This window comes from Bacteroides sp. AF25-5LB, from assembly GCF_003602965.1.
In the GTDB taxonomy this organism is placed as follows: Bacteria; Bacteroidota; Bacteroidia; order Bacteroidales; family Bacteroidaceae; genus Bacteroides; species Bacteroides uniformis.
In genome coordinates, this window is record NZ_QTMC01000017.1 from 57,672 (window position 1) to 101,159 (window position 43,488).

The 43,488-nt window shown below is 47.3% G+C and carries 33 protein-coding genes and 1 tRNA gene (1 of these 34 cut by a window edge); 4 read left to right on the forward strand and 30 right to left on the reverse strand.

Annotation, left to right across the window (positions count from 1 at the left end; genetic code table 11):
• From DWY57_RS16690 to DWY57_RS16710, 5 genes are all read right to left on the reverse strand, one after another.
• Positions 1-862: the 5' portion of a rod shape-determining protein gene (locus DWY57_RS16690; protein ID WP_005828544.1), read on the reverse strand. Its footprint begins 161 nt before the window's first position; 862 of the gene's 1,023 nt are visible here — the first part of the coding sequence; the start codon lies at positions 860-862; the stop codon falls past the left edge of the window.
• Positions 863-984: 122 nt separating this feature from the next.
• Positions 985-2,508 carry a bifunctional phosphoribosylaminoimidazolecarboxamide formyltransferase/IMP cyclohydrolase gene (purH, locus tag DWY57_RS16695; protein ID WP_016274217.1) on the reverse strand — a complete coding sequence of 508 codons (1,524 nt, stop codon included), beginning with the start codon at positions 2,506-2,508 and terminating at the stop codon, positions 985-987.
• A 160-nt stretch (positions 2,509-2,668) separates the two neighbouring features.
• Entirely contained in the window at positions 2,669-4,705 is a 2,037-nt protein-coding gene (locus DWY57_RS16700; protein WP_117966316.1) for a M13 family metallopeptidase, read from the reverse strand.
• Positions 4,706-4,725: 20 nt separating this feature from the next.
• A complete protein-coding gene (locus tag DWY57_RS16705) occupies positions 4,726-6,687 on the reverse strand; it encodes an ABC-F family ATP-binding cassette domain-containing protein (protein ID WP_119962124.1) in 1,962 nt (653 codons plus the stop codon).
• Positions 6,688-6,791: 104 nt separating this feature from the next.
• Positions 6,792-8,285 (reverse strand): ATP-binding protein, encoded by a 1,494-nt coding sequence (locus tag DWY57_RS16710; RefSeq protein ID WP_117966313.1) that lies wholly within the window; start codon positions 8,283-8,285, stop codon positions 6,792-6,794.
• A gap of 220 nt (positions 8,286-8,505) precedes the next feature.
• Between DWY57_RS16710 and DWY57_RS16715 the strand changes: the two genes are divergently transcribed.
• Positions 8,506-9,354, forward strand: coding sequence for a helix-turn-helix domain-containing protein (locus DWY57_RS16715; protein WP_117966310.1), 849 nt, complete (start codon positions 8,506-8,508; stop codon positions 9,352-9,354).
• A gap of 74 nt (positions 9,355-9,428) precedes the next feature.
• Here the strand turns inward: DWY57_RS16715 and DWY57_RS16720 are convergent, their stop codons facing one another.
• From DWY57_RS16720 to DWY57_RS16765, 9 genes are all read right to left on the reverse strand, one after another.
• Entirely contained in the window at positions 9,429-10,205 is a 777-nt protein-coding gene (locus tag DWY57_RS16720; protein ID WP_165853618.1) for a class I SAM-dependent methyltransferase, read from the reverse strand.
• A gap of 235 nt (positions 10,206-10,440) precedes the next feature.
• The gene (locus DWY57_RS16725; protein ID WP_034528899.1) at positions 10,441-10,773 is read right to left on the reverse strand and encodes a DUF3795 domain-containing protein; all 333 of its coding nucleotides are present in this window, start codon (positions 10,771-10,773) and stop codon (positions 10,441-10,443) included.
• 452 nt (positions 10,774-11,225) lie between these two features.
• Positions 11,226-12,137, reverse strand: coding sequence for a nucleotidyltransferase (locus DWY57_RS16735; RefSeq protein WP_117966307.1), 912 nt, complete (start codon positions 12,135-12,137; stop codon positions 11,226-11,228).
• Between the two features lie 126 nt (positions 12,138-12,263).
• On the reverse strand, positions 12,264-14,618 hold the full coding sequence (locus DWY57_RS16740) for a BamA/TamA family outer membrane protein (protein WP_117966304.1): 2,355 nt from the start codon (positions 14,616-14,618) through the stop codon (positions 12,264-12,266).
• A gap of 9 nt (positions 14,619-14,627) precedes the next feature.
• Positions 14,628-19,178 (reverse strand): translocation/assembly module TamB domain-containing protein, encoded by a 4,551-nt coding sequence (locus DWY57_RS16745; protein WP_117966301.1) that lies wholly within the window; start codon positions 19,176-19,178, stop codon positions 14,628-14,630.
• 107 nt (positions 19,179-19,285) lie between these two features.
• Positions 19,286-21,580 (reverse strand): ATP-binding protein, encoded by a 2,295-nt coding sequence (locus DWY57_RS16750; RefSeq protein ID WP_117599220.1) that lies wholly within the window; start codon positions 21,578-21,580, stop codon positions 19,286-19,288.
• Between the two features lie 4 nt (positions 21,581-21,584).
• Entirely contained in the window at positions 21,585-22,928 is a 1,344-nt protein-coding gene (locus DWY57_RS16755; RefSeq protein WP_117599219.1) for an MATE family efflux transporter, read from the reverse strand.
• A 1-nt stretch (position 22,929) separates the two neighbouring features.
• Positions 22,930-24,168, reverse strand: coding sequence for a pitrilysin family protein (locus DWY57_RS16760; RefSeq protein ID WP_117599218.1), 1,239 nt, complete (start codon positions 24,166-24,168; stop codon positions 22,930-22,932).
• 24 nt (positions 24,169-24,192) lie between these two features.
• Positions 24,193-25,032, reverse strand: a complete 840-nt coding sequence (locus DWY57_RS16765; protein WP_117599217.1) for a peptidylprolyl isomerase — start codon at positions 25,030-25,032, stop codon at positions 24,193-24,195.
• Between the two features lie 93 nt (positions 25,033-25,125).
• Here DWY57_RS16765 and DWY57_RS16770 point away from each other — a divergent pair, with 93 nt between their 5' ends.
• Positions 25,126-26,553 (forward strand): sigma-54 dependent transcriptional regulator, encoded by a 1,428-nt coding sequence (locus DWY57_RS16770; RefSeq protein WP_117599216.1) that lies wholly within the window; start codon positions 25,126-25,128, stop codon positions 26,551-26,553.
• Positions 26,554-26,775: 222 nt separating this feature from the next.
• Positions 26,776-26,958 carry a hypothetical protein gene (locus DWY57_RS16775; RefSeq protein WP_005828596.1) on the forward strand — a complete coding sequence of 61 codons (183 nt, stop codon included), beginning with the start codon at positions 26,776-26,778 and terminating at the stop codon, positions 26,956-26,958.
• A 93-nt stretch (positions 26,959-27,051) separates the two neighbouring features.
• Here DWY57_RS16775 and DWY57_RS16780 read toward each other — a convergent pair whose 3' ends face one another.
• From DWY57_RS16780 to DWY57_RS16795, 4 genes are all read right to left on the reverse strand, one after another.
• Positions 27,052-29,589, reverse strand: coding sequence for a prolyl oligopeptidase family serine peptidase (locus DWY57_RS16780; protein ID WP_117599215.1), 2,538 nt, complete (start codon positions 29,587-29,589; stop codon positions 27,052-27,054).
• A gap of 10 nt (positions 29,590-29,599) precedes the next feature.
• Positions 29,600-30,271, reverse strand: coding sequence for an RNA pseudouridine synthase (locus tag DWY57_RS16785; protein WP_117599214.1), 672 nt, complete (start codon positions 30,269-30,271; stop codon positions 29,600-29,602).
• 92 nt (positions 30,272-30,363) lie between these two features.
• On the reverse strand, positions 30,364-31,110 hold the full coding sequence (gene fabG, locus DWY57_RS16790) for a 3-oxoacyl-[acyl-carrier-protein] reductase (protein ID WP_117588701.1): 747 nt from the start codon (positions 31,108-31,110) through the stop codon (positions 30,364-30,366).
• A 31-nt stretch (positions 31,111-31,141) separates the two neighbouring features.
• Positions 31,142-31,726, reverse strand: coding sequence for a TetR/AcrR family transcriptional regulator (locus tag DWY57_RS16795; RefSeq protein ID WP_005828604.1), 585 nt, complete (start codon positions 31,724-31,726; stop codon positions 31,142-31,144).
• Between the two features lie 238 nt (positions 31,727-31,964).
• On the opposite strand from DWY57_RS16795, the gene DWY57_RS16800 reads away from it, so the two are divergent.
• A tRNA-Met gene (locus DWY57_RS16800) sits at positions 31,965-32,037 on the forward strand.
• 642 nt (positions 32,038-32,679) lie between these two features.
• Here the strand turns inward: DWY57_RS16800 and DWY57_RS16805 are convergent.
• From DWY57_RS16805 to DWY57_RS16860, 12 genes are all read right to left on the reverse strand, one after another.
• The gene (locus DWY57_RS16805) at positions 32,680-33,990 is read right to left on the reverse strand and encodes an anaerobic C4-dicarboxylate transporter (RefSeq protein WP_117599213.1); all 1,311 of its coding nucleotides are present in this window, start codon (positions 33,988-33,990) and stop codon (positions 32,680-32,682) included.
• Between the two features lie 52 nt (positions 33,991-34,042).
• A complete protein-coding gene (locus DWY57_RS16810; RefSeq protein ID WP_117599212.1) occupies positions 34,043-34,876 on the reverse strand; it encodes a hypothetical protein in 834 nt (277 codons plus the stop codon).
• Between the two features lie 12 nt (positions 34,877-34,888).
• Positions 34,889-35,257, reverse strand: a complete 369-nt coding sequence (locus DWY57_RS16815; protein WP_005828614.1) for a GntR family transcriptional regulator — start codon at positions 35,255-35,257, stop codon at positions 34,889-34,891.
• 2 nt (positions 35,258-35,259) lie between these two features.
• A complete protein-coding gene (locus DWY57_RS16820; RefSeq protein ID WP_117599211.1) occupies positions 35,260-36,090 on the reverse strand; it encodes a hypothetical protein in 831 nt (276 codons plus the stop codon).
• On the reverse strand, positions 36,090-36,941 hold the full coding sequence (locus tag DWY57_RS16825) for an ATP-binding cassette domain-containing protein (RefSeq protein WP_098032396.1): 852 nt from the start codon (positions 36,939-36,941) through the stop codon (positions 36,090-36,092). Before DWY57_RS16825 ends, DWY57_RS16820 begins: the two co-directional genes overlap by 1 nt.
• A 189-nt stretch (positions 36,942-37,130) precedes the next feature.
• Entirely contained in the window at positions 37,131-38,579 is a 1,449-nt protein-coding gene (locus tag DWY57_RS16830) for a tetratricopeptide repeat protein (RefSeq protein WP_119962121.1), read from the reverse strand.
• Between the two features lie 5 nt (positions 38,580-38,584).
• Positions 38,585-39,535, reverse strand: a complete 951-nt coding sequence (locus DWY57_RS16835) for a substrate-binding domain-containing protein (protein WP_119962125.1) — start codon at positions 39,533-39,535, stop codon at positions 38,585-38,587.
• Between the two features lie 11 nt (positions 39,536-39,546).
• Positions 39,547-40,362: an energy transducer TonB gene (locus DWY57_RS16840; protein WP_005828639.1), complete on the reverse strand. Its 816-nt coding sequence runs from the start codon at positions 40,360-40,362 to the stop codon at positions 39,547-39,549.
• 28 nt (positions 40,363-40,390) lie between these two features.
• The gene (locus DWY57_RS16845) at positions 40,391-41,041 is read right to left on the reverse strand and encodes a biopolymer transporter ExbD (RefSeq protein ID WP_165853619.1); all 651 of its coding nucleotides are present in this window, start codon (positions 41,039-41,041) and stop codon (positions 40,391-40,393) included.
• Between the two features lie 39 nt (positions 41,042-41,080).
• Positions 41,081-41,686, reverse strand: a complete 606-nt coding sequence (locus tag DWY57_RS16850; RefSeq protein WP_005828648.1) for a biopolymer transporter ExbD — start codon at positions 41,684-41,686, stop codon at positions 41,081-41,083.
• A gap of 93 nt (positions 41,687-41,779) precedes the next feature.
• Entirely contained in the window at positions 41,780-42,592 is an 813-nt protein-coding gene (locus DWY57_RS16855) for a MotA/TolQ/ExbB proton channel family protein (RefSeq protein ID WP_117599207.1), read from the reverse strand.
• 199 nt (positions 42,593-42,791) lie between these two features.
• On the reverse strand, positions 42,792-43,238 hold the full coding sequence (locus DWY57_RS16860; RefSeq protein WP_044468185.1) for a hypothetical protein: 447 nt from the start codon (positions 43,236-43,238) through the stop codon (positions 42,792-42,794).
• Positions 43,239-43,488 lie beyond the last annotated feature (250 nt).

The following is a 43,488-nucleotide window of genomic DNA, read 5'->3' on the forward strand; positions in this document are numbered from 1 at the left end:
AGATACCGTTGTGAACAATATCGGCATACAATTCGGGAGGCGTATTTTCCAATGCGCTCAAAATGGCTGTCTCAATCTTAGAGATAGACTTCTCCAAGCAATGCGCCACTTCCTGATAGCATACCGGCACTTCCATGGGCAATGCCGTGATGCGGTTCGGACCATGAACGATATAGTCTTCAGGAGCATCCTCACCGAGTTCCGTCAAGGCAGCACCCACATTAATCTTAATACGCTCAGCCATACGCTCGCTGACCTTCACGTTGTGCTGGCGGCTCATGTATTCCTGAATATCGGCAGTCAAGTCGTCACCGGCAATGCGGATGGAGTTGTTACTTACGATACCTCCCAAAGAGATTACGGCAATTTCCGTAGAACCACCACCTATGTCAACAATCATGTTGCCTTCGGGAGCCTCTACATCGATACCGATACCGATGGCAGCAGCCATCGGCTCGAAAATCAAATAAACGTCGCGCCCGCCGGCATGCTCGGCAGAGTCGCGCACGGCACGCAGCTCCACTTCGGTACTGCCCGAAGGAACACCAATCACCATGCGGAGTGACGGAGAGAAAAGACGGTTACGGTTGTTCACCATCTTGATAAGTCCGCGTATCATCTGCTCGCAAGCATAGAAGTCAGCAATCACACCGTCGCGCAACGGACGGATGGTACGTATGTTTTCGTGGGTCTTTTCGTGCATCATCTTTGCCTTGTCACCCACGGCAATCATCTTATCGGTACGACGGTCCAAAGCCACCACCGAAGGCTCATCCACCACAATCTTGCCATTCGTGGTGATGATGGTATTGGCTGTGCCAAGGTCCATCGCTATTTCTTGTGTAAAGGAGAATAATCCCATTAATATTTACGATTTAACTATTTACGATTTACGATTGATATTCCTCTTGTTTACAATTTGAGATTCAGACTTACGATGTAACTTCAATCGTAAATCGTAAATCGTCAAATCGTAAATCCGAATTAGTGTTTAAAGTGACGGAACCCAGTAGTTACCATGGCAATGCCATGCTCGTTGCAATATTCAAACGAGAGTTCATCCTTGATGCTTCCACCCGGCTGGATGACGGCTGTTACGCCTTCATTGCCGGCAATTTCCACGCAGTCGGGGAAAGGGAAGAATGCGTCACTTGCCATTACAGCGCCATTCAAGTCGAAACCGAAGTTCTTGGCTTTCTCGATAGCCTGCTTCAAAGCATCTACACGGCTGGTCTGGCCTACACCGCTTGCCAACAACTGCTTTCCTTTTGCCAACACAATGGCATTCGACTTACTGTTCTTCACAATCTTGTTTGCAAAGAGCATGTCCTCGATTTCCTGTGCAGTGGGAGCCTTCGTAGTTACAGTCTTCAATTCTTCAGGAGTTTCCACCTTAAGGTCGCGGTCCTGAACCAATACGCCATTCAGCAAAGAACGGAACTGCTTCTTAGGCAGAGCTGCCGGCTTGCGAACCAGGATAATACGGTTCTTCTTCTGACCGAGGATTTCCAACGCATCCACATCATAATCGGGAGCGATAATCACCTCAAAGAAAATTTTATTGATTTCTTCGGCAGCAGCCTTGTCAACCACGGCATTCGTGATGAGCACACCACCAAAAGCGGATACCGGGTCACCGGCAAGCGCATCGTTCCATGCTTCGAGCACAGTGGGACGTGAAGCCAGTCCACAAGCATTGTTATGTTTCAGGATAGCGAAAGTAGTATCCTTGAATTCGTCAATCAAGTCAACGGCAGCATTGATGTCGAGCAGGTTGTTATAAGAGATTTCCTTACCGTGAATCTGGTCGAACATAGCATCAATATTGCCATAGAAATAACCTTTCTGATGCGGATTCTCGCCATAGCGTAAAGTCTTCTGGCTGTTGGCAGAGCAACGGAAAGCGGAACCTTCCTCGCCATCGAAATAGTTGAAGATGGCAGAATCATAGTGTGAAGACACTCCGAACGCCTCTTTGGCAAACCAACGGCGCTCTTCGATGGTAGTAGTGGCTCCGTGTTCCATCAGCATGTCGCGGAACGGCTGATATTGTGCTTGCGAAGCGATGATAACCACGTCGTTATAATTCTTGGCAGCGGCACGAATCAAGGAGATACCGCCTATGTCAATCTTTTCGATGATGGCAGGTTCTTCGGCACCACTGGCAACTGTAGCCTCAAACGGATAGAGGTCAACGATGACGAGGTCTATTTCGGGAATTTCATATTTTTCAATCTGTTGCATGTCTTGCTCCAATCCGCGGCGGCAAAGGATACCTCCAAAAACCTTCGGATGCAAAGTCTTTACGCGTCCGCCCAGGATGGAAGGGTATGTAGTGAGGTCTTCCACTGCCTTGCAGGGATAGCCCAGAGATTCTATAAACTGACGTGTTCCACCGGTTGAGAGGAACTCTACACCTTCTTCATGCAGTTTGGTAATGATTTCGTCCAAACCTTCCTTATGGTAAACAGATACCAGAGCTGTTTTGATTCTTTTTGTTTCAGACATGGATTTGCGTATTAAAGTATGCGTATATTAGTATTTGATGCGCAAAGTTACAAATTTTGTTTATTCATACATACATTCATACACAATAAATTAGGTATAATTAAAAAAGGCGGCATCTGTTTCCAGTCTGCCGCCTTTTTTTAAGGGTTATTTTGTTGGTTTACCAAATAGATACACGTTTTTCTACCGGCAAGAACATCGGGTCTTTTTCTGTCACGTTAAATGCCTCATACCAAGCACCGATTTGCGGCAATGCACCGTTTACACGCCATTCGCCCAATGAATGCACATCGCTCTTCGTGCGGTTCAGCACTTCTTCGGGACGAATATCATTGGCCCATACACCTGCGTATGCCAGGAAGAAACGTTGTTCGGGAGTAAGACCATCCAACACCGGCAACGGATTGGCAGCCGTAGCTTTCTTGAATGCCTGATAAGAAACCTGCAGACCACCGTGGTCGGCAATATTCTCACCCAATGTCATGCGTCCGTTGGCATATACGCCCGGAGCAACCTCGATGCTATCGAAGAAGTTCACCATCACCTGGGCACGCTCGTCAAAGTTCTTGGCATCTTCAGCAGTCCACCAGTCTTTCAGGTTACCGTCCTTGTCGTACTGGCGACCCTGGTCGTCGAATCCGTGAGTCATTTCATGACCGATTACCACACCGATGGCACCGTAGTTGAAGGCGTCATCCGCATTCATATCGAAGAAAGGATATTGCAGGATACCGGCGGGGAAACAGATTTCGTTCGTAGTCGGGTTATAGTATGCGTTGACGGTCTGCGGAGTCATCAGCCATTCATCCTTATCCACCGGCTTGCCGGCTTTGGCTATCATTTCGGCATGGCTCCACTCGTTGGCACGTTCCATGTTTGCCCAGTAAGAGTCGTTTTTGATTTCCAGTGTGGAGTAGTCTTTCCAAGTGTCGGGATAACCAATCTTCACATGGAAGGTAGCCAGTTTCTCCAGAGCTTTCACCTTAGTGGAATCACCCATCCAGGCAAGATTCTTGATACGTTCGCCCAGGCTTTCCTGCAAGTTCTTCACCAAAGTAACCATACGCTCCTTGGCAGCAGCAGGGAAATATTTCTCCACGTACATCTGACCTACAGCTTCGCCCAGCGCGCTGCTTACAGTGCTTACCGCTCTCTTCCAGCGGGGCTGCATCTCTTGTGTACCGCTCATAGTGCGGCTGTAGAAGTCGAAGTTCTGTTCTGCCATAGCATCGTTCAGCAAGCTTGCGGCAGAATCAATCAATTTCCATTGCAAATAAAGGCTCTGCTGTTCAATGGGCAGCGTATCCAGGATATCGGCAGCAGCTTTCAGTGAAGCGGGCTGGCCTACGATGATTTCCTTCACATCCTTCAAGTCCATGGCAGACAAATAAGCATCCCAATCGAAAGTAGGATAATTCTTCTTCAACTCTTCCATGCTCATCTTGTTATAATTGGCATGTGGGTCACGCAACTCCGTACGAGAGCGGAAAGCCTTGGCAAGACGTGTTTCCACATCCATCACCACCTCCATACCTTTCTTGGCAGTAGCCTCGTCGAAACCAGCCAACTGGTACATCTTCTGTACATGTGTACGGAAAGCATCACGAATTTTGGCAGTAGCCTCATCATTCTCCAGATAGTATTCACGTTCGCCCATGCTCAGCCCGGTCTGATAGGTCTGTACGGCATTCATGCTACTGTTCATTTCGTCAGCGCCAACATACAGCACGTTGTAGACGATGATACCTTTCTTCTGCATATCGCCCAGCAAGGCATAAAGCTCTTTCTTGTCCTTCAAAGCAGCCAGCTGGTCGAGTTCAGCCTTGATGGGGGCCACACCGTCCTTGTTCAGCTTCACGCTGTCCATTACGATTTTGTACAAGTCACCGATTTTTTGTGCCACGCTGCCGGCTTCGTGCTGGGTGGCGGCAAGTTCTTCAATCAGTCCTTGAATCTGCTTGCGGTTGTTTTCTGCAAGGATAGTGAAAGAACCGTACTGTGAGTATTCAGCAGGAATCGGATTGTTCTTCATCCAACCGCCACATGCGTATTGGTAAAAGTCAGTTCCGGGTAGAGCCGTTGTGTCAAGATTGGCGAGCTGGATGCCTGCTGTAAGTTCAGCCTGCTGCTTGCCGGTGTTGCAGGATGCCGTCATCAGACAGAATGCTGCAATGGGTAACAAATGATTTGCTTTCATAAATATATAAAATATAATAGTTAGTGATTCTCCAACTCTACAGTAGCCGCGTCCCACTCTTCCATCACACGGTCAAGCTGCTCTTTCAGTTTTTGGTGCTGCTCATAAAGCGACATGTCCGAAGCACCCTCCGGTGTAGCCATCCTAGCCTCAAGAATGGCAATGGCAGCCTCCGTCTGCTCTATCTCCGCTTCACAATCGGCAACGCGGCGTTCCAGCTTCTTAAGTTTCTTGTTAAGCTCCTTCTGCTCCTCATAGGAGAGCTTGGCAGCCGAGGGCTGAGCCAGTTCTGCACCAGCATTTCCTGATGCCGCCTTACCGGCAGTGGGCGAAGCGGAAAGTGAAGGAGATTTCTGTAACTCATTCAGGCTCTCTATCTGCTTCTTTTGCAGGAAATCATAAATTCCTCCCAAATGTTCCTTCACCAGTCCGCCACCAAACTCGTATACTTTAGTCGCAAGTCCGTCCAGAAAATCACGGTCATGACTGACTATTATCACCGTCCCGTCAAAATCGCGGATAGCTTCCTTCAGTACATCTTTGGAACGCATGTCAAGATGATTCGTAGGTTCGTCGAGAATCAGAAAATTCACCGGCTCCAACAACAGTTTTATCATGGCAAGCCGGGTACGCTCTCCACCGCTGAGCACCTTCACCCTTTTATCCGAAGCCTCACCGCCGAACATGAAAGCACCCAGAATATCACGAATTTTGAGGCGGATATCCCCTACGGCCACGTGGTCAATCGTATCGAATACAGTTAGGTTCTCATCCAAAAGTTGTGCCTGGTTCTGGGCAAAATATCCAATCTGCACATTATGTCCCAGTGTAAGTTTTCCGGTATAATCCGTAATCTCACCCATAATACACTTTACAAGCGTAGACTTTCCTTCGCCGTTCTTACCAACAAAAGCAACCTTCTCTCCTCGGTTGATGGTCAAATTCACATCATGGAAAACAATGTGCTCACCGTAGGATTTCTCCATATCCTCGCAGATGACGGGATAATTACCGCTACGGCTGCTGCAAACAAACTTCAGGCGCAAAGAGGAGTTGTCTTCCTCATCCACCTCGATACGTTCTATCTTTTCAAGTTGCTTGATGCGACTTTGCACCTGCACAGCCTTGGTAGCTTTGTACCGGAAACGCTCGATAAAGTCTTCCGTATCTTGTATCTGCTTCTGCTGATTCTCGTAAGCACGCAGTTGCTGCTCCCGGCGCTCCTTGCGAAGCACCACGAACTCATCGTATTTCACTTTATAGTCGTAAATGCGTCCACAAGTTATTTCGATGGTACGCGTAGTGACATTGTTCAAAAAGGCGCGGTCGTGGCTGACAAGCACCACCGCATTGGCACGGGTGGAAAGGAAGTTCTCCAACCACTGGATACTCTCGATGTCAAGGTGGTTGGTAGGCTCGTCGAGCAGCAACACATCCGGACGACGAAGCAACAGCTTGGCAAGCTCTATACGCATACGCCAACCACCGGAAAACTCGCTTGTAGAGCGGTCAAAGTCCTCGCGGCTAAAGCCCAGTCCTTGGAGCGTGCGCTCTATTTCGGCACGGTAGTTGGTGCCTCCCATCATAAGGAAACGTTCGTTTTCGTGGGTGAAGCGGTCAATCAGTTTCTGGTAATCCTCACTATCGTAGTCGGTACGTTCGGCAAGTTGCTGATTCATGCGTTCGATGCCCGCCTGCATCTCAAAAATATGCTCGAAGGCAAGTTCAGCCTCCTGCATCACGGTGCGCTTGTCACTGAGTATCATCACTTGGGGCAAATACCCGATAGTACATTCGCGAGGAACGGCAACAATGCCGGCAGTGGGCTGCTGAATGCCAGCCAATATCTTGAGCATGGTGGACTTACCGGCACCATTCTTGCCGACAAGAGCTATACGGTCTTTCTTATTGATAACATAAGAGACGTCTTCGAACAGAGGAGTGGCATTAAATTCTACCTTCAGTCCTTCTACAGATATCATAGTGTCAATGAATTTATCGTTCAAGACTGCAAAGGTAGCGATTTTCAACGTTATACAATATCATACGCTCACATAATTACATCAAATATCCAAGAAAGAGAACACTACTCCCGCATTTCCTGCGGAAGGACAATTGCAAAGCGGCTCCCCTTGCCAAGAGATGAGGCCACTTCTATTTTTCCATGAAACCTTTCAACGATAGTCCTGCAAATGGCCAATCCCAATCCCGTGCCCTGCACAAAAGCATCTCCCTTATAGAAACGTTCAAAAATGTGCGCCAGAACTTCTTCCGACATGCCAGTTCCCGTATCTTCCACAAAGACTTCCAATGTAGCAAAGTCCTTCAGCCTATACCCTATGGTTATGCGTCCTTCAGCAGTGAACTTCACCGCATTATTGATAAGATTGTTGACAACTTGCCCCAAACGCGTAGGATCTGTATAGATAACTGCTGCCCGGTCCGGAAGGTCTAGCAGTAACTCCACTCCTTTCCGAAGATTCATCTTCTGCGCACTGTAAATGCTTTCCAATATGCCATTTAAAGAAACCTTCTCAAAATGGAACTCCATTGTGTTCGATTCTATCTTGGACAAATCCAGAATATCTGAAATCAACACCATTAACAACTGGCTGTTCTTTTCAATCAAAGACGTGAATTCCATAATCTCCTGCCGTGACAAGTCGGCATCCCCACAAGCCAGTAGTGTAGAGAAGCCCACAATGGCATTTAGCGGCGTACGTATCTCGTGGCTCATATTAGCAAGAAATACGCTCTTCAACTCATCGCTACGTTGCGCTTTCTGCAAAGCCTCGTTCAATTTATTCTCCGTATCCTTGTATTTCTGCGTACTCATGCAAATACCGATGATACGGAACGGCAAATCCGTCAATTGCCCCACATAGGTAGATTGCGCCTCAAACCACTCCCACTTGCCGTCTCCCCGCCGTAAACGGTATTCCACTGGGCATTCGTACAAATTACCATGCAACTGTAAAGCCAAAGCATCAAACACTCCCTTCCGGTCGTCCGGATGAATCAGAAATGCGAATTCCTCAGGCGTCAGCGTATAGTCACGCGTAGGAATCCCCAAATATTCAAAATAACGCGGTTCTATAATCATCAGATTATGTTCCATGTCGAAAGACCATTGAAATATCTGGGTACGACTCAGCGCAATATTCAGCAAATGCTTCTGTGTCCGTTCTTCCAACACATTCCTGAAATAGAGTACAATCCTCACCAATTGTCCATCTTCATGAATTCCCACCATAGCACCTTGTATCAGAAAACTTATACCACTCTTCAATTCACGTATAAAGCAATTGGTATCTAAGGGAATAATCCGCACATCCCTCTCCCGAAGTTGCAGCAAAAGGTCTTCTAACACATTCTTTTTATCACATACCACCTCCAATAAGTCAGTGATACGCCGCCCTATCACATACTCATTCAATTGGAGTTCATTCATCACCTGCTGATTCAGACGCCAGATACAATCTTCCAAATCAATCATAATAATGCTGACGGGCCATGAGTTGAACAACTGCTCGGAGATGGCATTTATTATACGTACTTCTTGAGGAACATTCGGATTCATCAGAATTGGTTTATCATACAAGAAGCAAAGTTCGGGTTAAAATGCTTATACCACAAACAAACCCTTATAAATCAATATTCCATTTTAATATGTATATATTCTATTATTCACAACTTTACCTTATTTAACAGAGATAAGTTGAGCGTAATATTGATTTTAACTGTTACCTCTGTCATTTATACATTATTATCCCCCATTTTTGCGTCTTAAAATCTCCAACATGAATATATCCGAATTCAATATAAATGACGAGTTCATTGCCTGCAATCATATCACAACCAGTGAACTGAATCCGCTAGTGAAAAAGCCATACCACACCAAGGCCAGTATCTTCGTTTTGTGTATCAAAGGAGTTCTGAAAACCATCATAAACCATACCCAATTCAAGGTTGAAGCTAACGTTCTCCTAGCTATTCCTCCTGAGACCTTCGTACAATTACTACACACGTCAGACGATACTGAAATATATGTCGTCATATTTTCCAAACAACTTATCCAAAGTGCAGGAGTCGGTAAGGTCATGATGGATAAGTTTCACATTATAGGTAAACACTATATTTTTCCTCTATCGAAAAAGAACTTCCAGCTTTATGCTGAGTTCATGACCTATTTGTCACACCTCTATCAAAGAACAGAAAGCCCCTCAAGTCTAGTTTCATTGCAAACTCTACTGGCATATCTGTTACAAGGCATATCCGAACTCTGTCCGGAACACCCTAGGATAAAAGAAACTCCGGGCAGCAGGCATTTCAACCAATACCGCATTTTTATCCGATTGGTACACACAGACTATGTCCGGGAGCATCAAGTGTCCTATTATGCATTGAAAATGAATATGAGGCCGGCAGCTCTTTGCCGCCTTGTCAAAAAGGAATCAGGACATACAGCCATGGAAATCATCAACAATACTATCATCATGGATGCCAAAGCACAGCTTTGTACCGCCAACACTCCGATAAAGGATATAGCCGTGAGTCTAGGTTTTAATAATGCGGCCTTCTTCAACAAATTCTTTAAACGTCATACGGGAATACCTCCTCAGAAGTTCCGTACATCCTCAAAACAATAAAATCTACTCAAAACCCAAAATGCGGATATTCTGTCCTGAGAATACCCGCATTCCTCAATAAGAGAAGTCCGTCATCAGCCTACCTTCTTGGCAATAAAGAACACATAACCGTAAAATTCCTTATACTTGCCGTACAGTTCATCCTCAATCATTTGGAGTAAGCTGAACTCTTCGGCAATTTTATTACCGGCATATTTCTTACGGAAAATCTCCTGAGCCGCAACCTTTGAAGCAAAATAATGCTCTGTCCAGCAATTCTCCGGCAAAATGAATGTAGCAACGGGAAGATAACCTGCCTTGTACAACTTGGTCACCTGATTGGGAAGTGTATCCATTTCAGAGTAAGCGTCCATCCAGAAGTCATTGATTTCCGCAGGGCGTTCGTCCGTAAACCATGAACTCTCGGAGACGGCAATATACCCTCCCGGTTTCAGATACTTACGCCACTCCTTCAAGCCACGTTCAAAGCCAATGTTATAGATAGCACCTTCACACCAAATCATATCCAGCTCCTCCTCACCGAAAGGAAGGGCATCCATTGAACCGACAATTCCTTTTACTCTGTTCTGCAAGCCTAACTGCCTTGCATTACGGTTGAAGATATCAATAAAGCCGGGAAAAAGGTCAATTCCTGTAATCCGCCCCGGCACATGGCCAGCTACTACCATTGTCTGGCCACCCGTTCCACAGCCGATATCGGCAATAAAGGATTCATCGGTAAGACCGTCTACAAAGCTCAATGCCTTCAACGTCGCTTCAGGACTGCCAGGGCCTTGTCGTTCCATATTGGAGAAAAAGTCACAGATTAAATTAAGTTCGAAATCGTGGATAGTTTTATTTTCGTTACTCATTTTCTTACTATATTTTGCATATACGGAAAGTATCACAATACCTTCAGCATAATATGCGGATTAAACTTGAATTATAACAATAGGAAAACACTCTCGAAAGAAGTTATCCGAGAGTAAACGAAGGGGGGACAATCTGTGCAGGGAACACAGATTGTTTACAAAACCAAATCCGATTTAAATGTCTTTGTCATACTGCAAAGATAAGCAATATTTTATTTAATCAAAGATTTTACGGTTAATAAAGATTTTCCCTTGCACCGGGCGCATGCTGAAGAACCGCACCTACCACCTGGCAAGTATCCAGTTCCTTACAGTCGCCGCAAGTATTGAAACCTTTTTCGTACACACATTTGCGGATAGCACAATAATCGCTGCAATAGGCAAACTTCACCCCGTCTGCACGGCACCCCATACAATGGATGGTTTCCGGCGTAATTTCCGGCGTATTGTTCAGCACACTCCACTCTTTGGCAGTTTTCTCTCTCAGCTCATCGTCATTATTGACAGTGGCTATACGGGCGGCGCAATTTTCGCAATCCAACCCGCAACATGCAATTAATTGTTTCATCACTTGGTTATAACGATTTATGTTTGAGGATATAATGCCCCTTTTCCCGCACATCGATTCAGTAAGCCCAAAACTCACCCCATACCTTGGAACAGACACTCATTTACCGACAGTCCTCAGCGCTTTCTTAACGATATACTTGGTCTCTTTCGTTTCACTTTCCTAACGCCTGCAAAGCTTCCTTACAAATCCGGATTGCGTCTTACTTGCATCATTTAACCAATTCCCTACGCTGTTCCGGACATACTTGGAGTAATCTGATTTCAAAGGTTCCAATATCGGTAAGCCCAATGCAGGGTTCTGTTCCAACATTTCAGTATGCTTGCACCAGACACCTCGTGAACAGAAAACAGAAGAACAAATATAGCTCTGGCAAACGCCTTCCCCATATTTGTCCTTTTGTTCTTTTACCCAATAAATTAATGCGAATCAAGTTATCCTTCCGTCTTACTTTAGAACAGCTTCGCAGGATACTCACCCGCATCCACCAAAGCCTGAATCTTGTCGACTACACTCTGACGGTCTTCGGGATAAGTCACACCGAACCACTTGCTGGTTGTATCGAGCACTTCGCAGGTAGCAGTGCCATTGTTAATCAGCTTATCCACCATCAGCGGGATGAAGAATTCGCTTTTCAGATTCTCCATATTCTTCGGGTCGCTCAGGAAGCTCTTGAAAAACTCTGCACTGTAAGCAAAGTAATCGGGAGTAAAGCCCCAGAAGTTCATGCTGACCGGAGTCGTCTCGGGAGTGGCAGTCCATTCACCGTTATCATCGATGTACTTCACCTCGCCGTCCATACGCTGAATCTGGGTACGCTCTACTACAGAAGTCAACAAGTTGTTTGCATCCGTTCCGCACAAACCACGGGATACGGTACCGCTTTCGCTCAATGTATTACCGATGCGGAAGCCTACCATGGAATATACATTTTTGGAACCTTCGGGAAGGGCTGCAAGAAATTTGCCCATTACCTGGAAGGAATCACGACCGTAGAAATCGTCGCAGTTGATAACAGCAAACGGTTCCTTTATTACATCGGCACCCATCATTACAGCATGGTTGGTTCCCCAAGGTTTGGTACGGCCTTCGGGGCAGGTGAAGCCTTCGGGAAGGTCATCGATGGACTGGAATACCAGTTCGCAGGGGATATGGCCTTCGTATTTGGAAATAATCTTGTCGCGGAAATCCTGCTCAAAATCTTTACGGATTACGAAAACGAGCTTTCCAAAACCGGCATTGATGGCATCGTAAATAGAATAATCCATGATAGTTTCGCCATTCGGGCCCAGTCCGTCCAATTGTTTCAAGCCACCATAACGACTGCCCATGCCGGCTGCCAATAAGAATAAAGTTGGTTTCATATTTAGTTATTATTTAAAAAGGTTAGTATATCACAGTTGATAACGGCTGCAAATGTACAAAAATTTATGGCTGACAGAAGGGAGTTTTAGTTCATTCTTTACCACTATCCGTTCAAAAAGGTACATTTAGAACGGATAACCGATGGCAAAATGCAACGCCATGCTGTCCTTGAACTTGGGAATATTATAATACCCCGACTTCCCGGTATCATACGGATCATGCAGCCCGATACCCAAGTCCAGACGAAAAACAAGAAAGTCCAAATCGTAACGCAAGCCAAATCCCGTGCCCAAAGCAATCTGTTTCGGGAAATTCTTCAACGTAAATTCACCATTCGGGCGGTTTTCATCTTTACGCATCAGCCATACATTGCCGGCATCCAAGAATACGGCTCCATGCAAGTCGGCAATCATACGGAAGCGATACTCGATATTGGCTTCCATGCGAATATCACCCACGTGGTTGATATAGGTATATTTCCTATCCGTCTCGGGAGGATAACCGCCCGGACCTATACTGCGTGCAGAAAAGGCGCGCACACTGTTGGCACCACCGATATAGAACTGTTCCGTATAAGGTGCGGTCGTAGCGTTGCCATACGACCATATTACCCCTCCCGCAATACGCGAAGCAATCATCTGGTTCTTGTCTATCCGGTAATGGTACCTGAATTCCGAATTCAACTTCAGGAACTGTGCAAAAGGTACCCCGAAAAGCTTCTTTCCTTCCTCACTGAACGGCTTGCCGAAAATACGGTAGACGGCAGAAGTCAGGTTACCGGCCGACGCAACGGTGGTCTGCCACCAGATGGGGTTACGCTTGCCGCGCACGGAAGCGTTGTCATAAGTATAGGTGTACTCCATGGCAGGAATGAACTGGTCGCGCAAACTAACGTAGAGTGCTGGATTCTCGGCACGCAACGTATCGAAAGCGGCAGTAGGATTGCGCAGTACATTGAATGTCAACCGGAAAGGAGTTATACTGTGCCTGGAAGTCGATTTGGGCTGGAAGTCATAAGTGACATTACCGCCAAAAGCCAACAGCTTATAATACTTGGCACGGTTCATCTGGTCGGCATATAAACGGAAAGTCGTTGTAGCCGGGAAGTCATACTCACGGTCGCCCATCCTGGGAAACACCACGCGCGGAAAGATAAGCGAAGTGGAGATACCCAGTTCATAGCTGTTCATTAGGGAAGAACTTGCCTTGCCCGTCTGCCATTCGTACGAACCGTTCAACTTCACATTCCAGCTTTCACCACCACCGAAGACATTATTCTTCGTCACCGTAAAAGCGGCACCCGGTCCCGTCTGGTTATTACTCTTCATGGTGACATTAAAATCCAATTCCGCATCGTAGGGTTTATCGAGCGCGGCAATGACCTTCACATCCAATGTATCAGACACAAACGCCGTATCACGTGGTATATACTGCATCTCCGCATAACGGAAAATACCGACGCTTGCCAGACGCTCCTGAATACGGGTCTGACGGTACAAACTATACAAACTCTGCATAGAACGCTGGCGGGCAATACCTGCGCTGTCCTGTATCTGGCGCTTCCGCCGATAACCTTGATAGTTCAACCAACGGTAAAGCATATTGGGACGTACCGGAGGTTTGTTGTAGTAATGTATGGTCAAGCCTTTGTAATCCATGCTGTCATTGGGTTCCTGCCCCTGCTTTCCAAGAAGATATACGGATTTACGCCCCACACGGAACTGCTTCTCGGCTACCTTTGGCATACCGGGAACGGGAATCAAGCGCATCTGGACATGCCCATTAGGAACCATCATGGTATCGGCTTGATAGGTCAGGTAGTCGGGACGGAAATAATAACAGCCCACATTACGCAGCAGGGTACTGATACGGGTACGCTCCCCATCCAGATCAGCCACATTGAATTGTTCTCCCGGACTGATAAGGGAACGTCGGCGCCCCAGCTCCATAATGCGAGTGGTACGTTGGTTGAAACCACGATAGTACACCGTATCTATAAAGTAAGGATTACGCATGTTCACCGTATATTGCAACTTTGCCTTCAGCGAGTCTTTCGGGTCGATAAATGTCTTGTAGCTGACGCTTCCGTTGAAATAGCCGTAATCGCGCAGCAAGTTAACCGCCGCCTTCTGACGTATATCGGGATTCACCGTAGACAGAAGCACCGGAGTGGCGGCAAATTTATTGAATATCCACTTTCCGAGTCCCTTCTCATACTTCTGGAAACCATTGTAAATCCACAGTCCGAAAGGAAAGGGATAGCGGATAGTAGAGCTCCCCAGCAACGAATTGTTCGGTGCCGTAGCAAGGGCGGCTTCCACCTCTTCCATGGCAATCTCGCCAACAGACGTTTCACTGCGGTTCAATACAATCATCGGCTTTTGTCCGGTATAGAGTATCTCCCCCTCGGGCAAGTGCTTCGTGGTGGAGCAACCTGCCAGAAATATCAATCCTGCAATATATAATATCAGTCGTTTCATATCACATTCCTACTTTTTCATATCGCTGTTTTCAGCCTCCGGTTTTATCTTTTTCTTCCTGAAGATGAAGAGTTCACCCAACCGGTCCATCTTCCGGCGCAGCACAAGGCCAACACCCGTTTCGGTTATCTCACCGTCGAGTATGCTTTCGTAGTTCTTATTATGGAATACACGGACATATCGGGTACCCGACGCATCAAGACGGTATTCCAGCGATATATTGTCAATGAATGATTCCGCATCGTTCGTCGCATTGGCCCCGGTGGATACTTTTCCACCGATGACTATCTGTACGCGATCGTTGAAGAAACGCTGGGAATAACGGAAACTGAAGTCTTTCTGCGTGTCGCCCGTTTCAGCAGAGGTACGGTCTTCCACACCTACACTGATATTGGCACCTTTTATACCTCCCGCCAAGGAGTTTATCTGGCTCTGAAGCACTGAGTTCAAGGCGGCTCCCATTGACAAACCTCCTCCTTTGGCGCCGCTATTCAAGTAAATACCCGTAGCAAGCATCGCAATAGCCTGCTTACTACGCTCTTCTGCCCCCATTGCCTGCAGCTCATTCTCTACTGTGCCATCTTCGGGCGCCGAAATATCGAATATAAGATCGGGAGCGTCAAGCCTGTTCTTGATGGAAATGGAAACATCGAAGTTCACCATGCGCGAACCGTCCCCGTCACCGTCGGCCACAGAAGCACGCATACGTTCCGTAGCCTTTAGGCTTAGCGTAGGATTCATAATATTCCCTCGCCAATCCACATAACTGCCGGGATTGAACTGAAACTCCTTCAAGGGGATGATAGGCAGCGAATATTTCATGACGCCACCCGAAAGGGTATAGCGTCCGGTAAGGCTCATATCCCCTTGGGGAGTATACTGCATATTCAAATCACCGCCACCTTCCAGTTCGATGTATTTGCTGCGGTCGGGACTCAAGTCGGCACGAAGACGGACAGCATCGTCAATATGGACGGACATATACATTTCCAATCCTCCCAACGACATGGCAGGAACTTCATCCGCCTTTACCGACGTCGTATCGGTGAATGAGGTAAAGGTAACCAGCCCACTGAGACGGTCTTCCACCGTTAAAGGGGAATCGGTCAACACGTAGGTTACGTTGGTATTGCCCAGCAGATTCATGTTTCCACGCATCGTGAGCCCGTCAAGCGGTCCCTTCACCGTGGCATGCAAGTCAACGAACACCTTTCCATATACCAGACTTTCGCGGGTACGCGGTGCATCCAGCAACGTATAGTTCTCTGCCAGCAGATTGAGGTTGGCAGTAGGACGCTCCATATTCCGGAAATCAACCTTACCGTCAATCGTAAACGGATTCTTGCTGGTGGTATAAATGGCAAACTTATCGAATATCAACTGATTGTCCTTTATCTGCACCGGACGGTTGTCGAACCAGTAACGTGCTCCCGCCTGGCGTGCATAGACAGACACACTGTCCAAAACAATATCACCATGCATTTGAGGCTTATCCAGCGAACCGTAAATATAAAGCCCTCCATCAATATCTCCGGTAAAGGCCACCATTTGGTCAGGGATGAATGCATTGGCCATCTTCAATGGGAAATGCTCGAAACGAGTGGACACTTCCAGAGTATCCTTTCCGTTCTTCTGCGTCAAGATACCGTCGGCGGTCATCACTTCTTCGTTATCATGTGTAAAATAGGTATTCAAATAGTGCGTATTCTTGTCGCCCGGCAACCAGGTAGCCCCCAGACCTATATCTCCAACCGGTTGGCGTTCGTAGGTCAGTTTCTCTACATTGGCTTCGGCGGACACCTGCAGGGAAGTGGCAGTCTGTATATAATTTGCTTCGGCGGAGAACAATCCCGTAAGCCGAGGCATATAAGGAAGTACCTCCGTAAGTTCATCCAGGCGCAATCGGCTCAGTTCTACGTTTATATTCTGCAAGGAAAGGGTATCATTCTTGTCGGATTGCATACGGAAACACAGACCATCGTCGCTGTCCATATCAATATTGGCATAGACGCGCATATTCTTATGCAGATAAATCCAGTTACTATTGTCCGCAAAGTGGAATTTACGGAAAGCGATAATCGGCTCGGCAGGAATAAGGTTCAGCAGCACACCATCACCGCGACCATGTCCTTCGGTCAACGGACGGGCGTTAATACCGAACAGCACACCGGTCTGCCCTTTTCCATCCACATAATCCACAGTCAGCTCCGCATCTTCATTACGGACTTCACCCGTCAGTGTACTGCGGAACACAAACTGCGGGTTCTTGGGACCGTTTATGACACCACCTTGCAACTTCATGCGGGCAGTATCCTGCTTTACTGTAAAAAATATTGTATCGAGCTGCAAGGAGTCCATGCGCAATCCGTGAACAGCTGTACGCCCATTGATGCCGACTTGCGGAGTAAATCCGAAGCTCAGTTTGAAATCATTATAGGAAATACCCTTTGCAGCCAGGAAATAGCTGACGGGATTCTGGTTACCGGCTTCCAGATGCATGCCGGCTGAAGGAAGGACTTGTCGCAAAGCGGCATGGTCCAAACGCCGTTCATCAATCTGCTTTGTCAGGATAGAGACAAATTTATCCGACTGTTCCATCAACTTCTTCAACGTGCTATGAGCGCGGAAACGCAGATTCAAGTCACCGGCATCAAGCCTCAACTCGAGAGAATCATGACGTGCCTCCGCTCCCATTGTAAAGGCAAATGGGTGTTTCAACGGTCGGGGCACCAACCCCAGCTTGTGCAGATTCACCTCTTCCACATTCAAATCCAAAGCGCCATCCAGATAGCTGCGGTCAAGACGCATATCTGCATTTCCCTGCATCTTGAGAAGAACATTATCGCTGGCAAGACGGACAGTAGCAACGGATGACTTGAGTCCGGCATGCACATCCACACCGGAAATGTCCCAATGGCCATACTGTAGTTTTTCCAAGGAGGCATTCAAAGCAGCCACAGTCTTTCGTGATGCCACATCCACCCCTTGTCCCTTAGCGGACATCTTTACCGTAAGAGTATAAATAGAGTCCTTGGGCAGGAAGTGATGCACCTGCAAGTTGTTGATGGCAAGGTCGGCATGGTAGGCTTCCGTAGCAAGATTATAGGCGGCATCCAGATTCAAGGCGCCTTCCTTCTCCTGCAGTTTCAGGGCGGCAGTGCACTGCGCCCCCTCCATACCGACACGTGCCGCAAGGTGCATACTGTCCGGCACGATGACGGAGCCATCGGGAGCAATGTCAGCTAGTCCGGTCAGGAAGTTCAAGTTCTGCGTATGCATCTCGAAGTCCATGTTTCCATTGCGTTTCACACTGTCGGCCAGGTTCCAGAATTCTCCTCCCCCACTCAACGAAAAGGCTCCGGGCAGCTCAGCCGTAAAACGGGAAATCTGCATCTGCTTCAGGTTTCCTTCCGTACCGGCATGAATCACCAACGGACGGAACGGATAGGCTTCCTTGAAAGTTTCCGGCAGGCCACCGGCAAAAAGCAGTACATCCTGTTTGCCGATACGGGCATTGAAACGGGCTGTCAAACGGCCGGTGGTAGGTATATTTATCAGTTCCCAGTAAGTCTGTGCCGTAAGATTCATCTCACTATGAGGTGTCAGCAACTTCAAAGAAGGGATACGGATAACGGTAGAGTCGGCAAACAACCGCCCGGTCAGGGAAGTTACACTCAAACCGGAACGCTCATACATGGAAAATTCCCGGATAACGGCATTCATATCTCTACCGTAGTACATCACAGAATCAATGCCCATACGAATGTCGTGAAGAGCAATGTGCGAGGGGTCGAAACCTATCGCACTCCCCGGGCCGCCGGTATCATAATTGACAGAAGTTCCAGTCAGCAGGAATTTTCTCCAGCCATAGAACTGGTGTTTCAGGTCGGCAGCAGCGTCCGCAATCTCAGCATTTCCGATATGGGCTTTCAGCCCCATGGAGTCCAATGGCATCTGTAAATCGACCGAGACGTTCTTCAACTTCAGGGTATGGAGTGTGACTTTCCAGTTTAACGCAGTGTCAGTAGTGTCCTTGGGAGTCTCAGTGGTATCTGCAAGCATTACCTGCACATGGGTATCGCTCAATTCTATATTATTGAGAATAGCATCTTCTTTTGTAAGGTCTATGCCATGGCTTTCGAAAAAGAAATGCCCCAGTACCCCTTTGATGCACATACCTTCCATTAAATTGGAAGAGTTAACAGCAACTTGTTTCAGGGTAATGTCATCCACCTCCACTTTCCCTTTGAGTAAAGGCCATGCCTGCACCCGCACGTTCAAACTTCCAAGATTCAGCAAAGTATCGGGATGCTGCACCTCAACAGCACTGTCGGCAGGCTGTACCACCAATACACCGCGAACCAACAAATTCAAAGGAAAGCGAAGGTCAATCCGCTCCACAGATATGTCCATACCCGTAGCATCTGATGCAATTGCTGTAGCCTGCTTCCGTATCAAATTCTGTACGGGAGGCACATAGAGCAGTATCATCAATATTATAAACAGTATAATAGGAGTAAGCAGCACCCACAGTGCTATTCTCAACCATTTTCTTCTCATCGGAACGTCAATCTTTCATCGTATTTAAAAGTCCTACAAAGTAAACAATTTCTTTCGACATTTGGTTCCCGATAGAGAAAAATCATGTATTCTTCTCTGTTCCCCCATTACGGAAAAGCTGTTGCCTGAGTAATGACATCCTCTATCAAAACGAGGGCGGCAAGGGCGTGCTCTTTCAACTCTCCGGTAAAAGGCACTCCATGCGAAGTTTCCAACAGTTTCAGCAATGCAACCAGTTCCGTAGCTCCAATCAACGTAAAGAGGGGAATCATTTTGTGGGAGACAGCAGCCATCTCGTCCACATCCTCATTCTCCACAGCCTTCTGCAAACGCTCCGCATTGAGACGGGTTTCAGCCACAAAACTTTCCAGAATGGACTTTGCGGCCTCGGGGTCATCGACCGAAAAAACGGTGAGCGAAGAGAATTTATACCCCGGGCAAGCCGAAGTTTCCGAAACTTCTGTAACCTCCTTCCCTTTGTCCTCCACATTCAATTCATGCAGCAATTCACTGACGGTAAACGGCTTATGCAGGCATCCGGCAAAGCCATGCGCCGTAAATTCCTCACGCTGCATGTCACTGCGAGCAGTGACAGCAATCACCGGAACAGACTGTGCCTGCGGTATGTTCGAAGCACGCAGCAGTTTCAGTAAATCAAAACCATTAATAGCAGGCATCTGCACATCAGTAAGCAGAACATCAAAGGTTGCAGTGCGCAAGGCATCCAGCAATTCATCCAGTTGTAAACAAGAAACAGAATTTATACCACTCTGCTGAAGCATGGCGGCAGTAAGGGTAAGTTGAATACGGTCATCATCGATAAGGAGGACATTCTTCAATGAAGAACAAGGAACGGAGAATGAAGAATTGCCCTCCGGCGTGACAACACAGCCCAATTCTTCATCCTTCATTCTACGCCTTTCGCTCCTTACGGGATAGATAGGAATATATATCGTGAAAGTGCTTCCCTTACCTGGTACACTGTCTACATCAATCGTACCTTCAAGTAACTGTACCAACATACGGACGATGGAAAGTCCGAGTCCGAACCCTTCTTTACCCTGAGCACCCGGTAATCGGGTGAATTCCTGGAAGATACGCTCACGGTCAGCAGGCTCCATACCTCTACCCGTATCAGCAATGGCAACTACCAGTCGACGGTCCTCGTAACGGGCAGTCATGGTAATACCGCCTTGGTCCGTAAACTTCACGGCATTGGACAGCAAATTGTTGATAATCTGACGCAGACGCAAGGGGTCACAAATATAGGTACCGTCCAGCTCCGGGGCAATGTCGCAATGAAGCGCCAGCCCTTTGGCAGCCGTAAGCGGTTCAAAACTTACGTGTATCTCTTCAAGCAGGCGGGAAGGATGAAAAGTGACCCGGTTGACTTCAGCCTTGTTCAAATCAAGACGATGGAAGTCGAGCAAATCAACGACCAGCTTCAGCAGATGCTCCGATGAGGTTTTCATATTGTCCAGATAGAACCGCTGGCGCTCATCCACCGTCAGACGGGAAAGCAAATCGGCATAGCCCATGATAGAACCGAGCGGGGCTTTGAAATCATGGGTAATGGCAAGCATCAGTTTTTCACGGACAGCAAGTAAATCTTCGGCACGACGGCGGGCCTCTTCCAACTCACGGCGGTAACGGTTGCTTCGAGTTATGTCGCGACCGATGATAATAAGGAAAAAAACGGAAAGCAATACCGCACCTACGGCAATGCCACTGATAATCTTGGCCGAACGGCGTCGGACCGCCTGTTGATACTCGGCTTCCGTCCGTGCACGCAGCAGAGTTTCCGTCTCATAATCTTTCAGCAAACTGTCAATACGAGCGGTCAGCATATGGTCCAAGCGTTGCAGATAGCGTTTACGTCGTTGTATAACAGTGTTTACAGCTTTTTTCTGCTGGGCCACAGCACGCAGTTTCTCATGCAAAGAATCGGCCGGATTATAAGGTTCAATCACCGTATCCGTCGCAAATTCGAGGGAGGTCTTCACCTGGATAGCCGTATCTTTCTTTGGGGGGACAAACACTTCACCCAAACGACGGAAAAAACCCTTCTTCCGAGGGCGTGTCACGACGGTATCCCGATGTGTAATGATACGGTGCTGCACACGTTGCTGGGTCACTACTGAGTCCTGCTGGGCAATTATCTGCTCAATGTCACTGGTGGATACCATGCTGTCATTCGCCTCACTCAGCGTACGCAGCATTCTTATCGTATTGGTATCCTTCTCGCGTATCAAAGCTAGTACGCTGTCTGTCCATTGTACATCGCGGTCATCGGTAAGAATAAGGTTCTCCATCTCCCGGTGTACGAAGAACAAGGAAAAAAACAATACCGCCAGCAACAAAGTGTAGCCTACGGCAATCTTTACTTTGGAGACACTGTTCATATTATCAAATCCTTTCCCTGGTCTGTCTACGGAATCTCAGCCACAGCATCACCCCTGCACTGGTCAGTCCAAACGGGAAAGCCATCCAGACCCCCGTCAGTCCCCAGCCGAAGATGAAACCGCAGAGGTAACCTACGGGCAAAGATATAACAAAATAGGATATAAATGCAATAATCATCATCGGTTTCACATCCGAGATACCACGCAGGGCATTGGCAAAATTAATCTGCAATCCGTCACCGAACTGGTAAATCAGGAACGGAAAGAAGAGAGCGGCTACCATACCGGACACTTCCATATTATCTGTAAACCATCCTCCGACCTGACCGCGAAGTGCAAAGACAATACTCAACAGCACCACTTCCATGCATAAGATGACGTGAAGGCCAGCATACGCCGAACGGCGCACATTCTGCCCGTCGCCCTGCCCCTTAAAGTTACTGACACGCACAGCAACTGCAGCACCCATGCCATAATACATCATGAAGGTGAACTGAGAGACAGTGAGCATTATCTGATGTGATGCCAGAGCAAGTGTCCCCAGCCACCCCACCATGACAACACTGAGGCTGAAGGAAGCGGTCTCCATTCCCATCTGCATACCGACAGGCCAGCCCAAAGCATTGAGTTTCCTGAACATCGGTGTCGACCATCCCAGCCTCATAAATCCGAGTCTATAACGGATAAAACGGCGACTACGAAGCACAATCACCGCAAAGACCACGACCATCACAATGCGAGAGAACAAGGTACTTACACCCGCGCCAAGCAATCCCATCTCCGGGAAACCCAATTTTCCATTGATCAGAATATAGTTTCCTACGATGTTAAGCGCATTCCCTCCAAGCAGAATCCACATAGCCGTCTTGGTGTCGGTGATGCCATCCGTAAACTGTTTAAAGCCGTTGAACAACATGACAAAAACCAGTGAAGCAAGCAGCACTAGATAATAAGGCTTAATCAGAGGCAGTAATTCTTCGGGCTGCCCCAGCCGTTCCACATTGAAATACAGAACAGCCATGACAAGAGTCAGCAATAAAGCTACCAGCACATTGGCCACCAGACTGCACCGTAACGCTTGTCCGGCTTCGGCAAAACGGCGGTTACCGTAGAAGCCTCCCACAACCGGGGTCAGCCCGTAGCTGAACCCCGTACTGAAAATAATACAGAGAGTAAACAGATTGTTTACGAAAGAAGCGGCACCCAGCTCTTCCGTGCTATGATGCCCAATCATCAGCGTATCGGCAAACCCCAGCACAATGACTCCCAACTGCCCCACCACAATGGGTAGTCCCAGGAGAAGCAATGCTTTGTAGTGTTGCTTATACGTATCAAATAAATTTCTCATACTAAAGGTTTTCTTTTTGGTAATAAAGCACAATCCCATTTTCATCGCGGAAGGTCTGTTGGGCTACCCTATGAAGCTGTTCTGCCGTCACAGAGCGGTAATTGTCCACTTCACGGTCTATGTCTTCCGCCTGCCCGGTCAGTTCAAACCAGGCAAGGTTCGTGGCAACATTCAGATAATTGATGTTGCCGAATATCTGTGTAGACTCAAACTTGTTCTTTACTTTCTCCAATTCCTGCTCTCCAACAAACCCGGATTTCAACTCTTCCAACTCTTTCCGGACAGCAGCCTCGGCTTGCTCCAAAGATACGCCAGCAGATGGCTTTCCACTGATATGCAGCAGTCCGGCATCCCGTGTACCGGAGATATAGGCATCGAGACTGGAAAAGAGCTTTTGCTCCTGCACCAGCCTGCGGGTCAAGCGACTGGAACGTCCATTGCTCAGAATATCCGACAGAATATCGAAGGCATAATAATCGGCATCTTCACGACTGCACATGTGATAAGCCATGAACAAAGCATCCAGAGGAACATTCCGTTCCACCGTCTGCCGGCGTTCCGCCGTCTGTACAACTTCTTGCGGTAATTGTCTTACAGGCACATTCCTACGGGGAATAGGAGCAAACCATTTTTCAGTCAGCCTAATCGTTTCTTCCCACGAAATATTTCCGGTAACGGCCAGAACTGCATTATTAGGTGCATAAAAACGGAAAAAGAATTCCTTTACCTCATCCAGCGTGGCATTGGCAATGTGAGAGAGGTCTTTCCCGATAGTAGGCCAGCGATAAGGATGCGTTTGATAAGCCAAAGGACGAAGCAGATGCCCCACATCACCATACGGCTGGTTCAGACAACGTTGCTTGAACTCCTCCATCACCACTGCACGCTGCACCTCAAGACTTTGCTCACTGAATGCCAGTTCCAGCATACGGTCGGACTCCAGCCAGAAGCCGATTTCCACATTCGATTTTGGAACCGTCAGGTAGTAATTGGTAATATCATTATTGGTCCATGCATTATTCTCCCCACCTGCCAGTTGCAAAGGAGCGTCATAATCAGGAATATGCACCGAACCTCCAAACATCAGATGCTCAAACAAATGGGCAAAGCCCGTATGCTCGGGATGCTCGTCACGGGCACCTACGTCATAAACAATATTCAAGGCAACCATCTGCGTGCTGGTATCTTCATTGTGCACCAACCGCAGACCGTTGTCAAATATCTTTTTGTTTATCTTCATAAAATAGAATGACAGAATCTATCATCAATCTATCACTGTCACTTTTTTAATAACCACATCCTCTTCAGGACGGTCGTTACGATCAGTCTTGACCTTCTGTATTTTATCAACTATATCCATACCTTCCAGCACTTCACCGAATACGGTATATGCACCGTCCAAATGCGGAGTACCACCCATGGTAGTATAAGCCTTCACCTGCTCGGGAGTAAACTTGAACTCCGGTTCCTTGGCAACCTGAGCCTCTGCCTGCGCAATCAAAGAATCTTGCAAATCCATCAGACCGTCCTGGTCATTATTCTTACGCATCTTGTAGATTTCCTTCATATGCTTCTGGGCCAATGCATTGAAAGCATTGTTCAGGCGCATCTGATTCATCTGCTGTTCCATCCCCAGCAAGGTAGAGTCATTATACACTTTTCCAGTCACAATGTAGAACTGGCAGCCGGATGATGCCTTGTCGGGATTCACCTCATCACCCTGGCGTGCAGCCGACAAAGCACCTTTTTTGTGAAAATACTGCGGATAAACAAATTCGGCAGGAACAGTATAACCTACGTCGCCTGCCCCCAGCATCTTGCCTTTTGGAGCCTTTTTCGATTCCGGGTCACCTGCTTGTATCATAAAGTCCTTGATGACACGGTGGAACAGCGTACCTTCATACGTGCCGTCTTTCACCAGCTTAATAAAGTTATCACGATGTTTCGGGGTTTCATTATACAGTTTCACGGTGATGTCACCCGCACTTGTTTCAATCTTCAGCTTCGTTTCTTTTTCCATATTTTCCTCTTTCTTTTGTCCCGGCTTGCAAGCAGTCAAACCGCAAACCAGTATAGTTAATAATACAATTAGATTCCTTTTCATTTTGTTTTTTATTTAATTTAAGTTTGCAAATATACTAAAATCAGACAAAAGCACTTACCTTTGCCTACATAAAAGAGATAAAAGGCAAAAGCAATGACATCCATATTAATTGTAGAAGATGATATTACTTACGGCATGATGCTAAAAACATGGCTCGGCAAAAAAGGTTTCCAAGTAACCTCCACCAGCAGCATTGCCCGTGCTCAAAAACATATTGAGTCGGAAACCGTGGACTTGATTTTGTCTGACCTACGCCTGCCCGACAAAGATGGCATTGACTTATTGAAATGGCTGGGCGAACACGGCCTGCAAATACCGCTTATCATCATGACGGGATACGCTGACATACAGTCGGCCGTCCAAGCCATGAAACTGGGAGCCTGCGATTACATTGCCAAGCCTGTGAATCCGGACGAATTACTGAAAAAAATAGGCGAAGCCTTGAATGCATCATCCTCCGCTTTGAAACAGATGATGCATCCGTCCCGAACAGATGACGCGTTTACCCCAAACAGACCATCCGTCTCGCCTAAACAGACGATGCATTCCGACAAGATGAAAAATCAGTCTCAGAAGAGTGCAGAAGGCTCATTGTCTTCCTCCGACTTCCTCGAAGGAGAGAGCGACGCAGCCAAACAACTCTACAATTATGTGAAACTGGTTTCACCTACCAATATGTCCGTACTCATCAATGGTGCCAGCGGAACGGGCAAAGAATACGTAGCCCATCGCATCCACCAGCTCAGCAAGCGTGCCGACCGGCCGTTTGTAGCCATCGATTGCGGTTCTATCCCCAAAGAATTGGCCGCTTCGGAATTCTTCGGGCATATAAAGGGCGCCTTTACCGGCGCACTGACCGACAAAACGGGCGCTTTCGTCGAAGCCAACGGCGGTACCATCTTCCTGGATGAGATAGGCAATCTGAGCTATGAAGTGCAAATACAACTGCTGCGTGCTTTGCAAGAACGCAAGATACGTCCGGTTGGTTCAAACAAAGAGATAAGCGTGGACATACGTCTGGTATCCGCCACCAACGAAAATCTGGAGCAAGCCATCGAAAAAGGAACGTTCCGTGAGGATTTATATCACCGTATCAATGAATTCACCCTGCGCATGCCGCAACTCAAAGACCGCCGTGAAGACATCTTGCTCTTTGCCAATTTCTTTCTGGACCAGGCCAACCGCGAAATGGACAAGCAACTGACCGGCTTTGATGACAAAGCATCCCGCGCCTTATTGGAATACCCCTGGCCTGGCAATCTGCGACAAATGAAGAATATGGTACGCCGTGCAACCCTGCTGGCACAAGGCAAATTCATTACTATCAACGAACTAAGTGAACTGAAAGAACCTGCATCGGCCATCATCGGCATCCCTCTCCGCAATGAGGAGGCAGAGAAGCGTCAAATCATCGAAGCCCTACGGCAGACGGGAAACAACAAGAGCCGCGCTGCACAACTGTTGGGCATTGACCGCAAAACGCTGTACAACAAGTTGAAGCTTTATAACATATCCGACTAAAAGATGTGGAATAATTCCACACTCCTCTCCACACATTCCCCACTTTTCCACATTATACTACACTTTGCATAAAAACATATACATCTAGTTATCAAAGCATTACCCAACAGACAATTCTTTTGGCACACCATTTGACTTGTATTAAGTACAAGCAACAAGCGCTACAACAAACAAGCACTTAGACTTAACAATAAGATATAGCAACCTAAAAGCAAATGAATTATGAAAAAATTAGTATTAGTAGCAGCCCTGTTTATGTTTGTTTGTGGCGGAACGTTCTTGGCTCAAGCTAAGGCTCCGGTAGAACAGCCGAGTAAGACAACAACCTTGTCTAACGACACTGTGGTAACGGATACTTTGCAGAAAGCCGAGAACGTCCAAGACACAGCAAAAGTGGCCCAATAACAGTAAGCACACTACAACAAAAAGCCGTTTCCTCCTTGTCTATTCTGGGAAACGGCTTTTTTAATTGATAGTTGATAGTTGTCAACTAAGAAATCACCAATGTCTTTCCGGATAAAGGTCATTCCACCATGCCGGACTATCCTGCAACCAGCGGGCAAACCAAGCCATAATTGAATTGTGCCACAATTCACGTTTTGCATAATCAAGTACAAAATGGTTTTCACCATCTACGGTAATAAATTCCACCGGCTTACCCAATATCTTCAGCGCATTATACAATTGGATACTTTCACCGATAGGCACGTTTGTATCTACCGTGCCATGCAGCAACAACAGAGGGGTATTAATCTTGTCCGCATTGAACAATGCTCCATGCTTCGTAAACAAATCAGGATTATTCCAAGGATAGCTATCGGCTGCCGCAACAGAGTTATAGGAATATCCCCAATAACCCTCGCCCCAATAGCTCGTTACATTGCTGATGCCAGCATGCGAGGCAGCGGCAGCAAACATATCCGTCTTAGTCTGCAGATACATCGTCATGAATCCTCCATAAGAGGCACCCAGGCATCCGATACGTTTATCGTTGACAAACGGATGGGCTGCACAGAATTTCTTCGTACCTTCAATGATCTCATCGGCCGTACGCTCACCCCATGCATTGACATGGCGTGCAGAGAACTCCTGGCCGTACCCGATGGCACCACTGGGCTGGATAACATAAACCACATAGTCACGTGACGCAAACAACTGTGCACAGTACGGGGAAGTTATACCGCGGGTTGTAGGAGTCGTTCCTCCATAATAGTATACGATAAGCGGATACTTCTTGTTCGGGTCAAAAGACGGCGGCAGACAAACCATTCCCTTTATCTCCGTACCGTCCGAAGCTGTAAAGTTCCACTCTTCCATCTGTCCCAGCTCAATCTTATCGAGGATGGGCTTCATGGGATTGGCAAGCAGGGTGGAAACTTTTTTCTTCGTGTCGTACGTATAGGCTACGCCCGTGCTGGTGTTTCCTCCGCCCACATAGGCAGCCACAACCGGATTGTCATTGGCCAGCGTGAAGGAAGTAATCACATCCTCTTCAAGCGGAAGCATTTCAAAGCCGCCCGTCTTCGGAACATAACGGTATATATGCCTGCAATCCCCATCAGTCGTATCGAAATAGATACATCCGTCCACACGGTTCCACTGCACGGGAGACACTGTAGGATTGAAATCGCGCGTGATAGCCTGCACTTTCTTTGTAGCCAAATCCATAATGAATGCTTGGGTATCAAAGTCATTGGCTATGGGATGTTCACCGCAATTCTTGCCAATGCCTCCGAAAGCAGACGGACTGCCCGTCACCAGAAGCTGCTTCCCATCCGGAGAGTAAGAAGCACTTCCCAGATAAGCATCCCAGGCGACCAGCGTATCTGCCTGCAAGGTGGCCAAATCAATCTCGAAAAGAGAAGAGAGGGAGAAAGGGCATTGAGTAATGTCCGGCTTGGAAGTGCTGCACAACAGTTTCTTGCCATCCGGGGAAATATCATTCAGATAGACGTTGTGACTACCGTAGGTCAGACGCTCGGAAAGTCCCGTCGCCACATCGTATTTCATGAGATAATAGCGGTCACGAGAATTGGGGATACGGTCGTCCGGATGCAAGAGACGTTTCAACGGGCCACTCACCTTTTCGCCCTCGTCCGTGAGCATATAGATAAGATAGTCTTCTGTAGGAGACCAGCTGAAATATCCTTCGGGAACATTCTTCAGCAGCACTTCCTCACGCATCGTGGCAGGATCGAACACAACCAGGTCATTCTGCTCCTCGCCCATAACCGTATAATAGAGCTTGTTGCTGTTGGGCATCCAGTTCATCTTTTCATTGGCATTGGGCAATATCACCCGGCCGGTCTTTACCTCGGTCAGCTCACAACGGGTCCTGGAACGCTTCACGTCGTAATTGTCCGAATAGCGGGTCAGCAGATACTTGCCGTTGGGCGAAAGAGAAACCCTGCTCGCTCGGGAGCCGAAATTGGTGTTGAACAAAGAGAAACGTCTCTTCATGTCCGGTGCCATCCGGCAGGCTACATCGGCAAAGTCCTTTTCCTTTTCAAATTCGCATTTCAGCATCGGCTGCATCTTGTCGTCCGCGCTTGAAAGCAACTTGATGACAATCTCATAATCCGCTTCGGGGTCCATACGCAAACTGACAGCCGTAGGACGGACCTGCGACAAGCTGTCCTCCGCTGTCTCCTTGACTTGCTTGGATTCACCGTTTACAAACACCTCAAAACGGGCAGGAGAATATACATTCAGCTTACCCTTCATGAAACGCTCCGCACGCAGATTGGTAGCAAACAGATAGAACAGATTGTCCTTGTCCGCCTTTGCCACAGTTACATATCCAGCCGTATCAGCAACCATACGTTCGTACCGACCTCCGTCGAAGTCGAGACTGACCTTCGTCTTCAGAAGATTGCCGGTAGTAAACTTGTCTCCCTTGAAGTTGATACTATCGCCCTGGAGGGGAGTGCGCACCGTAACGGCCGGACGCACGTTATACTCAGCAACTCTTTCCTGAGCTTGGGCAGCCAATCCCGCAAGGAGCAGCAAACCCGACAAAACTGTGATTTTCTTCATTACTGTAAGATTAAATCGTTTCAAAACCATTCCATAAATTTCCGGGAGGAACGGGCGCCTCCACTTCTATCAGTTCTTTGGACACCGGATGCACAAAATGGATATACCGCGCATGCAGACAGATGCTGCCGTCGGGATTGGAGCGGGGCGAACCATACTTCAAATCTCCCTTGATGGGACAGCCCATCTTTGCCAACTGACAGCGTATCTGGTGATGGCGTCCAGTTTTCAAATCTATTTCCAACAGATAATAGTTCTGCGACCGCCCGATGAGCCGATAATGCAAAATCGCTTTCTTGCTGCCCGGCACCTCCTTGTCGTATGCATAACTCTTGTTCTGTTTCTCATTTCGCACCAGATAGTTCACCAATTCCCCCTCTTCCTCACGGGGCAGGTTCTTCACCACTGCCCAGTAAGTCTTCTTCACCTCGCTATTCTTGAACATCTCGTTCAGACGCGACAGTGCCTTACTGGTCTTGGCAAAAACAACAAGACCGCTCACGGGGCGGTCCAGCCGGTGGGTGACACCGATAAAGACATTTCCAGGCTTGCTGTACTTCTCTTTCAGATACTGCTTTACAGTTTCCGAAAGCGGTGTATCACCCGTTTTGTCTCCCTGAACTATCTCGGAAGCGGTCTTGTTGACTATAATGATATGATTGTCTTCGTATACGACAGTCATCGATTGTTAATGTTTAATGATTAGTGATTAATGATTAATGACTAACACCCAACTTCTCATTAAACATTAATCACTAATCATTAATCATTAAATTACATATTCATCCCACCATCTACCTGAATAACCTGACCGGATACATAAGAAGACATATCAGAAGCCAGGAAAGTAGCGATATTTGCCACGTCTTCGGGTGTGCCGCCACGGCGCAAAGGAATCTTCTTGCACCATTCAGCCTTCACCTCTTCAGACAAGGCGTCGGTCATGGCTGTCATGATGAACCCCGGAGCAATGGCATTGGCACGGATGCCGCGAGAGCCCAGCTCCTGAGCGATAGACTTGGCCAAAGCAATCATACCGGCTTTGGAAGCAGAATAGTTGGCCTGGCCGGCATTGCCGTGAACACCTACCACAGATGCCATATTGATAATGCTACCCGCCTTCTGGCGCATCATGATGGGTGTGCAGGCATGGATAAAGTTAAATGCCGATTTCAGGTTGACATTGATAACCATATCCCATTGCTGTTCGCTCATACGCATCATCAGACCGTCACGTGTGATACCGGCATTGTTTACCAGAATATCAATACGTCCAAAGTCCTTATGGATTTCTGCCACTACCTTGGCAGTGTCTTCAAAGTTTGCTGCATTGGAGGCATAAGCCTTTGCCTTTACTCCCAAAGCTTCCAATTCTTTTGCTGTAGCCTCGGCATTTTCATCAATCACCAAGTCAGTGAATGCGATGTTTGCTCCTTCTTGAGCGAACTTCAAAGCGATAGCCTTGCCGATGCCTCGTGCAGCACCTGTCACAATGGCTGTTTTTCCATCTAATAATCCCATATTATTTTAAAATTATTTATAAAATGTATTCTTACTTCTTTCCCAATGCACCAAGTACCAGACGGGTCACGTAAGTATCGCGTACCGCATCGTCCAGATTGGCTCCTATATGGCCGCGGATATAAGGTGTTTCAATACCTTTGACACTGTAATGCACAATCTCAGCAGTCATATCCAAGTCATCTATCTGGAAAACACCCTTCTCCATGCCTTCACGCAGAACCTCCTTGAAAAGCTGGGTCTCTGTAGCATCGAAACGTTTGCGCACTTTCTCCACTCTCCAAATATCCCGAAAGAAATTGGCACGAAGAGTACCATTCCGAAAGACAACCTCTTTTACCGCATCCAGATGGGTGTAAATCATTTCCATCAGTTTCTCGTCCGGCTGAATATCTTTCTCTACCACGTGCTTCATCATATCCGAAAGAATATCCAGCTCCGACTCGACAACAGCCAAGTAGATATCTTCCTTGCTCTTAAAATAGGTATAGAGCGTTCTCCTACCTTTCTTCGAAGCGAGGGCAATATCATTCATCGTGGTATTCTCAACGCCCATCTTTGCAAACAGCTGACGGGCAACGTCCACTAATTTAGCTTTTGTCTTCGATACGGTCATAGATTAATTGCACATTGCTTTATTATTTGAGCAAAAGTAAGACATTTCCGCATATCTTACAAGAAAACATTCATTTTATTAATGAACAGCCCTAAAAAGGAAGAAAAAAAGTAGGCTTATTATCGTTCTATTTATCAACATATTACTCATTAAAATCCACTTAACCTCAAAAATATCATGCATTTTATTTGCATATTAAATAAAAAGCCGTACCTTTGCACCCACAAAACGATAACATCGCGGAGTGGAGCAGTTGGTAGCTCGTTGGGCTCATAACCCAAAGGTCATTCGTTCGAGTCGGATCTCCGCAACTACAATGAGGATAAAAGGTTTAAAGGCCGTTTATCCTCATTTTTTTTAATTCCCATCAAGGACAGAAAAAAATGTTTGCGCAAATAATGTTTGTGCAAATTGCTTCCACACTTCCACCTCCTCTCCACATCCCTTTATTCATCGGCATTACAGATGCGGTGGAAGCAACTCAAAAGTGTGGAAGCAAAATTTGCTTCCACACCGTTTCACAAACAGAAATACTGACACACAAGAAGCTAACATGAAGTAACACAAGTTATTAATTTCTTGTATCACATCTTATTTATATCGTACCTGCACGAAATCAATATCCTGCAAACACGGTATTAATTCCATCTCCTCCCCCTTCAAATGCAATCAGAACGAATGCGTACAGCCACACAAAGCCAAGACTTCAATGCTGTTTTCCTCTGTGCTTTATTCAAAGAATGAAAGTATTTATTACACCGGACATAAGGAATCAACAGCATGCAACGGCCATGATGCAATCGCCTAACGGCCATCAACAACTCGCTTAACAGCCGTCAGCAGATCGCCGCACGACCGTTAGACGCTGATAAGGCAATGAGTAAAAGGGAGCACTCCCCTATACACAAGCAAACAAAGCCCTATATACAACGGATTGAAAGCAGCGGTTTCCCTTATAATATCCTGATGAAAAGCAGCCCCAGCCCGATGGCAACGCCAGTTGAAACAAGTCCGGGAAGCATGAACGAGTGGTTCAGCACATACTTACCGATACGGGTAGTTCCGGTACGGTCGAAATTAATGGCTGCTACTACGGTGGGATAGTTGGGAATAAAGAAGTAACCGTTTACGGCCGGGAACAGAGCAACCAGTATCATAGGCGAAATGCCCAAAGCGATGCCCAAAGGCATCAGTGCGCGCACAGTGGCGGCCTGGCTATAAAGCAGAATCGACATGGCAAACAAGGCTATCCCGAACAGCCACGGCATTTGCCTCACCACTCCCTCGATGGACTGGGTCAACTGAAGCATGTTTCCCTGAAGAAAAGTATCTCCCATCCAGGCAATGCCGAATATGGCAATCACCGCCTGCATGCCTGCCGGGAAGACGGAGCCTTGCGTTGCCTTCATGCCGTCGGTGCGAGTCAGCAGCAAGATGAGGGCGGCGGCAGAGAGCATCACGATTTCGATAATGGCGGACATGCCGAGTCTCACCGTCTCGCCGTCTATCACGAAGGCAGGACGCAAACTGTCGAACGAACCAAAGAACACGATAAAAGCAGTGGCAAGGATAAAGATAAGCACGGACAAGACGGCATGCCGTTTATTGTGTATATCCTTTATCTCCACCTTCTTGACATCAAGATAGCCTTCGGTCAACCTCTTTCTGTACTCCGGGTCGTCTGCCAGCTCCTTGCCCACCTTCATGGAGAACAAGGCGCCCACAAGTACCCCGATAATGGTAGCAGGAATCGTTATTTTCAGAATATCGAACAAGGTGACATCAAATCCCGCCAGCAACCCAAGCAGTGCGACGGTGGCAGCCGAAATGGGACTTGCCGTAATAGCCTGCTGCGAAGCAATCACCGCAATGCCCAGTGGCCTCTCGGGACGAATCTTGGTCTCCGTGGCAACCTCGGCAATCACGGGAAGCACCGAATATGCCACATGTCCCGTGCCGGCAACAAAAGTAAACAAATAGGTCACAATAGGGCTCAAGATAGTGACCTGCGAAGGATTCTTCCGCAACAACCGTTCTGCCAGCTTTACCATATAATCCAGTCCGCCAGCCGCCTGCATGCAGGATGCGGCGGAAATGACGGCGGCTATCATCAACATAACGTCAATGGGAGGTGATGTAGGCTGCAATCCGAAACCAAACGTCAGAATTGCCAGACCTATCCCTCCCATTACACCCAGTCCAATGCCGCCCAAGCGGGCGCCTATAATGATAGCTACCAATACGAATGCCAATTGCAAGACCATATACTCTACACTTTTTGATTCATGTGCAAAGATAAGTCATTTCGTATTATGGCTACTCACCTACTTCTATTTTAACTGCTTGTTTTAACTCCACACTCAAAGAGGCATCATCCTTTAACGGTGTCCAGAACACCCGGCGGCATTCATTCTTCTGTAAAAGACAACGATGATAGCGGCTACCGGACAGATGCTCCGTATCGATATGGAAGGAACCAGTATTGACATCCCAATCGGCTATCTCGTCCAGATTCAAATAAAGGTTGCGCACTGTGCCGCTGTTGAAATGCAAGCTCTGCGCCTGCGCCGCAAGCGCAGTGACATGGCAATCTTCCAGCCGGGCAAGGTCTCGCGTGCGGAAAGAGAGCGTATCGCAACGGAGTCCGTAGAAATTGGTTTCCATATCCTCCACATCTACCACAACCGCTTGTACCTCCGCAGGCAACCGCAATTCCATCCCTTCCGAACGAACCCTTATCCAAATGTCATTCTGAAGATGCTGTACCAGCTTATCCTCCGGAAAGTCAAAGGTGACGAGCAGGGTATCGCCAACGGAAGTCATCGACATAAAAGTCTCCATATCCCCTGCATAGGAGAAACTGCCCTGCTGCAAAGAGTCTCCGGCAGTTACCTCCAACGGCACTTCCCCGAACGAGAATATACGCTCCGCCTCCACAATACCTTCTTTTTTCTGTTTCCACACCACCGGAGGCTGTGTCAGCTTCAACACCCTGCACGAGGGCAGCTGCACCGTTTTCCGTTCTCCGCCGATTTCCATAAAATTATCTTTCTGAGTGACATTGCGGTCCACCACATAGAACATGAGTCCGCATACCATTGCCACACCGGTAACCAGCATTCCTATCATTATATAAGTCGTTCGTTTCATAACTGTCTTCTTTTATTTTTGTTTCTTGATAAACTCCTGATACATCCCGGACAACTCCTCGGCAGAGATGCCCAGCGTGAAAATCTGCTTGAAGAAATAATCCACTTCCTCCTTCAGAAAATACTCTTTCCTCAACGAGAGAATCAGCTTGCGTGCACCTACCGACACAAAATAGCCGATACCCCGCTTGTTATAAATCACTCCTTGCGTCTGCAAGTAGTCGTACGAACGCATCACCGTATTGGCGTTGACCTCTACCACAGCCGCATATTCCCGTACCGAAGGAATACGTTCTTCCTCCTGATATTGCCCGAGAAGTACCTCGTCGCAAATGCGGTCTGCTATTTGCAGGTAGATGGCCTTACTTTCCTTAAAGTTCATAGTTACCAGCGATTAATGATTTCGGACTCCTTGAAACGGAAATAGGCAAGCACCCAGTTGAAAAGGGAGAAAAACAAAGTTATAAAAATCAGCCAGTCACTCGATGCTTCCCTGTTGATATAAGGCTCGGTCATAAAAAAATTATTGGGTAGAATGGTTTCCAGACACAATACAGCTATCAAGATATATGAAACGAAGATGCAGACACCGGCCGCAAAAGTCTTGATAAGTGCATTTTGGGGCCAGACCGTACTGCCCAGCAGGAAGAAAGACTGTAGGAAAAAGTAGCAGCTCAGGAATATCCCCACCACAGCCGGTCCGCTTCCTATCGTCTCATAGAAACGGTTCGTGTTACAGCAGAATTCCCACAACGGAAAGGAGTGAACGACATGCAGCTCCGGGTAGGCCAGAAGATAGAAGATGACTCTTGTCAAGTCCGCCAGCTTGAAAGCTATCAGAAAGACCAAGATAAAGCCGCAGGTAGCCACCAGCCAGCGGGCAAAGAATTTCTCGAACATGGTGGCAGGTGTCATGAGCACAACGGTACGACTCGTCTTGCTTTTCATCCTTTCCATGGCAAACGAGGCGCTAATGCATCCCCAAATGACAAGTCCCCAAAGAAAGAATCTGGACTCAAACTCCCAGATAGGGTCCATGCCCACAGCTCCCGCTTCCAGATTGTGATACTGATAGTATCCATTCCAAACAAAGACTATGGCCAACATTCCGTAGACCATCACCGAGCGGAGTATATAGGTCTTCCAATTCTCCACCATCTCTTTGCGGCATACGTTCACAAAGCGATGCAAACTAAAAAAGGTATCACGTATCATTATTCATTTGTTTTAGTGTGAAACATTTCCGCTATCTTCCCAGGCTCTGCAAGCACGGCGCCAAACAGCAGTTCAAGATTAATCTCCGATTCCTCACCTTCCGTATTGGGCAGCATCAAGAAATTGCCTTGTACGGAGGGAAGCGTGTACAATGCAGTCGCAGCCAACTCCCGGTCGTCACTCTCCAAGAAGAACAGCTTACTGCAAACGCTGGCAGTGGATTCGTCCAGCAATACGCGGCTGTTGTCCATAATCAGAACATGGTCCAGTACTTTGTCAATGTCACGCACTTGATGGGTGGAGATGACAATCGTCTTGTCGTCCGACATACCCGAAGCCAGGAATTTACGGAACTGGCTCTTCCCCGGAATATCCAGTCCATTGGTAGGCTCATCCATCAGCAGCAGGGAAGTATTGGTGGCCAGCGCAAAGCTCATGAAGATTTTCTTTTTCTGCCCCATGGACAAGGCTCCCAAATCAGCATCCATATCCATCTCGAAGAAATGCAGGTACTTCACCATGTCTTCCTTGCTGAAACGGGGATAGAACTTACTGTTCAGTTCAATATAGCTGACCAGGGAAATAGGAGGCAGCTCGAACTCCTCGGGTACCAGAAACATGTCCTGCAACGTGACGGGCAACCGGCGGCGCATGTCGGTATCATGATACATCACTCTCCCACGTTTGGGAGCCAACAAACCGCTCATCAGATAGAGCAACGTAGACTTGCCGGCTCCGTTCTTACCCAACAGACCGTAAACCCGGCCGGCTTCCAGCGAAAGTGAAAAATCACTCAGGACTTCTTTCCGCCCCTTGCGATAACTAAATGAAATGTTTTCTACTTGTAACATACGCTTGGATGAATTAAATATCTTATTGTTTATGTGTATTAGTATAATAGTACACTGCAAACATAGGCATTTTTTTTAGAATAACAAGAGATTTGAGAAAAAAGGAAATACGTACGAAGGTTCAAAAAAAAGGAGGAGCTAAGAATCACTCTCCACTCCTCCCGACACGACAAACAACTAAAATTATTGCTATTTGATGCCGTCCAATGCCTTGTTTGCTGTGGCATTGGTGGGGTCGATAGCCAGAATTTTATTCCAGTACTCTTTCGAAGTAGCATAGTCACTCTTCAACAGATAGTAGTAGCCCAGATAACTGTAACACTCTATCAATGCAGAGTTGTACCTCGGTTCGTTTTTGGCAAGCAGTACGTCCACCACCTTCTCGTAATAAGGTTTCGCCAATCCCTCTGTAGTTTCGGGGTCCATGGCAGAGTGTGTGCGAGCGCGCCACATATCTCCCAAATAACTGTCGGGAGCTTGTTCGGCAACAAGTGCGAACACAGAGTCGGCAGCCTGCAATGCCGCCATGCGGTCGGCAGGCTGAACGGCGAGAGTGTCGTCCGAGGACGTACCCTCTCCGTAGTACAGACGCCCTAACTGGAATAAGTTTTCGGACATCTTTTTATCTTGTGCCAGCGAGTCATAGTACTTTTTATAAGCAGCAATGGCTTGGGTATAGTCGTTTTTCAGTTCATAAGCATCGGCAATCTCACGCCACAAGTCCACCTGACTCTCATCCTTCTCCAATGCCTTGCCATATTCCTCAATGGCCTGGTCATATTTCTTCAGAGCACTCAACAGAGCACCGTGATAGCGGTAATCCAAGTATGAATAATCGGCATTATCCGAAGCATTGAAGAAAGCATCGGCAGCCTTCTCTGCCTCGTCATAACGCTTGAGGTCGACATTGTTGTACATCACAAGCCGGTTGAACGCGGCATGGCGGGCATTCTTCTGCAAACCTTTCTGCGCCACCGCCAAGGATTTCTCGAAGTCGTGGTTCAGGAATAGTGCAAAAGCATATTTCAGGATGTCATCTTCCGTAGCCACGGGAGTATCGATGAACTTGGCATAGGTGTCGGCAGCCTTGCCAAAACGGTTGGTGGCGTAATACACTTCCGCCAGCTCCTTGTCTGCTTCCAGGCAATCCGGAGCTATGGCCTTCAGCTGGTTCAGCTTCTCTATGGCCTGCGAAGGACTGGCAGACTTGTATGCCTGCGCATATTTCAGATACGCATCCTTATAATTCGAATCAAAATAGATGGCTTGCTCATAAAGCTGGCATGCCTTTCCGATATCTTTCCGGGCAAAAGCGATGTCACCCTCGAGTACAGAAACTGCCGGAGCCTTGTTGTCGGCCTTTCTTGCCATCTCCAGATAGGTTTCCGCCTCTTTCAGCTGTCCTGCATCCAGATAGGCACGGGCCACGGAAGTCACAAGCTCCACATTTTTTTTGTTCTTGCCCTTCAGCAGTTCTCCGGCTGCGTCGGAAGCCTGCTCCGGATTCGCCTTTATCAGACTTTTTACTTTATCCACCCCCGCCTGCCATTCGGGCACCGGCGTTTGTGCGGCGAGCGTACCTGCAGACAGCATCGCTCCCAAACAAAATACAAATCTACGTTTCATGTTAGCATTCATTTTAGTTATTCATCCTTGACGTTCACCACGCGCACCGGTTGGGTGGCGGGGACCAATCCCGACTTCAATATAATCCGCTGTCCCCGGTCGGAAGCGAGGAAAGAGGCAAATCCCCACGGAAGTGTGCTCCGCGGATCATTCAACAAGGCATAGATGCTGCGTGCCAACGGATAATCACCGTAATACAAATACGCCTGATAGGGTTTGTAACTGTTGTCCGGCATGGCCTTGTCAGCAGCACTGACGGACATCAGCCGCACCTCTTTACTGAAAGAGAGCCCCGTACTGTCATTCCGGTCGCTCAGCCAGTTCACGCCGATAATACCGATGGCATCAGGCGTGCGGGCCACGTAGTCAATCACCTCCCTATTGGTTTTCAACGCTTTCACCCGGCCGGAAAGCGGTGCACCCTTACAGATGGAATCGACAGCAAAACGTACGGTACTGGAGTTCTTGTTGTCAAACACAAGACTGATATCCCCCAGACGGGAAGCCGGATAGATATCTTTCCACTGCTTCGCATCACCCGTCAGGATACGGCGGATGTCCTTCACACTAATCAATGAATCCGGATTGCCAAGATGGGTTATCAATGCCAGCCCGTCCGTAGCAATCTTTATCTCCTGCGGAAAAAACTTCCGGCTATTGAAGGAATTCATCTCTTCGGGAGTCAGTCTGCGACTGGTTATTGCCAACCGCAGACTGTCCTTGAGCAAGAGGTTGACGGCATCGACTTCCGTCACATAACGGGGCACAATTCCTGCCAAGGGGAACAGTCCTTCGAACACGTCAATCTCTTCCTGCACAATAGGCTGGAAACTTTCGTCCGCAGCAATTGCAATCACACCGGAGGTATACGTATCCGTTTGTCCGTCCTTGGGCTTGCTTTGGCAGGCCGACAGCAGAGTCAGCAGCACCAGCAAGCCTAAAAGCTGAAGTTGTTTCACCGTTTTCATAACACACACACTTATTGTAATCTAAACATCACCGGTATCGTATATTTCACCGATACGGCCTTACCATTCTGCTTGCCGGGAATCCATTTGGGCATGGACATTATCACACGGACAGCTTCTTTATCCAGATAGGGGTCTACACCTCTCAGCACTTTCACATCACGCACCTTGCCGTCGGCACCTACCACAAACTGGCAGGTTACACGCCCTTGCGTACCATTTTCCTGGGCAATGGTCGGATACTTCATATTCTTGCTGATGAACTGCATCATCTCGGCCTGACCACCGGGGAACTGGGGCATCTGCTCTACCATATCGAAAACCTTTTCAGGTTCCGGTTCGGCCTGCGTCACCACTTGTTTCAAGTCGGCGATGTCCTTGCCATGTTCCTCGTCATTACCTTTCACGTCGGCAATGGAGATGGCAACTTTCGTTTCCGTCAGTTCTGTCTGGCTTTTTATCTCATCCTCGTCCCTCACTTCCTCATCCTTTTTGATGACGGGAGCGGTAAACTTAATGGAGCTTTTCAATGCAGGCGGCGGTGGGGCCACGGGCTCTATCCGCTTCATCTCTTCCTGCTTCACTTCCGGTTCTTCCAGCTGCGAAAGGGTAGTCACTTCGGTCATCACCTCTTTCTGTTTGGGGGTAGCCATCTTTATCAGCGTAGGGATACTGAAACCTATCAATGCAATTACAATTACCAATATCACGGCAATGTTGTGCCGTCTGGGAGAGGTCTCACGCATCTTATAGGCTCCATATGCTTTGTTCTTACCACTGAACACGAGGTCACACCATGCTTGGGAGCTTAAATCTACTTTAGCCATATTCTTTCCTTTCTTTGGGTGTTACACATCATTCAGCAATGTTCTGGGACAATTCGCCCTTGCTTTCGTAGTTCTCCATCAAGAACTCGTCGGCTTCGGCAATATCCGTTATCACATACTTACCTATATTACATATCTGCATTTCATCGAGAGCATCAATCAGATTCTTGTACGAAGACTTGTCGGTAGCCTTGATGATGACTGTCGGCGTATCCTTTCCGCTTTTTATCTCGGAAAGCTGTTTCCGGTAGTCATCCTCTGATATCTTAAGATCCAGTTTCTGCTGCTTCAGTCTGTTCACCTCGTTCACAGCAACTCTATTACGTTGCAGAAGCATTGCTCGCAGACCATCCGCCTGATAGGTAGTTTCCTTCAGTGAAGTATAGTCCTTGTAGTTAGGTTCCCCTTCGTAATAATACAACTTGTTGTCATCCCCCAGCAACAGCGTGATGGCTTGGGAAGCCTTGACTTTGGTCTGCTGCTCCTCGGTGATGGTCTTGTCATTGCTCGGCATGCTTATCTCCATGGTCTGAGGTTTGCTCAGTGAGGTACAAAGCATAAAGAAGGTAATCAGCAACATGTTCATGTCCACCATAGGTGTAAAGTCCACCCTGACAGTCATTTTCTTCTGCTTGCTTTTTCCACCTTTCTTGTTGCCGCTTTCTTGTATTTCAGCCATAATGTTTCCTTTCTTGTTCTACTTGTAACTCGTAGCTTGTCACTCCTCACTTGTGGTCTTCAGAGAAGTAATCAGGTTGTACCGGTTCTCTCTGAGGTCCTGAAGTGAGTTCATCACATTTTTTATTACGGAATAAGGAGTATTGGCATCTGCCTTGATGGCAATGCGCAAATCACTGTTCACTGCACGGGCGTTGCGCACCCAGGCCTTGAACTGATTGTCAATACTGTCTGTCGGTATCCCCTCATTCTTCAATACAGCATCTTGCTGGTCTTGCGGCAAGTCGAGGTATTTCTTCATACTCTTCATCGGCACACCAAAGGTAGACGCCAGCATGAATTTTTTAGTTTCCTCCGGAGTGAAAGTCACTCCATACTCCTGCCCCATAGCTTCCAGCACTTCGCGCAAGTCGGACTGCTTGTCCAGACTCATAAATACTTTTCCGCTCGGATCGACCAATATCTGGAGTACATTTGTCTCCGGGATCTTAATCTCGGAGACAGAGGCGGGAGTCGTTACTTGTACCGGTTCTTTCTTCACGAACGTAGAAGTCAGCATGAAGAAGGTCAGCAACAGTACAGTTACGTCACTCATCGCCGTCATATCGATGAACGTACTTTTCTTTTTTATTTTCGCTCTGCCCATAATCGTTTCATTGAAAATTAAAATTGAGAATTCATTCGTTGAATAGATAATAGAAGCCTACGTCACAGCGCAGCTCCAACTATCAGCAGTCAACTATTTATGGGTAGCTGCAAAAGTCTGCACGATGGAGAAACCAATCTCATCGAGGCTGTAAGTCAACTTGTCAATCTTGTTTGTATAATAGTTGTAGGAGATAACGGCCAATGCACCGGTCAAGATACCGAAGGCTGTATTAATCAAAGCCTCGGAAATACCTTGCGACAGAGCCATGGAGTCGGCTGAACCTCCGGCTGCGAGGGCGGCAAATGAACGGATCATACCAATAACCGTACCGAGCAATCCCATCAATGTACCTAAAGTCGTGATGGTACCAATAATAGGAAGATTCTGCTCCATCATCGGCAGTTCCAGCGCAGTGGCTTCTTCCAATTCCTTCTGGATGGCAAGCAGTTTCTGGTCTTTGGACAGCTCTGTGTCATTCTCCATCTCGGCATACTTCTTCAAAGTGGCATTTACCACATTGGCTACAGAACCACGTTGTGAATCGCAGATTTGTTGTGCCTTCTTCATATCACCTTCAGCCAAGGCTGCTTTGATGTTAGCTACGAATTTCACTAATGCCCCCTTACCAAAGGCAGCGCCAATGGCAATATAACGTTCAATACTCAGTGCAATGACAGTCAGCAAAAGTGTTTGAATTACAGGAACAATGAATCCACCTTTATAGATGGTACCGAGGAAGTTACCCGGCAACGGATGGTTGTTCGGGTCGTTGTTCATGAAGTTGGAGGGATTTCCCAACACAAAGTGAAAAATAAGCACGGCGATGATAAAACAGATTACGATTACCCAACCGGCGGATCTGATGCCTTTAAAAGAGGCTGCTTTTTTTTGAGTAGTTTCCATGATGAAAAGTTTAATTGTTGGTATTTAAATAGAGTTTTGAGAATAAAGCATAGGGATACGACTTCCCGCTTACGAACCGATAGGGCGTAATCATCCTTGCAACCTTAGCTAGCATATATGTACACTAAAGGTCACCTGCTTTCAGTCTCTTCAAGACAAGAAGGGAAAAAAGGGGGAAATCAATAAGAAGAAAAGTTGGCTAAATCAAAATCCGCCGAAGCGTATAGATATAGTAATCACTGCCCGTCAATGCATAGTACGGGGCTTTATCTGAGTAGTATAATTTAGAACGACCTTGAACGAGTAGATTCTCGTGGTTGGATAATATCAGAAGAATGTTTCTGAGGAAAAGATTGTCTTCAATCACCCTGCGCAAACGCTGTTGATGAGAAGAGTAAGTTTCGGAAACTGGTTTGTTTCCCAGTTCGACATCCGTAGTCCATGCAAACTTGGTATTCGTGAACAATGAATTCTTCTTGTCAATACTATTGTCGGAAGTAGAAGAACATGAAGATAAAGAAGCGGAAACTTCAGCAGTTCCAGCCATTCTGTCATCCATCTGCACCAGGTCAATGGCTTTACCGCTAATGCTGCAAGTCAACATCAGTAGCATACATATCCAGAATGTCTTTACAGTTGTTTTCATGTCGTCTAATGATTCTACAATAAATAACAGATGTCTCTCTTATTTGTTTTACAACAATATTACTTTCTTTTGTAAAAAAATTAAATTGTTCACTGATTAAAGGATTTACTATACCTTTTAATACACTGTAAAGGTACGAAGAATATATGAAATACGAAAGTGAAAATAGAACATAAAACACTGATTTTAAACGTTTTTAATCATTCATTTAGCACCTTAATTCGGGAATTAATCTGATGAACATGCGATG

What these genes read in the sequence shown, in the direction of transcription:
- purH (WP_016274217.1), bottom strand. Translation starts at nt 2,508, where the DNA reads ATGTCTGAAACAAAAAGAATCAAAACAGCTCTGGTATCTGTTTACCAT.
- DWY57_RS16700 (WP_117966316.1), bottom strand. Translation starts at nt 4,705, where the DNA reads ATGAAAGCAAATCATTTGTTACCCATTGCAGCATTCTGTCTGATGACG.
- DWY57_RS16705 (WP_119962124.1), bottom strand. Translation starts at nt 6,687, where the DNA reads ATGATATCTGTAGAAGGACTGAAGGTAGAATTTAATGCCACTCCTCTG.
- DWY57_RS16710 (WP_117966313.1), bottom strand. Translation starts at nt 8,285, where the DNA reads ATGAATCCGAATGTTCCTCAAGAAGTACGTATAATAAATGCCATCTCC.
- DWY57_RS16715 (WP_117966310.1), top strand. Translation starts at nt 8,506, where the DNA reads ATGAATATATCCGAATTCAATATAAATGACGAGTTCATTGCCTGCAAT.
- DWY57_RS16720 (WP_165853618.1), bottom strand. Translation starts at nt 10,205, where the DNA reads ATGAGTAACGAAAATAAAACTATCCACGATTTCGAACTTAATTTAATC.
- DWY57_RS16725 (WP_034528899.1), bottom strand. Translation starts at nt 10,773, where the DNA reads ATGAAACAATTAATTGCATGTTGCGGGTTGGATTGCGAAAATTGCGCC.
- DWY57_RS16735 (WP_117966307.1), bottom strand. Translation starts at nt 12,137, where the DNA reads ATGAAACCAACTTTATTCTTATTGGCAGCCGGCATGGGCAGTCGTTAT.
- DWY57_RS16740 (WP_117966304.1), bottom strand. Translation starts at nt 14,618, where the DNA reads ATGAAACGACTGATATTATATATTGCAGGATTGATATTTCTGGCAGGT.
- DWY57_RS16745 (WP_117966301.1), bottom strand. Translation starts at nt 19,178, where the DNA reads ATGAGAAGAAAATGGTTGAGAATAGCACTGTGGGTGCTGCTTACTCCT.
- DWY57_RS16750 (WP_117599220.1), bottom strand. Translation starts at nt 21,580, where the DNA reads ATGAACAGTGTCTCCAAAGTAAAGATTGCCGTAGGCTACACTTTGTTG.
- DWY57_RS16755 (WP_117599219.1), bottom strand. Translation starts at nt 22,928, where the DNA reads ATGAGAAATTTATTTGATACGTATAAGCAACACTACAAAGCATTGCTT.
- DWY57_RS16760 (WP_117599218.1), bottom strand. Translation starts at nt 24,168, where the DNA reads ATGAAGATAAACAAAAAGATATTTGACAACGGTCTGCGGTTGGTGCAC.
- DWY57_RS16765 (WP_117599217.1), bottom strand. Translation starts at nt 25,032, where the DNA reads ATGAAAAGGAATCTAATTGTATTATTAACTATACTGGTTTGCGGTTTG.
- DWY57_RS16770 (WP_117599216.1), top strand. Translation starts at nt 25,126, where the DNA reads ATGACATCCATATTAATTGTAGAAGATGATATTACTTACGGCATGATG.
- DWY57_RS16775 (WP_005828596.1), top strand. Translation starts at nt 26,776, where the DNA reads ATGAAAAAATTAGTATTAGTAGCAGCCCTGTTTATGTTTGTTTGTGGC.
- DWY57_RS16780 (WP_117599215.1), bottom strand. Translation starts at nt 29,589, where the DNA reads ATGAAGAAAATCACAGTTTTGTCGGGTTTGCTGCTCCTTGCGGGATTG.
- DWY57_RS16785 (WP_117599214.1), bottom strand. Translation starts at nt 30,271, where the DNA reads ATGACTGTCGTATACGAAGACAATCATATCATTATAGTCAACAAGACC.
- fabG (WP_117588701.1), bottom strand. Translation starts at nt 31,110, where the DNA reads ATGGGATTATTAGATGGAAAAACAGCCATTGTGACAGGTGCTGCACGA.
- DWY57_RS16795 (WP_005828604.1), bottom strand. Translation starts at nt 31,726, where the DNA reads ATGACCGTATCGAAGACAAAAGCTAAATTAGTGGACGTTGCCCGTCAG.
- DWY57_RS16805 (WP_117599213.1), bottom strand. Translation starts at nt 33,990, where the DNA reads ATGGTCTTGCAATTGGCATTCGTATTGGTAGCTATCATTATAGGCGCC.
- DWY57_RS16810 (WP_117599212.1), bottom strand. Translation starts at nt 34,876, where the DNA reads ATGAAACGAACGACTTATATAATGATAGGAATGCTGGTTACCGGTGTG.
- DWY57_RS16815 (WP_005828614.1), bottom strand. Translation starts at nt 35,257, where the DNA reads ATGAACTTTAAGGAAAGTAAGGCCATCTACCTGCAAATAGCAGACCGC.
- DWY57_RS16820 (WP_117599211.1), bottom strand. Translation starts at nt 36,090, where the DNA reads ATGATACGTGATACCTTTTTTAGTTTGCATCGCTTTGTGAACGTATGC.
- DWY57_RS16825 (WP_098032396.1), bottom strand. Translation starts at nt 36,941, where the DNA reads ATGTTACAAGTAGAAAACATTTCATTTAGTTATCGCAAGGGGCGGAAA.
- DWY57_RS16830 (WP_119962121.1), bottom strand. Translation starts at nt 38,579, where the DNA reads ATGAATGCTAACATGAAACGTAGATTTGTATTTTGTTTGGGAGCGATG.
- DWY57_RS16835 (WP_119962125.1), bottom strand. Translation starts at nt 39,535, where the DNA reads ATGAAAACGGTGAAACAACTTCAGCTTTTAGGCTTGCTGGTGCTGCTG.
- DWY57_RS16840 (WP_005828639.1), bottom strand. Translation starts at nt 40,362, where the DNA reads ATGGCTAAAGTAGATTTAAGCTCCCAAGCATGGTGTGACCTCGTGTTC.
- DWY57_RS16845 (WP_165853619.1), bottom strand. Translation starts at nt 41,041, where the DNA reads ATGGCTGAAATACAAGAAAGCGGCAACAAGAAAGGTGGAAAAAGCAAG.
- DWY57_RS16850 (WP_005828648.1), bottom strand. Translation starts at nt 41,686, where the DNA reads ATGGGCAGAGCGAAAATAAAAAAGAAAAGTACGTTCATCGATATGACG.
- DWY57_RS16855 (WP_117599207.1), bottom strand. Translation starts at nt 42,592, where the DNA reads ATGGAAACTACTCAAAAAAAAGCAGCCTCTTTTAAAGGCATCAGATCC.
- DWY57_RS16860 (WP_044468185.1), bottom strand. Translation starts at nt 43,238, where the DNA reads ATGAAAACAACTGTAAAGACATTCTGGATATGTATGCTACTGATGTTG.